Annotated in this window: 43 protein-coding genes and 1 pseudogene; 21 read left to right on the top strand and 23 right to left on the bottom strand. The window is 43.5% G+C overall.

Annotation, left to right across the window (positions count from 1 at the left end; translation table 11 throughout):
- On the bottom strand, positions 1-1,169 hold a 1,169-nt coding region (locus GW12_RS14955; RefSeq protein WP_081403515.1), incomplete at its 3' end, for an iron-containing alcohol dehydrogenase.
- A 116-nt stretch (positions 1,170-1,285) separates the two neighbouring features.
- Between GW12_RS14955 and GW12_RS14950 the strand changes: the two genes are divergently transcribed.
- The 4 genes from GW12_RS14950 to GW12_RS14935 are packed head-to-tail and all read left to right on the top strand — an operon-like array spanning position 1,286 to position 5,022.
- Complete coding sequence (locus GW12_RS14950) at positions 1,286-1,792, top strand: low molecular weight protein-tyrosine-phosphatase (protein ID WP_034589115.1); 507 nt, start codon at positions 1,286-1,288, stop codon at positions 1,790-1,792.
- Between the two features lie 10 nt (positions 1,793-1,802).
- The gene (murB, locus tag GW12_RS14945) at positions 1,803-2,837 is read left to right on the top strand and encodes a UDP-N-acetylmuramate dehydrogenase (RefSeq protein WP_034589112.1); all 1,035 of its coding nucleotides are present in this window, start codon (positions 1,803-1,805) and stop codon (positions 2,835-2,837) included.
- Positions 2,838-2,848: 11 nt separating this feature from the next.
- Positions 2,849-3,979 carry a YdcF family protein gene (locus GW12_RS14940; RefSeq protein WP_034589110.1) on the top strand — a complete coding sequence of 377 codons (1,131 nt, stop codon included), beginning with the start codon at positions 2,849-2,851 and terminating at the stop codon, positions 3,977-3,979.
- Entirely contained in the window at positions 3,979-5,022 is a 1,044-nt protein-coding gene (locus tag GW12_RS14935; RefSeq protein WP_034589109.1) for an alpha/beta hydrolase, read from the top strand. Before GW12_RS14940 ends, GW12_RS14935 begins: the two co-directional genes overlap by 1 nt.
- Positions 5,023-5,080: 58 nt before the next feature.
- On the opposite strand, the gene GW12_RS14930 is transcribed toward GW12_RS14935, so the two are convergent.
- The gene (locus tag GW12_RS14930) at positions 5,081-6,751 is read right to left on the bottom strand and encodes an FMN-binding glutamate synthase family protein (protein WP_034589107.1); all 1,671 of its coding nucleotides are present in this window, start codon (positions 6,749-6,751) and stop codon (positions 5,081-5,083) included.
- 465 nt (positions 6,752-7,216) lie between these two features.
- A complete protein-coding gene (locus GW12_RS14925) occupies positions 7,217-8,218 on the bottom strand; it encodes a YafY family protein (protein WP_034589106.1) in 1,002 nt (333 codons plus the stop codon).
- Positions 8,219-8,450: 232 nt separating this feature from the next.
- Between GW12_RS14925 and GW12_RS14920 the strand changes: the two genes are divergently transcribed.
- The 5 genes from GW12_RS14920 to GW12_RS14900 all read left to right on the top strand — a co-directional run bounded on the left by GW12_RS14920 (position 8,451) and on the right by GW12_RS14900 (position 12,654).
- A complete protein-coding gene (locus GW12_RS14920) occupies positions 8,451-10,010 on the top strand; it encodes a circularly permuted type 2 ATP-grasp protein (protein WP_034589104.1) in 1,560 nt (519 codons plus the stop codon).
- A 23-nt stretch (positions 10,011-10,033) separates the two neighbouring features.
- A complete protein-coding gene (locus tag GW12_RS14915; protein ID WP_034589101.1) occupies positions 10,034-10,636 on the top strand; it encodes an alpha-E domain-containing protein in 603 nt (200 codons plus the stop codon).
- Positions 10,633-11,415 carry a transglutaminase family protein gene (locus GW12_RS14910; protein ID WP_034589099.1) on the top strand — a complete coding sequence of 261 codons (783 nt, stop codon included), beginning with the start codon at positions 10,633-10,635 and terminating at the stop codon, positions 11,413-11,415. Before GW12_RS14915 ends, GW12_RS14910 begins: the two co-directional genes overlap by 4 nt.
- A 12-nt stretch (positions 11,416-11,427) precedes the next feature.
- On the top strand, positions 11,428-12,162 hold the full coding sequence (locus GW12_RS14905) for a proteasome-type protease (RefSeq protein ID WP_034589097.1): 735 nt from the start codon (positions 11,428-11,430) through the stop codon (positions 12,160-12,162).
- Between the two features lie 72 nt (positions 12,163-12,234).
- Positions 12,235-12,654 (top strand): BLUF domain-containing protein, encoded by a 420-nt coding sequence (locus GW12_RS14900; protein WP_034589096.1) that lies wholly within the window; start codon positions 12,235-12,237, stop codon positions 12,652-12,654.
- 66 nt (positions 12,655-12,720) lie between these two features.
- On the opposite strand, the gene alr is transcribed toward GW12_RS14900, so the two are convergent.
- From alr to ppsA, 12 genes are all read right to left on the bottom strand, one after another.
- Entirely contained in the window at positions 12,721-13,791 is a 1,071-nt protein-coding gene (alr, locus tag GW12_RS14895; protein WP_034589091.1) for an alanine racemase, read from the bottom strand.
- A gap of 230 nt (positions 13,792-14,021) precedes the next feature.
- Positions 14,022-15,464, bottom strand: coding sequence for a replicative DNA helicase (gene dnaB, locus GW12_RS14890; protein ID WP_034589088.1), 1,443 nt, complete (start codon positions 15,462-15,464; stop codon positions 14,022-14,024).
- A 215-nt stretch (positions 15,465-15,679) separates the two neighbouring features.
- On the bottom strand, positions 15,680-16,126 hold the full coding sequence (gene rplI / locus GW12_RS14885; protein WP_034589086.1) for a 50S ribosomal protein L9: 447 nt from the start codon (positions 16,124-16,126) through the stop codon (positions 15,680-15,682).
- 9 nt (positions 16,127-16,135) lie between these two features.
- Positions 16,136-16,363, bottom strand: a complete 228-nt coding sequence (gene rpsR / locus GW12_RS14880) for a 30S ribosomal protein S18 (RefSeq protein WP_004719336.1) — start codon at positions 16,361-16,363, stop codon at positions 16,136-16,138.
- 12 nt (positions 16,364-16,375) lie between these two features.
- On the bottom strand, positions 16,376-16,762 hold the full coding sequence (gene rpsF / locus GW12_RS14875; protein WP_034589084.1) for a 30S ribosomal protein S6: 387 nt from the start codon (positions 16,760-16,762) through the stop codon (positions 16,376-16,378).
- Positions 16,763-17,129: 367 nt separating this feature from the next.
- Positions 17,130-18,008, bottom strand: coding sequence for a heme o synthase (cyoE, locus tag GW12_RS14870; protein WP_034589082.1), 879 nt, complete (start codon positions 18,006-18,008; stop codon positions 17,130-17,132).
- A gap of 10 nt (positions 18,009-18,018) precedes the next feature.
- Positions 18,019-18,345 carry a cytochrome o ubiquinol oxidase subunit IV gene (locus tag GW12_RS14865; RefSeq protein ID WP_034589079.1) on the bottom strand — a complete coding sequence of 109 codons (327 nt, stop codon included), beginning with the start codon at positions 18,343-18,345 and terminating at the stop codon, positions 18,019-18,021.
- Positions 18,345-18,962 (bottom strand): cytochrome o ubiquinol oxidase subunit III, encoded by a 618-nt coding sequence (cyoC, locus tag GW12_RS14860; RefSeq protein WP_034589078.1) that lies wholly within the window; start codon positions 18,960-18,962, stop codon positions 18,345-18,347. Before cyoC ends, GW12_RS14865 begins: the two co-directional genes overlap by 1 nt.
- A 4-nt stretch (positions 18,963-18,966) precedes the next feature.
- A complete protein-coding gene (cyoB, locus tag GW12_RS14855; protein ID WP_034589075.1) occupies positions 18,967-20,955 on the bottom strand; it encodes a cytochrome o ubiquinol oxidase subunit I in 1,989 nt (662 codons plus the stop codon).
- A gap of 3 nt (positions 20,956-20,958) precedes the next feature.
- A complete protein-coding gene (gene cyoA, locus GW12_RS14850) occupies positions 20,959-22,044 on the bottom strand; it encodes a ubiquinol oxidase subunit II (RefSeq protein ID WP_034589073.1) in 1,086 nt (361 codons plus the stop codon).
- A gap of 297 nt (positions 22,045-22,341) precedes the next feature.
- Complete coding sequence (locus GW12_RS14845) at positions 22,342-23,133, bottom strand: RDD family protein (protein ID WP_034589071.1); 792 nt, start codon at positions 23,131-23,133, stop codon at positions 22,342-22,344.
- Between the two features lie 404 nt (positions 23,134-23,537).
- Complete coding sequence (ppsA, locus tag GW12_RS14840) at positions 23,538-25,910, bottom strand: phosphoenolpyruvate synthase (RefSeq protein ID WP_034589068.1); 2,373 nt, start codon at positions 25,908-25,910, stop codon at positions 23,538-23,540.
- Positions 25,911-26,062: 152 nt separating this feature from the next.
- On the opposite strand from ppsA, the gene GW12_RS14835 reads away from it, so the two are divergent.
- Positions 26,063-26,899: a pyruvate, water dikinase regulatory protein gene (locus GW12_RS14835; RefSeq protein ID WP_034589066.1), complete on the top strand. Its 837-nt coding sequence runs from the start codon at positions 26,063-26,065 to the stop codon at positions 26,897-26,899.
- A gap of 262 nt (positions 26,900-27,161) precedes the next feature.
- Here the strand turns inward: GW12_RS14835 and GW12_RS14830 are convergent, their stop codons facing one another.
- The 4 genes from GW12_RS14830 to GW12_RS14815 all read right to left on the bottom strand — a co-directional run bounded on the left by GW12_RS14830 (position 27,162) and on the right by GW12_RS14815 (position 30,260).
- Positions 27,162-27,713, bottom strand: a complete 552-nt coding sequence (locus GW12_RS14830) for a hypothetical protein (RefSeq protein WP_034589064.1) — start codon at positions 27,711-27,713, stop codon at positions 27,162-27,164.
- A 241-nt stretch (positions 27,714-27,954) separates the two neighbouring features.
- A complete protein-coding gene (locus GW12_RS14825; RefSeq protein ID WP_034589063.1) occupies positions 27,955-28,959 on the bottom strand; it encodes an LLM class flavin-dependent oxidoreductase in 1,005 nt (334 codons plus the stop codon).
- 180 nt (positions 28,960-29,139) lie between these two features.
- Entirely contained in the window at positions 29,140-29,601 is a 462-nt protein-coding gene (locus tag GW12_RS14820; RefSeq protein WP_034589061.1) for a hypothetical protein, read from the bottom strand.
- Between the two features lie 245 nt (positions 29,602-29,846).
- Positions 29,847-30,260, bottom strand: a complete 414-nt coding sequence (locus tag GW12_RS14815; protein ID WP_034589059.1) for a hypothetical protein — start codon at positions 30,258-30,260, stop codon at positions 29,847-29,849.
- A gap of 342 nt (positions 30,261-30,602) precedes the next feature.
- Between GW12_RS14815 and prfA the strand changes: the two genes are divergently transcribed.
- Both prfA and prmC read left to right on the top strand, forming a co-directional pair.
- A complete protein-coding gene (gene prfA, locus GW12_RS14810; RefSeq protein WP_034589057.1) occupies positions 30,603-31,691 on the top strand; it encodes a peptide chain release factor 1 in 1,089 nt (362 codons plus the stop codon).
- A complete protein-coding gene (prmC, locus tag GW12_RS14805) occupies positions 31,691-32,509 on the top strand; it encodes a peptide chain release factor N(5)-glutamine methyltransferase (RefSeq protein WP_034589053.1) in 819 nt (272 codons plus the stop codon). Before prfA ends, prmC begins: the two co-directional genes overlap by 1 nt.
- 53 nt (positions 32,510-32,562) lie before the next feature.
- On the opposite strand, the gene GW12_RS14800 is transcribed toward prmC, so the two are convergent.
- From GW12_RS14800 to GW12_RS14790, 3 genes and pseudogenes are all read right to left on the bottom strand, one after another.
- Entirely contained in the window at positions 32,563-33,390 is an 828-nt protein-coding gene (locus GW12_RS14800; protein ID WP_034589051.1) for an ABC transporter permease, read from the bottom strand.
- Positions 33,390-34,361: pseudogene (locus tag GW12_RS14795) on the bottom strand (aliphatic sulfonate ABC transporter substrate-binding protein). The gene GW12_RS14800 and the pseudogene GW12_RS14795 overlap by 1 nt, the downstream one beginning before the upstream one ends.
- A gap of 297 nt (positions 34,362-34,658) precedes the next feature.
- Positions 34,659-35,012 carry a hypothetical protein gene (locus GW12_RS14790; RefSeq protein ID WP_034589049.1) on the bottom strand — a complete coding sequence of 118 codons (354 nt, stop codon included), beginning with the start codon at positions 35,010-35,012 and terminating at the stop codon, positions 34,659-34,661.
- 306 nt (positions 35,013-35,318) lie between these two features.
- Between GW12_RS14790 and GW12_RS14785 the strand changes: the two genes are divergently transcribed.
- Positions 35,319-36,089, top strand: coding sequence for a 3-hydroxyacyl-CoA dehydrogenase (locus tag GW12_RS14785; protein WP_034589045.1), 771 nt, complete (start codon positions 35,319-35,321; stop codon positions 36,087-36,089).
- Positions 36,090-36,275: 186 nt separating this feature from the next.
- Here GW12_RS14785 and GW12_RS14780 read toward each other — a convergent pair whose 3' ends face one another.
- Positions 36,276-36,788, bottom strand: a complete 513-nt coding sequence (locus GW12_RS14780) for a pyridoxamine 5'-phosphate oxidase family protein (protein ID WP_034589042.1) — start codon at positions 36,786-36,788, stop codon at positions 36,276-36,278.
- 592 nt (positions 36,789-37,380) lie between these two features.
- On the opposite strand from GW12_RS14780, the gene GW12_RS14775 reads away from it, so the two are divergent.
- The 8 genes from GW12_RS14775 (at position 37,381) to GW12_RS14740 (ending at position 42,966) form a co-directional block, all read left to right on the top strand.
- Entirely contained in the window at positions 37,381-37,983 is a 603-nt protein-coding gene (locus tag GW12_RS14775) for a TetR/AcrR family transcriptional regulator (RefSeq protein ID WP_034589038.1), read from the top strand.
- A 23-nt stretch (positions 37,984-38,006) separates the two neighbouring features.
- Positions 38,007-38,414 carry a DUF4236 domain-containing protein gene (locus GW12_RS16245; protein ID WP_081403514.1) on the top strand — a complete coding sequence of 136 codons (408 nt, stop codon included), beginning with the start codon at positions 38,007-38,009 and terminating at the stop codon, positions 38,412-38,414.
- Between the two features lie 101 nt (positions 38,415-38,515).
- Positions 38,516-39,253, top strand: a complete 738-nt coding sequence (locus tag GW12_RS14765; protein WP_052127942.1) for a HesA/MoeB/ThiF family protein — start codon at positions 38,516-38,518, stop codon at positions 39,251-39,253.
- Between the two features lie 48 nt (positions 39,254-39,301).
- Positions 39,302-40,600 (top strand): AarF/ABC1/UbiB kinase family protein, encoded by a 1,299-nt coding sequence (locus GW12_RS14760; protein ID WP_034589033.1) that lies wholly within the window; start codon positions 39,302-39,304, stop codon positions 40,598-40,600.
- A 138-nt stretch (positions 40,601-40,738) separates the two neighbouring features.
- The gene (folB, locus tag GW12_RS14755) at positions 40,739-41,119 is read left to right on the top strand and encodes a dihydroneopterin aldolase (RefSeq protein ID WP_034589030.1); all 381 of its coding nucleotides are present in this window, start codon (positions 40,739-40,741) and stop codon (positions 41,117-41,119) included.
- A complete protein-coding gene (locus tag GW12_RS14750) occupies positions 41,076-41,510 on the top strand; it encodes a 2-amino-4-hydroxy-6-hydroxymethyldihydropteridine diphosphokinase (protein WP_034589027.1) in 435 nt (144 codons plus the stop codon). The genes folB and GW12_RS14750 overlap by 44 nt, the downstream gene beginning before the upstream one ends.
- A 111-nt stretch (positions 41,511-41,621) precedes the next feature.
- Complete coding sequence (locus GW12_RS14745) at positions 41,622-42,173, top strand: DUF2799 domain-containing protein (RefSeq protein ID WP_034589026.1); 552 nt, start codon at positions 41,622-41,624, stop codon at positions 42,171-42,173.
- Between the two features lie 139 nt (positions 42,174-42,312).
- Positions 42,313-42,966 (top strand): hypothetical protein, encoded by a 654-nt coding sequence (locus GW12_RS14740; protein WP_034589023.1) that lies wholly within the window; start codon positions 42,313-42,315, stop codon positions 42,964-42,966.
- The last annotated feature ends 69 nt before the right edge of the window (positions 42,967-43,035 follow it).

Raw genomic sequence — 43,035 nt, 5'->3', positions numbered from 1 at the left:
TTACGGCTAAAGGGATAAATCGCCTGATAGATTTGTAGAGCATCTTCTACATTCATTTCCCGCGGATTGTTTTGTAGCAGGCGGGTCTGTTTCATGGCATCTTCCGCCAGCAATAACAGCATGTGTTCTGGAATATTCAGTTGGTTCAGTTTCATTGGAAGGCCACTGCGTTCCAGATGGTTATTAAAGTGGTCAATAAACAGATCGGTGAGTCCGTCATGGCAGCCTTTGCTATGCGGATCGAGCCAGGTCATCAGTTCCGCATATTTCTGTTTGGCGGCAGGAGCATTAAATTTCAGTACTTCGGTCAACACGATGGCATTGCTATGCCCATGTGACAGGTGGAAATGTCCACCCAACGGATATGCAAGAGCGTGTACGGCACCCACTGGCGCATTGGCAAAAGCCTGACCAGCCAGCATGGAGCCGACCAGCATATTCTGGCGGGCTTCCAAATCATCGCCATTCTCCAGTACTTTTTGCAGGTTAGCATTGAGCAAACGCAAGGCTTGTTTCGCCAGCATATCCGAATAGGGATTCTTCTTGATCTTGGAAGTATAGGCTTCGATGGCATGTACCATGGCATCAATGCCGGTCGCTGCGGTGATATGTCGCGGCAAATTTTGGGTAAAGGTGGCATCCAGAATTGCGGTATCTGCAAATAGATAAGGAGAGACAATGCCGGTTTTGGTGGTTTCACCCGTGGTGACAATGGAAATAGGTGTCACTTCTGAACCGGTACCCGCCGTCGTTGGAATCAAAATTAAGGGCAGGCGTGGGCCTTGCACTTGATCTATCCCATAGATTTCATTTAAACACTGATGTTGATGAGGGTGACTTAAAACAGCAATCAGTTTGGCCACATCCAATGAACTGCCGCCACCAAAACCAATCACCACATCAATCTGTTCCTGACGGGCAAAAGCGACTGCATCCGCGACAATATGTTCAGGGGGATCAGCCTGCACATCGGCATAGATGGCATAATCCAGTCCGGCAGTCTCAATAATATTTAAGATTTCCTGATGCAGATTCTGCTGAATCATGCCTTGATCAGTCACCAGTAAGGCACGCAGGTATTTGCCACGCTGTAGAATTTGGTGCAGCTCTTGAATGGTTCCGAGACCAGCTATGATGTTCGAAACAGTCTGAAATTGAAATCTTTGCATGGCTGCTTCCTTAATTTTTATCCAAATTCATATTATTGTGCGGTTGTGATATAGGATTCACTATACAAATAACTTAACATAAGAATCCTGAAAAGAAAGTATCGCTGAGGTTGTTTATGTCATCCAGAACGCCATATAAGGTGTTATGTGTTTGTTTGGGAAATATTTGCCGTTCTCCCACGGCCGAAGTGGTCCTCAGACACTATTGTGATGTACATAACTTGAATATTGTGGTGGATTCAGCAGGAACCAGTAATTATCATCCGGGTAAAGCGCCGGATTTACGCAGTCAGGAACATGCGCTTAAGCGTGGTTATGACCTGTCTGGATTACGTGCTCGCCAATTAAAGTTACGAGATTTCATTGAATTTGATCTTATTCTAGCCATGGATCATGACAATTTGAGTGATATTCTCGCTCTTCAGGCACGTGCCAGATACGAGCTGGGACAGTTACGTGCTGAAGTGGCTTTAATGAGTGAATATGATCCGGAATATCCAAAACAGGCTGTGCCTGACCCATACTATGGCGGTGCGCATGGTTTCGAACGCGTACTGGATCAATGTGAATCCAGCAGTCTGGCCTGGATTAATGTCTTTAAAATGCAACAAAAACGAGCTTAAGGTTTAAGACATGCAAATCCAAACACAGGTTCAACTTAAACCTTTTAATACTTTGAGCCTGGATGCAGTCGCATCCCATTATTGCAAGGTTCAATCGACGGATGACCTGATTCATGCACTGGATTTTGCTAAGCAGCAACAGCTGAATATCCTGATCTTGTCGGGTGGCAGCAATATGCTTTTGCCAGAAAAAATTCATGCATTAGTGCTGCATATGGATATTCAGGGTATTGAGCTACTGGATAGTGATGATCAGATGCAACGCCTGCGTGTGGGCGGTGGTCAGGTCTGGCATGATTTCGTGTTATGGACGACTCAGCAAGGTTTTTATGGCCTACAAAATCTGGCCTTGATTCCGGGGTTGGTGGGCGCATCTCCGGTACAGAACATCGGTGCCTATGGCGTCGAAGTGGGTGAGTTTATTGAATCGGTTGAAGTCTATGACCGAGAAACCCAACGCTTTGACTCGATCAACGCTCAAGACTGTGATTTTGCTTATCGTCACAGTATTTTCAAGGATCAGCCGGGACGCTATATCATTACCCATGTGGTCTTTCATCTATTAAAACAACCGGATTTAAAATTGAACTACGGTGATCTTAAAGCTGCCGTTGGGGAGGAGCAGACGCCGGAAAATCTGGAACGCCAGGTGATTCGAATTCGTCAGAGCAAATTGCCGGATCCAAAAGAATATCCAAATGTCGGCAGTTTCTTTAAAAACCCGATTGTGGACCAGGCTGACTTTGACCAAATTGCAGAAAAATTCCCGAATTTGCCACATTATTCACAGCCGAATCATCAAGTTAAAATGGCCGCAGGCTGGTTGATTGACCAGAGTGGCTGGAAGGGCAAACAGCTTGGTCCGGTTGGCATGTTCCACAAACAGGCGTTGGTATTAGTCAATTATGCCAATGCTTCATTGAAGGATGTCCGTGCCACTTATCAAGCGGTGCAAGCCGATGTATACGCCAAATTTAATGTCGCACTGGAGCCGGAACCGGTGTTGTTTGGTGAAGATGGCTTGATTCGTTCACATCAGGATTAAAGGTTAAATAGATGAAGAAAGGGTATGGGATGTTACGATTGGTTCAGGCAGTCGCTGTACTGTTTGTACTGTTCGGACTGTATCTGATCTTCCTCTATTCTCCATTTTATTCCACATTGGTGGTCAAAGGCCTGAATTATTTTGTTCCGGTAGAAGTGAATCAGGTCGCAGCACAAAGCCAGAAACAGGCGGCTTTAAGTGTCAACGAAAACCTGGAACCGGGTTCAGAACAGTGGATTGCCCGTCAGGCTTATCTGCGGGTGATGGAAGAAGATATTTCCAAGAATCAGTCACAGAACCTGTCCCTGATTCAGGCACGTTATAAAGCCTTGCAGCAGTTGCTGGAAGATGAACGCGAAGCTGAAGCAGAGAAGTCTGAACAGCAAAAAATTCAGGTGCCTTTGCTGGCAAATGAAGCTGCTGTATCAGAAGCGCAAGCAGATGATCTGACAGATTTGCTCAATTTGAAGGATGGCGCCAATACGGCTCAGATGGAAGAGTATGTCGATTTTCTGAAAAATTATGACATCGAAGCACATCAGGAAAAGCTGGCCCAAATCAATAATATTGAATTTGCTGAAGATCTGGAATCGATCAATCATAAAGAACAGCCGGTTTCTGAATCTGAGATTTCGAAACCTTATGCGATTGTGGTACTCGGTGGTGGTCTGACTCTGGACAAAAATGGCAAAGACATTGTGGTGAATGACTACACCCGTCTGCGTCTGGAAAAAACCCTGGAAGTGGAAAAAGCGTATGACCTGCCAATCGTTCTGAGTGGGGTGGAAGCGCCGTATATGCAGCTCTGGTTGCAGAACTATGCTGTGGATGCCAAACTTCTGGAGGACCGCAGTATGAATACCTGTGAAAATTCGCGCTTTAGTTCGCTGCTATTACAGAAAAAAGGTGGCGCACCAACGGTGATTTTGATCACGGACCGCTATCATATGCCACGGACACGCCGTCTGTTTGCCTTAAATGGCATTCAGACCATTCCAGTTGAAGCGCCAATGCCACAGCAGTTGACCCGATGGCGGCCAAGTGTGCAAAACTATGACCATAGCCGACGGGCGAATTATGAACTGCTGGCCACTTTGCGTGACGTGTGGTTCGGATCCAGTGACTGTCGAGAGGTACCTTAATGTCTGATATCCCATTCTTAAATCCGACGATACTCAAGCAGCTTGAGTTACCGGTGCCGAGCCGTGACATCACGCCGACTTTGCTTGAGCCGTTGAATCTGAATCGGGAGATGCAGCCATCCCTTGAGTTGCAGGCCTATCGCAAGTTATATGGCTTTGATTCACTGGATTGCAAACACTGGCAAGGTTATGTCGAGATGCCGCTGTTCAAGCTGCATGTACAGGTATTTGAGCCAGACTTAAGCAAAACTCAGTTTGACAAAATTCAAGGCACAGTCTTCCTGCTACATGGTTATCTGGAACATAGCGGGATTTACCAGCCGATCGTGAAAGAACTGCTGGAAGAAGGCTTCAGTGTCCTGACTTTCGATTTGCCAGGGCATGGTTTGAGTAATGGTTCATCAGCCAATATCAAGAATTTTGACCATTACCAGCAAGTGTTACATTCGGTACACCGTTATGTTCGTCAAGCAGCACAATTGCCACAACCATGGTTAGGGATCGGACAAAGTACTGGTGGTGCGATTTGGATGCATCACCTGCTGGAATTTGCAGAACGTCGTGAAAATCCGTTTGTCGATCGCGTATTGCTACTTTCACCATTGATTCGCCCAGCCAAAACTGCCTGGTGGCATAATCCATTAGGACTTGGCATTATTCGCAGGATCAAGCGCGAAGTGCCACGCCATTTCCGTCGCAATAACCATAACCCGGAATTCCTACGTTTTGTTCGTCTGAAAGATCCGCTACAGCCCCGCATGATGGGCATGGACTGGATTCTGGCCATGTCACGTTGGATGCAGGAGATGGAAGAACGTCCAGCTTGCCGTATTCCGGTCTGGTTGGCGCAGGGGGCACAGGATCAAACCGTGGACTGGCGCTATAATATCGAGTTTATTCGCCGGAAATTCCGCTTGCAGACTTTGTTGATGCTGGAAGAAGGTTCACACCAGCTGATTAATGAACGTGCGGATATACGGGCGGCTTTGACGGGTCTGATACCAGCTTTTCTGCACGCCAAGGCGAGTCGTACTTATTATTAAGTTATTGAATGTGTTAAGTATGGCTTAAAAAGGCGATCCTATGAGATCGCCTTTTTCATTAGAATTTTTCAACGGTTGCCCGGTTCCACATACGGTAATAGAAGTTTTCTTCATCGCGATCGGAACAATGCAGCAGTTCATTTTCTTTCATCCAGAAGTGCAGCTGGGCATAGTTTTTAATCTCATGACTATTGATGCGCTGTGCTAGTTGATGTGGTTTAATCCCGGAAGGATGACAAACACCTGCCGATGCAATCATTTCCGATAACGCTTTTAAGGTATTGCGGTGGAAGTTATAGACACGTTCAGCTTTGCTTGGCACGTGTAAAGCCTTCTGACGGTGTTTATCTTGAGTAGTTACACCGACAGGGCATTGATTAGTATGGCAACTTTGTGCCTGAATACAGCCCACTGCAAACATGAAACCACGCGCCGAATTGACCCAATCTGCACCAATTGCGATCGTACTGGCAATATCGAACGCGCTAATGATTTTTCCACTTGCACCAATTTTAATCTGTTTACGTAAGCCTGCGCCCACTAATGTATTATGAACAAACAAAAGTCCTTCGCGCAGCGGTGTACCAATATTATCAATCAGTTCAATCGGTGCTGCACCTGTGCCCCCTTCTGAACCATCGACCACAATAAAGTCTGGAATAATTTTGGTATGCAGCATGGCTTTGACGATACTCATAAATTGCCAGGGTTGACCTAGGCACAATTTAAAGCCGACCGGTTTGTCACCCGATAAATCACGTAATTGCTGGATAAATTCCATCATCTCAATTGGCGTACTAAAAGCTGGATGAGCGGAAGGGGAAACACAGTCATGTTCCCGGCTGATGCCACGAATCTGAGCAATTTCTTCAGAAATTTTGGCTTTGGGGAGAATACCGCCGTGTCCAGGCTTGGCCCCTTGTGAGAGTTTGATCTCAATCATTTTCACCTGTGGCAGTTTGGCTTTTTCAGCAAACTGGACTGGATCAAACTGTCCATCTAAGGTACGGCAACCGAAATAGCCACTACCAATTTCCCAGACAATGTCACCGCCATATTCAAGATGGTAGGGACTGATACTACCTTCACCGGTGTCATGGTAGAAATTTCCTTTTTTGGCACCGAGATTCAGGGCACGAATGGCATTGGCACTCATACTGCCAAAACTCATCGCCGAGATATTCAGGATCGAAGCACTATAAGGCTGTTTACACTGTTCATTGCCAATGGTAATCCGGAAAGTTTCCGGATCAGCCGGTGGGCATGGCATGATGGAATGCGTGACAAATCTATAGTCATGCTGGTAAACATCAATGATCGAGCCAAAGGGCTTATCAGAATTTTCATTCTTGGCACGTTGATAGACCAGACTGCGTTGCATACGGGAAAATGGCAGGGCATCACGATCCGCTTCAATAAAATACTGACGGATTTCCGGACGGAATTCCTCAAACAGGAAACGGAAATGTCCCATGATCGGGTAATTTCGGAGGATGGAATGCCGGTGTTGCAGTACATCATACAGCCCCACCAGACTCAGCACCGCAGTGACAATCCACAGGGTATTGACCAGGGTTTCAGGCAGAAAATAATAAATATAACGAGGATGATAACCGATATGAAATCCGGTAATAATCAAGGCAATCAGGATACAGGTGAGCCAGGCCGAATAACGAGAAAAGAACGTATTTAGCAATTTATGCCGAACGAGTTGTGCTGGATTGGCCATAAAATGATTGATTCCCTATTGTTCTTATCCATGCAATTGATTTTCAAGGATGAAGGCATTTATACAAGAACAAAATTGTTATTCCGGTTGAAGTGATAGATTGTGCTTTAAAAGTTTAGATTATTTTTTAGACAAAATAGATATGTTTAGAAGAATAAATTTTATGCAGAAAATCAGAAAAAGGCTTCGATTCTTATTATTTCACAGTCAGTACAGACAAGGTTAAAGTACGGTTACACCAACACAGCGGAGAAGAGCGTATGACGAAAAAAACCATTCGGTTCAATACTGCAGAGCTGGCTTGCTCATGTATGTGATGACCTTAATTATGAGACTTCCAAACTGCATATATCTGGGGTGTTTAGATGGATATATGCAGCATCATCAGCCGATTAACCAGAATAATGACAAAAAGATTATAAGAAATTATGAGTCCCGGGAATGGGACTTTTTTATTGCCTGTAATTAATCCTCATCTTCCTGATGCACTGCACGAGCCACTTCTGCAGGTTCAATCTGTTTGATCTTATTGCCAAAGCTGCGCAGCCACCAAGTCAGCTGTGAGGTAAAAGGCACAGTCGCACTAATCAGCACCATGCCATCTTCCATTTTCTCGATCTGCTGGTCGCGACTCAGCTGGCTTTCTTCAAAGAAAATTGCATCAGCTTCGGTCATTTTTAGCTTAAGTAGGATATTTTCAGTTGGTTTATTGAAGTCAACCCGGAAGCCTAAAGCTCCAGATTCAATATATTCATCAATATCAAAATTCACCGGATGCAGGGCACGGGTATTCAAGACATTCGCCGATTTAAAGCGATGTAGAGCAAAGGTCTGAATGTCAGATTTATCATGACGGGTACAGACCAGATAGATGATCGAGCCTTTTTGTACTAGTGCCAGGGGATTCAGAATATAAGTCTTTTCTTCGCTATTTTGGAAGCGGCCCTGATAAACACATTCCAGTTGTTTGTCCTGCAATAGACCTTCATAAATGGCCTGCTGTGCCTGGCGATCAACCAGTGGCGGAATCAGAGGTTGGGTCGCTGGAACGATACGTACCCGGTTAATCCATTGCCGTACATTATTCTGGGTAGACAGACTGCGACGTGCCAGATCAAACCAGGGATTCATTTCCTCGACCAGACTGGGCGGTAGCAGGTGCTTCAGGTGTTCCTCAACCATCATAAAGGTCACCGCCTGAGAACTGGTCATATGTGGCAGACTCTGGATTGGCGCATCGGCACGCCAGCGCCAGCCTTGGGGAATGGTCTTGCTGCTTTCGATCGGAAAACGCTGTGCCAGCTGGTTCAAATCACGCTGAATGGTGCGCAGACTGATCTCGACACCTTCGCGTTCCAAGATCTCTTGCAATTCGCGCGTACCCATCCATTTGCCAGTACTGAGACGGGACAATATCTGCCATTGGCGATAAAGGCTATTGGAAGTTTCTTTTTCTTGTCCGGTCATAAGCTGAATTCAGTGGCAATAAAATGGAAAAGGAACATTAACACAATAAAAAAACTCCATTTTTTTCGCAAGTTTTTTAGGTAAACAAGCATAGCAGAATGGATACACAATGGTGCGAAAATGCCATTGAGTTGCAGAAGAATAAAGGGGTTAATGGTAGGGCATTACACCGTATGGCATGGATATTGCTTTGTTTAACATACAATTTGATTACAATTATTAGAGGGTTTGTATGCTAAAAGAAAATCAGGATACAAATGTTACTCCGACTCTTGAGAGCTTTAATACTACGGCGACAATAGGTTCCAGTTTTGCAGATAAGGACACGGTGGGAACTTCTACATCCAAACCTCTACAGATCCTGCAGCAAATGGCTTCTAAATTCTATAATGAGATGCGTGATGACCCAAACATCACGGGTCAGGCTGGCTTAAGAATTGAAGAGTGGCTTTCACAGCATACTTTAGATGAACTTAATGCGCTTAACCAACTGGCAAAAGAGCATTTCCTTTACGAAGGGATTACCTTTACGGTTTATGGTGATGCGGAAGGCACTGAACGGACCATTCCATTTGACATCATTCCACGTGTGATTGCACGCAAGCAATGGAATACGGTGGCTTTAGGTTGTGAACAACGGGTTAAGGCGCTGAACCTGTTCTTGCATGACATCTATCATCAGCAGGATATTTTAAAAGTCGGTATTGTGCCGGAAAAGCAGGTACTCACTCATGAGGCGTACCAGCCACATATGTACCAGCATAGCCTGAAAGGGGGAATATACAGCCAGATTAGTGGCGTAGATATTATCCGTGATTCCAAGGGAGAGTTCTATGTGCTGGAAGATAACCTGAGAACACCGTCTGGTGTGTCTTATATGTTGGAAAGTCGCAAGATTAGCGAAAAGCTAATGCCGAAGCTGTTCGAGCAGACCAATATTGCCGGCGTTGAGCAGTATCCACAATTACTCAAAGAAATTCTGCGCGAAAACTCACAGAAAGATAATCCGTTTATCGTGGTGCTGACACCAGGTCGCTTTAATAGTGCTTACTATGAGCATGCTTTCTTGGCAAGGGAAATGGATGTGCCATTGGTGACATCACGTGACCTTTTTGTAGAGAACGCGAAAGTATATGTAAAAACTATTCGTGGCCGTCAGCAGGTCGATGTTATTTATAGACGTGTCGATGATGCCTATCTCGATCCACTTTGTTTCAAACCGGATAGTACCCTGGGTGTGCCTGGTTTGATGTCTGCTTATCTGCAGCATAATGTGGTCATTGCCAATGCACCGGGTACGGGTGTCGCAGATGACAAATCGATCTATCCATATGTGGACAAGATGATTAATTTCTATCTAGGTGAACAACCAATCCTGAAAAACGTACCAACCTATCAATGCCGTGAGGCAGAAGATCTTAGTTACGTGTTAGATCACCTGGAAGAACTTGTGGTGAAAGAAGCCCAAGGTTCTGGCGGTTATGGCATGCTGATTGGGCCGCAAGCGTCCAGACAGCAGATTGAAAGCTTTAGAGCAAAAATCAAGGCAACGCCGCATTTATATATTGCGCAGCCGACCCTGGACCTTTCCGTCAGCCCAACCTTGACCAGCTATGGCATTGCAGAACGTCATATTGACTTGCGTCCATTCGTGCTGAGCTCGCCATACCGTACCGAAATTGTACCGGGTGGCTTAACCCGTGTCGCAATGCAGGCGGGTTCTCTGGTGGTGAACTCCTCGCAAGGGGGCGGAATCAAAGACACTTGGATTGTCGACAACCTCCACTCATAACAATGCCAAAGAAGGATTTCGTCATGATCTTACTGAGTTCCAATGCAGAACATATTTTTTGGCTGGGTCGCTATCTGGCACGTACCCAGTTTTTATGTGCCCATTTCCCATTTTTGGAGGATGAGGCTGCCGTAGCTTATGCACATGCCTTCTGTCTGCCAGCATTTGATGCCAGTTCCCTAAATGAACTGGTACTGGACCCAGCGCAGCCCTATTCATTTCACCAGCAATTTAAAATTGCTAAAGACAATATTCAGGAATTGCGTGGCATTTTGTCTGCCAAAGCCTATGCAGAACTGAACCGTCTGATTAAAACGGCTGACCAAAATGCCGGTTATATCTGTGATGTGGTGCCTGATTGTCAGGATATTCTGGAAGGCGAATCTCCTGGTATCTTCCTGTTCTTTAGCCTGGGCCAGTGTCTGGAACAGCTGGATCAGCAGATGCGTCTTGGTGAAAGTACCGCAGTTACCATTTCCAAGGTCGACTATGTCATTGAAACCCTGGTGCAGATGGGCTGGAATGATCTGGAAGAGTACTGGGACCAGTTGCGTAAAAATACCGATCTGAACAATTTCTACCAGTTCAGCGACTATATCCATCACATGTTTGAGAACAATGTATGAAGTTGATGGTGAATCACCAGACCCATTATAGCTATACCGCACCAGTTGCCAGCAGTATCCAGTATATCAAGATGATGCCAGCTACGAATGCACATCAGCAAGTGCATTACTGGGATATCAGTGTTCCAGGACAACGTGAAATGAGCAAAGATGCTTTTCATAATGTCTGGATGGTCAGTACACAGCGCACACCATATCAGTCGATGACCATCATGGCACAAGGTATGGTAGAGCTGAATCCATTACGTTCAGAACAGAGTATGAGTGATTCCATTAATCCCAACCTGTTTCTGCAGCCTACAGAATGTACGCTGTGCAACGAAGCCATGAAGGATTTTGCCAAGTCGCATATACCGATTATTAGCCGTCAAAACCTGATGGCCTTGGCGCAGGCTGTGCTGGAACATGTGCCGTATATCAGCAATAGCACCTCGGTACATGGTTCAGCGATAGATGCGTTTGAGGCACGCCAAGGGGTATGCCAGGATCATACTCATATCTTTATTGCGATGTGCAAATACTTAGGTTTGCCAGCGCGTTATGTCTCCGGCTATTTATTTGCACAAAATACTTCGCATCTGGCTAGTCATGCCTGGGCCGAAGTCTTTATTGACCAGGCTTGGTATTGCTTTGATGTGAGTAATCAGTTATTTGTACCGAGTGCGCATATTTATGTCGCTATAGGACGTGACTACTGGGATGTTGCCCCAGTACGTGGAGTAAGAGAAAAGGGCGGAGTGGAATCCATGCATTCCATCGTCCAGGTTTTAAGTTGTTAATAAGGACATAGGATGACTTATTGTTGTGCGCTTCGTTTAGAAGAGGGGATGGTCTTCATCAGTGATACACGGACCAATGCAGGTGTAGACCATATATCAGTGTTCCGGAAGCTGTATACCTTTGGGATTGATGGCGAACGGGTCATTGTGATTCAGACTTCGGGGAATCTAGCAACGACGCAAGCCGTGGTTGGCAATATTAAAAATCAGCTGGAGTTGGGCGAAGCACCAAATATTCTGAGTGTGCGCACGATGTTTGAAGTGGCGGAACTTGTTGGCCGTACCCTGAAAGAGGTGATTGCCAGTGTCACCACTGATCCGGAAGAGCAGAGCAATTATTATTGCACTTTACTGGTGGGTGGGCAGATTGCAGGTCAAGATATGCAGCTCTATCACATTTACCCGCAAGGTAATTTTATCTGTGCTACCAGTGATACACCATATTTCCAGATCGGGGAAAGCAAATATGGCAAGCCAATTCTGGATCGAGCGCTCAGTTATGACATGCCGCTAGATGAAGCCTTGCGCTGTTCACTGATTTCTTTTGCATCGACACTGCGTTCTAATGTTTCAGTGGGGATGCCGCTGGATGTACTCGTTTATCCAAAAGATAGCCTGAAAATTCCAGAAGGTAAGCGCATTCAGGAAGAGGATGAGTATTTCACCACGATTTCCAAGCAATGGTCAGATACCTTGAAGAAGGGTTTACAGGCCCTGCCGAAACCGACGTCGGATTATTTCCAGTAATCCTGTCTATTCAGGCCTGAGTGCGTTACAGTGTGCATGCAAAACTAAAATATTCAACAGTTTGAGGTAAGCATGCACCAATTTTGTTATGCCAGTCAGAGTACCTCTGAGAAGGCTGTTTTACTGGAAGATTTAGCCAATATTCTGGCTGAAGCACGTGACTTTAACTACCGTCATGGGCTAACTGGGGTTTTATATTTCGCAGATGGATATTTTTTTCAGTGTCTGGAAGGCACTTTAGAGCATCTGGAATTACTCTATGAAAAGCTATGTAAAGATCCACGTCATGACAATATCAAACGTTTTGCCTTACGACCGGTAGACGAGATTTATTTTGCTGGCTGGTCGATGAAATATATTTCCCGTCGTGATGTCATTCGGGACTTTTGTATCAGTATGGGCTTTAACAGCTTTACCCCTCATGCTTTTGAACAGCAGCATGTTGATGCGTTGTTAGAGCAGTTACGTTCGCAGGATGAAGAGGCGGCTTAAAGCAAATTAAGATTCCATAAAAAAGCCCATTTCTAGATGGGCTTTTTTGATTTTGAAATGGGTGACTTAAACCAGTTTACGCACTGGACGGCCAGACATACGGCAGAGTAATTCATAGCCGATGGTGCCATTAGCTTCAGCCACGTCATCGACCAAACGATTTTTACCCCATAGTTCGACTACAGTACCAAGTTCCAGATTTAAACCAGTTGCATCAATCGCGATCATATCCATCGCGACACGACCAATCACACGGGTCTGCTGACCATTGACTGCGACATAGTTCTGTTTCGGGAAAGCACGTGGATAGCCGTCACCATAGCCAATCGAAACAATTGCTAGGGACATATCCTGGTCTGCCGTGAAAGTTGAGCCATAACCGACATGTTCACCGGCTTTAATGTTATTCAGCGCAATTACTTCGGCGGTAAAGGTCATCACTGGTTTGATGTCTAAGTCATGCACAGTTTTATCAGCAAATGGGGTTGCACCGTACAGCATGATTCCCGGACGGACATAGTCAAAATGCAGTTCAGGGTATTTATAGATTGCTGCCGAGTTACAGCAAGACCCCATCAATGGTGCACAGTCATTCTTCACTTCCAGGAACTGCTGGATTTGTTGTGCATTTAATGGATGTTCTGCATCGGCATTGGCAAAGTGCATGGCTAATACGCAGGTAAAGCCTTCAGCTTTCAGTTGATTGATCACATCTTTAATCACATCAATTTTAAAACCAAGACGGTTCATACCACTGTTGAGTTTCACCCAGACTTTTAAGCCTTTAGCGATATAAGCTTCTTTATTGGCCAGTAACCAGTCTAATTGTGGCTGGTGATGTACGATCACTTCAACATTCTGGTCAATCACCACCTGCATTTCATCAGCAGAGAATACGCCTTCAATCAAAGTAATCGGTTGCTGGTAACCCTGTTCACGAATTTCCAGGGCTTCTTCCAGACAGGCGACCCCAAAGGCATCACTGTCTTTTAAGGCTGCTAAGCAGTCTTTAACTCCATGTCCGTAGGCATTGGCCTTGACCATGCTGACGATTTTAGCGGTTGGGGCAAGTTGTTTGACACGGTTTAAATTATATTGCAGTGCTTCACTGTCAATATAAACTGTAGCTTGGCGCACCCTAGATACTCCTTCGGGATGACATAAACAATAGCGTGTGAGATACACGGAAAGCGGGAGAGAAATAACGGAATTGATAAAACAAAAGCGTTCATTTCAAAACTGCCAATATTGTAGACCTATCCAGCAAAAATGCACATGCTAATTCATGGCTTTTCCTGAATAGCAGACTACTTCAATAAAAAAGAGACGATCAACGTCTCTTTTAGAATTGGATATAAACTGGAAACTTATTCTTCATCATCATACTGCGCATAGAACTCAGGTGACAGGTTGCTAAAGCGCGTATATTGACCTTCAAAGGCCAGACGTACCGTACCAATTGGGCCGTTACGCTGTTTACCAATAATGATTTCCGCGGTACCAGCTTCCTTGGATTCCTTGTTATAAACCTCGTCACGGTAAATAAACATGATTAAATCGGCATCCTGCTCGATCGCGCCGGATTCACGAAGGTCGGACATCACTGGGCGTTTGTTTGGACGGTTTTCCAGAGATCGGTTCAACTGTGACAGGGCAATCACAGGGCAGTTCATTTCTTTGGCTAAGGCTTTTAAGCTTCGGGAAATTTCCGAAATCTCACCCACACGGTTATCGCCCATACCTGGCACTTTCATTAATTGCAGGTAATCGACCATGATACAGCCGAGCTTGCCGCCGTGCATTTTGGCAATACGGCGTGCACGGGCACGTACCTCGGTAGGTGGTAGTGCAGAGGAGTCATCGATATACAGGTTCTTTTCCTGCAAATGCACGATAGTACTGGTCACTTTAGACCATTCATCGCTGTCCATTTTACCGGAACGTAAATGCCCCTGATGCACGCGACCGAAAGAAGAGATCAGACGCATCGCGATCGAATCTGCTGGCATTTCCATCGAGTAAACCAGTGCAGGCAGATTGTTATTAAATAGCACACTTTCGACCAGGTTCATGGCGAAAGTGGTTTTACCCATAGAGGGGCGTGCTGCAACAATGATCAGATCGCCAGGTTGCATGCCGGAAGTCTTATTATCCAGTTCTACGAACCCTGTTGTTAAACCGGTAATTGAACCTTCCAGTTGTGACAGTTCATTCAACTTATCAAACACGTCTGCCACAACGGTATTAATCGCTTTCGGGCCGGCATTTTTCTTGTTGTTATTGTGCTGTTCGGCCAGCTGGAAAATATTGGTTTCAGCCAGGTCCAGAATTTCTGAGACCGGACGGCCTTTGGTGTCATAGGCCTGTTGCAGGATCTCAGTGCTGACCTTGATCATGTTGCGCAGGGTAGAGAATTCCTTGATCTTGTTGGCATAGGTTTCAATGTTATAGAAACTTGAAGGCGAGTCTGCCATCAGCTGCATCAGGTATTCTTCACCACCTGCTGCATCCAGCAGGTTCTGTTTGATCAGCCAGTCATGTACCAGTACTGCATCATAGGGTGAATTTTCTTTAGACAGCTGTTCAATCGCACAGAAGATATATTTATGACGGGTTGCATAAAAATCACTTTCAGTCAGTACGTCACCTACCTGTTCAAAGGATTCGGCAACCGTCATTAAGGCAGCAAGTACGGCTTGTTCAATCGCTAAATTGTGAGGAGGGGTACGGAATTCCTTGAGCTGGGTAGGTTCAGCAACAAGTTCTGGTTTAGCGTTGGATTGCTTTGTGCTGGCATTCGCCTGTGACATATAAAGCCCTGATTTTTAATACAATGGTTTAAATAATCTCGGAGATGGATAGCAACTATCAACTACGAAATGAAATGATACGCGCTCTTCAGAAAAATGCGAATAGTATTTTTTCTTTCCTGCTTAAAAATAATAGACTGAACAGTGACCATTTGAGGAAATTTACAGATAAAAAAAGAGCATGCGAAATGCATGCTCTTTTTTGTGGTTAGAAATTACTCAGCTACGATAGTAACCAGAACTTCTGCAACAACATCATGGTGCAATTGGATTGCGATGTTGAATTCACCAGTGTTGCGAAGTGCGCCGTTAGGCAGGCGAACTTCTGAACGGTCTACAGTCAGACCAGCATTTGTCAACGCGTCAGCGATGTCACGAGTACCGATAGAACCGAACAGTTTACCTTCATCACCAGCTTTCGCAGTGATTACGATGTTCACTTCGTTCAATTGGTCAGCACGTGCTTGAGCAGCAGCCAATACTTCAGCTTCTTGTTTCTCAAGTTCAGCACGACGAGCTTCGAAAGCAGCAGTATTAGCTTCAGTTGCAGCAACTGCCTTACCTTGAGGGATCAGGTAGTTACGGCCGTAACCAGCTTTTACAGATACTTTATCACCCAGTTTACCTAGGTTTTTAATGCGTTGTAGTAAGATAATATCCACAGCTCAACCTCACTTGTGATTGTCAGTGTAAGGGATCAATGCCAAGTAGCGAGCTTGTTTGATAGCAAGAGCCAATTGACGTTGGTAACGAGCTTTAGTACCTGTAATACGGCTAGGAACGATCTTGCCGTTTTCAGTGATGTACTGTTTTAAAGTGTCGATATCTTTGTAGTCGATGTACGTAACGTTCTCAGCTGTAAAGCGGCAGAACTTGCGACGACGGTAAAAACGTGCCATGTTAGGTTCTCCTTATGCTTCAGCAGAGTCTTGAGCTTGTTGTGCTTCTTCACGTTGAGCTTTACGCGCACGTTTTTCTTCAGCACTCTTAGCCAGTAGTGACTCTTCAGTGATAGCGTTTTCACGACGGATGATAAGACTACGAATGATTGCGTCGTTATAACGGAATAATTCTTCTAGCTCATCAAGAGTAGTTTGACCACACTCAACATTCATCAGGATGTAGTGAGCTTTGTGGATCTTGTTGATTGGGTAAGCCAATTGACGACGACCCCAGTCTTCAAGACGGTGGATTTGACCATTAGCTTCTTTGATGTGAGTCAGGTAACGTTCTACCATACCCACAACTTGATCGCTTTGGTCTGGATGTACCAATAGTACGATTTCGTAGTGACGCATTGTCAGCTCCTTACGGTTTAAACAGCCCCTGACAAAAACTGCCAGAAGCAAGGAGTCACAACCGAGGTTGTGTCGCATAAGATGCGAAGCGTGAAGTTTAGTGGTTTTCCTTAAGAATTACAACAGAAATGACGGGAATCGCCTATTAAATGTGCGTTTTAGCTCTGTATGAGAATTTAAGAATATGAACAGGAAAACGAGATTTTTATTAGTTAGAACTATATAAACTTACTAAAAGAAAGTTGTGTGTCAAAATGTAAGTGAAGAAATTAGAGTTGGGGTCGATTTAAAGCACAATTTAAAAAGATGATAAGAAGGCGGGGGGAGAAGAGGCAAACAAAAAAAAGATAGAGTAAAACTCTATCTTTTAGAAAATGCTGACAGGCGTATGCGGCGCTGTCGAAGTAAAGCAGAACAATATGCTGATCACGGTGATCAATTTGACGGAGTACATAAAGTACTGTTTTGCCCAGAGTTGATCATCTTCAGCTTTAAAGCCCTGAATACTTAAATAAATCCAGTATAGGGTCAGTGCATTCAATACCACCAGATACAGCCAGTTGGCATAGCCAAATATAAACAGGCCATTCATGACAAGGCCAAACAGGATCACATAGATCAGTGATTCAATCTTGGTGCGGTGAATTGAACGTGCTACAGGCAGAATTGGAATGCCTGCATTTTTGTAATCTTCAAAACGGTAGATTGCAATTCCCCAGGAGTGAGGCATTTGCCAGAAAGCGTACCCGACAAAAATGATCAGGGCACCGAGGTCAAACTGGTTTGCAACTGCGGTATAACCAATCACAGGCGGTGCTGCGCCAGAAATACTGCCTACCAATGTCTGGTGAATAGTTGTTCGTTTTGTCCATAAGCTGTAGAAACCAACGTATACGACAAAACCAATAACTGCGAATAAGAAAGCGTACGCATTTACCCAAAACCAGAGAACACTAAAACCGATCAGGCCTAATACCAAAGCAAAGACAAGCGCGACAGGTTCAGAGATGGTTTTTTTGACAAGAGCACGGTTTTGCGTGCGCTGCATTTTTTGGTCAATGTCCTGATCAATCACATTGTTGACCACACATCCAGAGGCTACAACGAAGGTAGTACCAAAAAGGGTAATGAGCAGAAGAAGGAAATCTACAGAACCTTGGGCAGCTACAAAGTAGCCACCCAAAGTGGTAACGAAGTTACCAAAGAGAATTCCTGGCTTAGTCAGGAATAAATACTTTTTCAGCATGACAACCAGTTTAGATCATCATGTTGTAGTGCAGGTAATTCATGATCCATACAGAACCCACTAACAGAATAGCGATGGTTAGTACGGTATACACGAATGCGATGACGTTCCAGCGTTGCTCTGAAGAAGAGTTCATGTGCAGAAAGTAAACTAACTGTACAAGAACCTGAGCAACTGCAGTAATCGCGATCACAGCAACCAATAGACCACGGCTAAAACCACCAGCCATCACCATACCAAAAGGAATAATGGTCAGGATGATAGACAGGATAAAACCGATAGTATATTGCTTAGTGTTGCCGTGAGCTGCACCAGAAGCGTTATGATCGTGACTCATTAGATAACTCCCATCAAGTAAACAACGCTGAATACGCAGATCCATACGATGTCAAGGAAGTGCCAGAACAAGCTTAGGCACGCAAGACGACGAGTGTTTGGAAGAGTCAAACCATATTTCTTGATTTGAATCATCAACACAATCATCCATACCAAACCTGAAGTCACGTGGATACCGTGCGTACCAACCAGTGTAAAGAACGCTGAAAGGAATGCAGAAGTGCTAGGACCGTGACCAGCGTGAACTAAATGATTGAACTCATAAAGCTCCATGCCGATGAAGGCAGCACCGAATACCCAAGTGATCGCCAACCAGGTAATGACCTGGCCAACGTTCTTCTTGTGTGCAGCAAGTACAGCAAAACCAAATGTTACAGAAGAGATCAGCAGGGCAAACGTTTCAGTTAAAACGAAGCCTAATGATTCACCAAACAGCTCTTTCGCGCTTGGAGTGCCCACTGGAACGTGGCTGCTTAAAACAGCGAATGCAATGAAGAGTGTACCGAAAAGGATAAGGTCACTCATCAAGTAAGTCCAGAAACCAAAGACAGTGATGTCAGTATCATCGTGATGATGCTCATCGTGTCCGTGGTTGTCGTGATGAAGTACTTCAGCCATGGTCTTAGTCCTTCTTCAAGTGTTTTTCAAGGATCGCATAGCGTTCGTTTTCAATGCGTTCAACTTCAGCAGCTGGAACATAGTAGTCCACTTTCTTCGTAAATGAAGATTTGATGAAGCTGATGATTGCACCAACGAAAGTAACCGCTACTAACCACCAGATGTGCCAGATTAACGCGAAGCCCATCACAGTGATAAACATAGCGATAACGAAACCAGCAGCACGGTTAGTAGGCATGTGAATGTCTTCGTACTTAGTCGGTTTCGCGTATGCAATACCGTTCTCTTTGTCAGTCCAGAAAGTATCGATACCGTTTACTTTTGGAAGGTATGCAAAGTTATAGAACGGAGCTGGAGAAGAGGTAGACCATTCAAGCGTACGGCCATCCCAGATATCGCCTGTAAGGTCCATGTTTTTCTCGCGTTGTAAGAAACCAACCACGATTTGCATGATGAAGCAGGCAATACCCAGTGCAACAAGCACTGCACCAAACATTGCGATGTTTACATATGGGTCCCAATCTGGGTTATCAAATGTATTCAGACGACGAGTCATACCCATGAAACCAAGGATATACAGTGGCATGAATGCAAAGTAGAAACCGAAGAACCAGAACCAGAACGCTGCTTTACCCCAAGTTTCATTCAGTTTCCAGCCAAACATTTTTGGCCAGTAGTAAATGATACCTGCGAACATCGCGAATACTACACCACCAATAATTACGTTATGGAAGTGAGCGATCAGGAATAAAGAGTTGTGTACCAGGAAGTCCGCTGGTGGAACTGCCATCAATACACCAGTTAAACCACCGATACCGAAAGTCACAAGGAAACCAAGTGTCCACAGCATTGGGGTAGTGTAAGTGATGCGGCCCTTGTACATGGTGAATAACCAAGAGAAGATTTTCACACCAGTAGGGATCGCAATAATCATGGTCATGATACCGAAGAACGCGTTAACGTTGGCACCAGCACCCATTGTAAAGAAGTGGTGAACCCAAACAACCAGTGACAGAACACCAATTGCTACAGTTGCGTACACCATAGATTTGTAGCCGAACAGCGCTTTACGAGCAAATACGGCAGTCACTTCTGAGTAAATACCAAATGCAGGTAGTACCAAGATGTAAACTTCTGGGTGACCCCATGTCCAAATCAAGTTCACGTACAACATTGGGCTACCACCCAAGTCATTTGTGAAGAAATGGAAACCGAAGTAACGGTCAAGTGACAGCATTGCAATAGTTGCAGTCAACACTGGGAATGTTGCTACGATTAACACTACAGTAACTAAAGAAGTCCAAGTGAAAATCGGCATATCCATCAGTTTCATGCCAGGCGCACGCATTTTGATGATGGTAACGAAGAAGTTAACACCCGTAAGAAGCGTACCCAGACCGGAAACCTGAAGTGCCCAGATATAGTAGTCAACACCAACACCAGGAGAATATTCGATACCAGACAGAGGAGGGTATGCCATCCAACCTGTTGCAGCGAACTCACCAAGCGCCAGGGAAGCCATCATCAGACCCGCAGCACCAGCGAACAGCCAGAAGCTCAGAGAGTTCAATAATGGGAATGCAACGTCACGTGCACCGATTTGTAGCGGTACAGAGATGTTCATCAGACCTACAACAAGACCCATCGCCACGAAGAAGATCATGATCACGCCGTGCGCAGTAAAGATCTGGTCATAGTGTTCAGGGTGTAGGTAACCTTCACCACCACCTTTTGCAAGGAACTGTTGAAGACGCATCATGATCGCATCGGCGAAACCACGCACCAGCATGACAATCGACACGATGATATACATGATACCGATTTTTTTATGGTCTACAGATGTGAACCATTCGTTCCACAAGTAGCCCCATTTTTTGAAATAGGTGATACCCGCAACAAGTGCAAGACCGCCCAAGATCATCATAGCAACTGTCACCAATACGATCGGATCGTATGGGATTGCATCTGGACCTAACTTACCTAATAAGTTCATGTCTTATTCCCCTTGAGAAGCAGTCGCATGTGAACCAGCTACATGTGCTTCAGAAGCAGCAGCTTCCTCGTGTGCAACACCGTGCTCAGCAGTAGCTGAGTGGTCAGCACCGTGGTAGTTGCTCATGTAGTGATTGATCACAGATTCAAACAAGCCTTTCTCTACAGAAGAGTAATAAGTCACTGGATGTGGCTTAGTTGGGTAAGGCTTCGTAGCTTCAGCAGCAGCCTTCTCTTCAGGAGTTTTTGCTTTCGCGATCAGTGCTTCGATCTGATGTTTACCACGGTTGCCATCACGAAGTGATTTGAATTCAGCCTGGTCTAAAACAGTTTTCTGGATTGCTTCAGGATTAATAGAAGTACCATTACCTGCTTGAACAGCAGAAACCCATTCAGCAAACTGAGCATCAGTCACAGCGTGAGCGCGGAAGCGCATTTGTGAGAAGCCATAACCAGAATAGTTAGAAGAGAAACCACGGTAACCTTCAGCCGGGCTAGTTTCATCTGCCATCAGGTTCAGGTGAGTTTGCATACCTGCCATTGCATAGATCTGACCACTTAACGCTGGGATGAAGAAAGAGTTCATCGTAAAGTTAGAGGTGAGACGAAGGCTAACCGGAGTTTTCTCTGGGAAGCGGATTTCGTTGACCGTAGCAATATTCTGCTCAGGATAGATAAAGATCCATTTGAACTGTTCAGCAATAACCTGAACTGTCAAAGGTGCTCTATCAGATTCAAGCGGACGGTAAGGATCATACTTGTGGGAACCCCACCATGTTAAGTACGCAAGAATACCAATAATAATGACAGGAATACCCCAAACCACGATTTCAATCGCAGTAGAGTGTGCCCATGTAGGTTTATAGTCTGCGTCTTTATTCGATGCACGATATTTCCAACCGAACCATAATGCCATCAGTGCTGATGGAATCACCACCAATAGCATTAAGTAAATCGCAGTTACCATCAGGTTACTTTGGCCTTCAGCAACTGGACCTTTAGAGTTCAGAAGTACTAAATCACCACCACACCCGGTTAGGAGCGCGGACATCGCAGATAAAGACAATACAGCTAAAATTGTTTGTCTCATTTTACAACCTCGGTGAAGAGTCCCATTCCCTATATTAAATATGGGATAGCGATTAAAGTGTCGCATGATTAAAAAGATAATTTTCTAAAAAATCTTCTTAATCATGAGACACCGCTACGTTGTAGGGCATTATGCCTGAATAAGACAAACTAAGCTATATATAAAGGTGCTTTAAATGACTGTAATAAAAACCGATTTTGTCAGTCGGGATTAGAGAAAAATTATAAGAATTTTATTTTAATTTCAAAGTTATGCGGCAAAAGGGATGAGGTACATCCCTTTTTTATATTTAATATTTTATTGCTTGATGACTTTGGTTTTTGCCAGTTTATCGTGCAAAGTTTGACGTTTTTTGCCCAATCCAAAGATTCCGTCGATAACAGTAAACAATGGAAAGAAATAAACTGTCGGTAAAATGAACACGATGCTACGTAAGGTAAAAGCACGCATTAAGCTTGCTTTTTCGCCAGTTTCTGCATCTACAATCTTAATTTTAGTCAGTTTTTTGCCAATACTTTGACCAGATTTTGCAATCAGGAAACCTTGAATGACCAGCATGATCAGTAGGTATAAACCGGCTGCTGTCCATGCAGTGGTAGAAAACATGGCAAACATTTGCGACTGGATTTCCATCACCAGATTCTGGTTCGGGTTGCCACTCATGGCTTCAGTCATGATCTGCTCATTCAGGGCAGCAAAACGTTCCTGTTCTTCAGGATTGAAGAAAGCGGTCAGAATGAAAGTCGATGGAATCCACAGCAGCACATCAATAATTTTTGCCAGGAAACGAGCAGGGATGCTTGCCAGTTCAGCAGTATCTGCCTTTGCAGTAGGTTGAGCATAGGCTTGCGACTGCGCTGTGGGCTGCTGAGAGATATTTTGTTCAGGTGCTGGCGCAGGTGGAACATAGCCTGCAGGCTCATACAAGAATTTACCCTGCGTGAGTTCACCCAAAGCTTTCCATTCTGTCATGCCCTGGTGCCATGCCAAATCAGTCAGTAAAACCTGCTGGTTTGCCAGCATCTGATTCAGCTGTTCAAGGGTGTATGGACCTGCTTGTTGATTATTACGTGCCAGGTAAATCTGCATATTCGACCGAATCTCAAAAATGTAATAGGTTAAAAATAAGTTTAGCTATGATTTTATTGAATTATCGCGATAACACAAACAAAATCTTAAGCTAAACACAAAGATAAACTGAATATTACTATGTGAACTACAATAAGATTCACGAAGATTCACGAAGATTCACGCAAATTAAATGCTATTCAGTTGATCTTTTACGAGATAAAAGTCTTGCGTTTTCATTGTAATTTGAACTATGAATTATATGGCTGAAATACTGTAATTTTAATGTAATTGCATATTGGATTTTTGTAGTTGTAGTGCTGTTTGGGTAGGCATTTTAGTCAGCGCAAAACTGGAGCTTATTTGATTGCTCAAACAAAAAAGACCCTCAAAATGAGGGCCTTTTTCTTCACTGAAGATTCAGCTTATTTTGCTTCTTGATCAGCAAGGAAGAACCAAGTATCCAGTACTGAGTCTGGGTTCAGAGACACAGATTCGATACCTTGTTCCATTAACCATTTTGCAAGGTCTGGGTGGTCAGAAGGACCTTGGCCACAGATACCTACATATTTACCTGCTTTACGACAAGCCTGGATTGCCATAGAAAGCAGAACTTTCACAGCAGCATCACGTTCGTCGAACAGGTGAGAAACGATACCAGAGTCACGGTCAAGACCAAGGGTTAACTGAGTCAAGTCATTAGAACCGATAGAGAAGCCGTCGAAGTGTTCAAGGAATTGGTCAGCTAACAGGGCGTTAGTTGGCAATTCACACATCATGATTACTTTCAGACCGTTTTCGCCACGTTTTAGACCATTTGCAGCTAGCAGTTCAATGACACGTTTCGCTTCTGAAACTGTACGTACGAATGGAATCATGATCTGGATGTTAGTCAGACCCATTTCGTCACGAACTTTTTTCAGTGCACGGCATTCAAGTTCGAAGCAGTCACGGAAGTTGTCAGATACATAACGGCTCGCACCACGGAAGCCCAGCATTGGATTTTCTTCTTCTGGTTCGTACAGTTTACCGCCGATCAGGTTTGCATATTCGTTTGACTTGAAGTCAGACATACGCACGATCACTGGTTTGTCAGCGAACGCAGCAGCAAGGGTAGAAATACCTTCAACCAGTTTTTCTACGTAGAAGTCGATAGGCGTTGCATAACCCGCAGTACGTGCAAGTACGGCAGCACGAGTTTCACGTGGCAGGCTGTCAATGTTCAGCAATGCTTTAGGGTGAACACCGATCATACGGTTAATGATGAACTCAAGACGAGCCAGACCGATACCTGCGTTCGGAATTTGTGCGAATGAGAATGCGCGGTCAGGGTTGCCGACGTTCATCATCACTTTGAATGGAAGTTCAGGCATAGACTCGATAGAGTTGGTTTGAACTTCGAAATCTAAAGCACCTTCGTAGATGAAACCAGTATCACCTTCAGCACAAGAAACAGTTACGTCTTGACCATCTGTCAGAACTTCAGTTGCGTTACCACAACCTACGATTGCTGGAACACCAAGTTCACGTGCAATGATCGCAGCGTGACAAGTACGACCACCACGGTTAGTAACGATCGCAGCAGCACGTTTCATCACTGGCTCCCAGTCTGGGTCAGTCATGTCTGATACCAGTACGTCACCGTCTTGTACTTTGTCCATTTCTTTGATCGAAGTTACGATACGGACTTTACCAGAACCGATACGTTGACCGATTGAACGACCTTCACAGATCACATTACCTTTTTGTTTCAGCAGGTAACGTTCCATTGTGCCAACATTTTCACGACTCTTCACAGTTTCAGGACGTGCCTGAACGATGTACAGTTTGCCGTCGTCACCGTCTTTAGCCCACTCGATGTCCATTGGCGCACCGTAGTGTTTTTCGATGATCAGTGCTTGTTTAGCCAGTTCGTGCAATTCTGCATCAGTCAGAGCGAACTGTTGACGATCAGCTTTTTCAACGTCTACAACTACAACTGATTTACCCGCAGCAGCTTCTTCACCGTAAATCATTTTTTGGTGTTTAGAACCCAGGTTACGACGAAGGATCGCGTGTTTACCTGCGTTTAGAAGCGGTTTAGAGATATAGAATTCATCAGGGTTTACTGCGCCCTGTACAACCATTTCACCCAGACCGTAAGAAGCAGTGATGAAAACTGCATCACGGAAACCAGATTCTGTGTCTAGCGTGAACATTACACCAGCAGCACCAGTTTCTGAGCGAACCATGCGTTGTACGCCAGCAGAAAGCGCAACGATGTCATGTGCAAAGTTTTGGTGTACACGGTAAGAAATCGCGCGGTCGTTATATAGAGATGCGAACACTTCTTTGATCGCGATCAGAACATTGTCGATACCACGGATGTTCAGGAATGTTTCTTGCTGACCAGCGAAAGAAGCATCTGGTAAGTCTTCTGCAGTTGCAGATGAACGGACAGCAACAGCGATGTCTGGGTTGCCGTTAGATAGTTCCGCAAATGCTGCACGGATTTCTTGTTCTAGTGCAGGAGTAAGTGGAGTGTCTACGATCCATTGACGGATTTTTGCACCAGTTTCAGCAAGAGCGTTGACATCATCAACATCTAGTTTAGCAAGCTCTGCATTGATTTTAGCGTTTAGGCCGCTTTGCTCGAGGAATTCACGATATGCACCAGCTGTTGTTGCAAAGCCACCAGGTACAGACACACCAGCATTTGATAAATGGCTGATCATTTCACCGAGCGATGAGTTTTTCCCACCAACTAGCTCGACGTCGTGCTTCCCTAATTTTTCTAGACCAATTACGCGCGCTTCCAAAGTTGTTACTCCACTTTTGCAGTATTAATCACTATCTAGGCATGAGAGTATAGCAAATCATAGGTTAATGATTTTACTAAGCGACAGTCATGTAAGATCGGTTTACTATAAAGATTATACCGTGTGATGACAAATATTTGAGGAGAATTTTAATGTCGGAAGGTAAACAGATAAAGCGCAGTGTTTTCTTCATTTCTGACGGTACAGCAATCACCGCAGAAACCTTGGGGCACTCACTTTTGGCACAGTTTCCTCATGTCGATTTTGATATACATATCATTCCGTATATAAGCACCGAAGAAGCTGCGACCAACGTCGTAGCCGAGATCAATGAGCGTGCTGAACTGGATGGGCAGAAGCCGCTGGTATTTGATACCCTGGTTGACCCCTATGTACGAGATATTATTAATACTGCAAATGCAGTAAATCTTGATGTATTTGAAGGGCTTATTAGTAAATTATCAGAAGAGTTAGGGACTGCACCAACGACATTGGTTGGCCAGACTCACGCAGTCACTAACTCTGAATCCTATAAAGCACGTATTGATGCGGTACATTTTGCGCTGGACAACGATGATGGTGCGCGTACCCGCCATTATGACAAGGCTGATTTGATCCTGATCGGGGTATCACGTTCGGGTAAAACTCCAACTTCGATCTACCTGTCATTGCAGTTTGGAATCCGTGTTGCGAACTATCCGCTAACCGAAGAAGACCTAGATGATAACCGTCTGCCAGCTGTGCTGAGACCGCATAAACACAAGCTTTTCGGCCTGATGATTGAAGCAGATCGACTGGTTGCGATTCGCACCGAGCGTAAGGCAAATAGCCGTTATGCCAGCTTCAATCAGTGTCAGATGGAGCTGCGTGCAATTGAGGGAATCTATATTTCAGAAGGGATTAAATACCTGAATGTCACTGAGATGTCGATTGAAGAAATTTCGACACGTATCCTGCAAATGACCGGTTTAAAACGTCGTATTGGCTAAGACCTGAGAATGGGGTCAAAGCCAGTTTTTGGCTCCATTTTTAAACTGCAGACATCCATTTTTTAAATAAATGATAGAAAATTTCTATCATTTCATTATTAAAAGCTAATTACATTATTTCGCTACGAAATACCATGTAGAAAAAATATAAACGTGGTTGAATGCTAAGATAGACTAAAAAATAAACTTAACAAAATTGTTTTATATGCCTGTTTAGCATTTTTTTTGAAATATATATCTAAAAAAAATAAAAAGAATTCGCTTAGTAAGTCTGAATAATCACATCAATTTCATGCTTATCGCCATTTACACAATGGATCGAATGTTCAGAAATTTTCAGAATCGGCCAGGTAACCAGTTCGCAGTTTTCCCGTTGCAGGGCAGTATAAAAATTATCTGACTTTAAGTAGGTGCGGTTTGAAGCTGCCAGATTAGGCATGAGTTGGCGACGCAACCAAGGGTTTTTGACCTGATGTTCCAGGAAGCGTAATGAAAGTAAACCTTTTATTCGGCTACTGACCAGATTGCGGTTTTTACTGATCAAGGGGTGATTGAGCAGGCGTTGCAGGCTGCGGCTAGTACTTGGGATGACGAATTTTGGTTCGATCTGGAATACTTTGACGGAACTGGCCTGCTGGCAAATCTGATCCAGATGGCTTACTGCAGCCTGATTTAGTCCGACTACGGCAACGCGTAAATGGTGAAAATTAGCATCCTTTAGTTCAGCAGAATCGATGCGTTGTCCGGTGAAATGGGTAAAATGTTCCGGTTGATTTTCAAAAATGCCAACATTTGCATCCTGCTTAGCGCCCATGATGTTTTCCTGTTATTGCTTAATTTTTATTCTGATGACACAGGTATAAACAATCTCGGCAGGGGCGTAAAGCAACTTTAATAGAATAACAAGTCATCCCTAATACTGCGTTAAAGCTATTCTGAGTAGTTAATCTCCAACTTTTGCTCTCAATATGATATTTAAGCTCTCTGTCGTCATTCATGTTAAAAGAACCGCTGACAGGCAGCGGTTTTTGATTTTTATACTTTTATATAAGTACTTAAAGACCTTGTTTAATCTGCATCAACAGCTCAAAGTTCCGTAAACGCTTTTCGGTATCATAAATATCACAGGTAAAGATAAACTCATCGATCTCATATTTTTCTAGTAGTTGTTCCAGGCCAGCTTTAACCGTGGCTTTGGAACCGATCTGTGCCATGCCATAAAACTGCTGCACTGACATTTTCTCCGCAGGCGACCATATCTCCTCAATATTATCGATCGGTGGTCTTAACTTGCCACGCTGGTTCCGGAACATTGCAATAATGCGCTGATAAGGAGAGGTTGCTAAATACTGCGCTTCTTCATCGGTTTCAGCAACGACGGTAGGAACACCCATAGACACATAAGGTTTATCCAGATATTCCGAAGGCGCGAAGTTTTCACGATACAGCTGAATTGCTTGTCCCAACATACGAGGGGCAAAGTGAGAAGCAAAGGAATAAGGCAGACCGAGTTTCGCTGCAAGCTGGGCACTAAACAGGCTAGAACCTAACAGCCAGACTGGTACATGAGTACTGTGACCTGGCGTCGCAATAATTCGTTGGTCAGGTTCCGGATCTTTAAAATATTGCAGGATCTCTAATACATCCTGTGGGAATTGGTCTTCAGTTTCTTGACGACCACGACGCAGTGCACGCATAGTCAGCTGATCTGTTCCTGGGGCACGGCCCAGACCAAGTTCAACACGATTTGGATAGAGTGTTGCCAGGGTCCCGAACTGTTCAGCCACAACCAAGGGGGCATGGTTAGGTAGCATGATACCGCCGGAACCCACACGTAAAGTTGTAGTATTGGCCAGCAGATAACCGAGCAGTACTGCTGTTGCTGAGCTAGCGATACCTGACATATTGTGGTGTTCAGCCAACCATAGGCGGTCATAACCTAATTTTTCGGCATGGCGCGCCAAATCTAATGCATGGTGCAATGAAGATTGAATGCTTTTATTTTCACGTACTGGAACCAGGTCCAGAATAGCAAATTTAGTGTCAGCAAGAGTCGTCATGCGTAATCCAAGTAACAAGTCATTGAATTGAGGATACGACAATCAGTCAGATTTGTATATCGAAAAAAAACGATATAAGTGTAAGCAAAAGCAAAGATAAAAACGCAGGCAAAAAAATAAGCATCCGAAGATGCTTAAAAAGAGGGAAGAGTTATAAAAGAGACTACATTATTTTAACTATTAACGACGGTAGCCACGGTTGTTGTAGCTGTAACCTTTAGTACGGTAGTTACGAGATGAGTTGTAACGACGGTCATAGCGGTCATCATAACGGCGGTCTTCGCTGACTTTTTTACCTAAAGCAGAACCACCTGCAGAACCCAGTGCTGCACCGATCACACCACCATTGGTACCTGCCATGTTTTTACCTACGGCATAACCTGCACCACCACCTAGAGCACCACCGATAATGGCGCCATTACGGTCACGTTTGTTTGCAGATACTGCGGCACCTGCACCACCACCGATTGCTGAACCGATGGTTGCACCAGTGGTACCACCAATTTTGTTACCAACCACACCACCTACGACACCACCGAGGGCAGAAGCCAAAGCTGTGTTGGTTGTATTACCCGCATTTGCAGCAGTCATACCCATGGCTGAAGTGGCAACAACTGCGATCATTAGAGATTTATAGTTCATGAGTACACCTTTTCATTTCTAGCTGTATTTGTCGATGAGTTCAATTTACGGGAGCAACAGTCAAACAGCATGAAGAGTCTGTAGATGAATTGTGATTTTTTTCTCCTTAATTTATTCATAATCCTGAAGCTATAAATTTCATGCATTACAGCCAGTTGGAACTATTTAGAAAGAATTAAAAAAGCACCCGAAGGTGCTTTTAAAGTCAAATGTAATATTGCGATTTCGCAGAGAACCGTTGACTATTAACGGTGACGTCTCCAGTGTTTTGAGCGTTTTTCAGCAGCTTTATCTTTAGAGATTTTATTACCTAGTGCTGCACCACCTGCTGCACCTAGAGCAGAACCGATGTAACCACCGCTGGTGCCACCCATGTTTTTACCTACGGTGTAGCCTGTACCACCACCTAATGCACCACCGATAGCAGAAGCAGTACGGTTTTTCTTGTTACTTGCTACGGCAGCACCACCAGCGCCACCTAAGGCTGCACCAATGGTTGCACCGGTATTACCACCCATATTTTTACCCAATGCAGTACCTGCAACACTACCTAAAGCACTTGCTGCTGCTACACGCGCTGTACTGTCTGCATGTGCGTTAATAGTCATCATTGAGCCAGCAGCCAAAGCGGTACTTAATAAAACTGCTTTCAGTTTCATGTTAGAACTCCGTATCCGTGGTCGGATTGTGTTGTGTTTTGATGCTGGAAAAGGTAACAAAATATTGTCATTACAATGTGAAGAAAAATCTCCATATTTGCCTGCTTTATTTGCGACTTTGTAAAATAAGTAAAGAATAAGGATTGAAACGCTGGAAAAAGCAGCAATTATGCCGAGAAATGAAGTATTTGCACATTTTCTAGCCATAGTTAAGAGAGAGGCAGCTCTCCATCAATAAAGATGTTCTTTAGGGCTGAGAATCGTTAAACTAGGCGCAATTTTTGAATTCGCTGTGCTAAGCCCTTTATTTAGACACAGCCTTTGTTTGAGAAACTTTTAAAAATGAAAGAATCGTTACGTTTACGATTAGACCAACTCTCCGACCGACACGAAGAACTGAATGCCTTACTGGCAGATGCAGAAGTCATTTCTGATAACAAACGTTTTCGTCAGTTATCTCGCGAACACAATGACCTGACTGAAATTACCGAAGTCTGGAGCAAATACAAGCAGGCAGAAGAAGACATCGAAACTGCACAGGCAATGCTGTCTGATCCTGACTTTAAGGAAATGGCACAGGAAGAGATCAAGGAAAATAAAGCCCTGATTGAACAGCTTGAAGCTGATTTGAACATCCTGATGATTCCGAAAGATCCGAATGATGCCAATTCAGCTTATCTGGAAATCCGTGCCGGTACTGGCGGTGACGAAGCAGCGATCTTCTCGGGTGATTTGTTCCGTATGTATAGCAAATATGCAGAATCACAAGGCTGGCGTATCGAAATCCTGTCTGAAAATGAAGGTGAGCACGGTGGCTATAAAGAAGTCATCTGCCTAGTGAATGGCGAAGGCGTTTATGGTCGCCTGAAATTTGAAAGTGGCGCGCATCGTGTACAGCGTGTGCCTGCGACAGAATCCCAAGGCCGTGTGCATACCTCGGCATGTACTGTAGCAATCCTGCCAGAAGTGGATGTGGATACTTCGGTGGATATTAATCCGGCTGATCTACGTATTGATACCTACCGTGCATCCGGTGCCGGTGGTCAGCACATTAACAAAACAGACTCTGCGGTGCGTATTACTCACCTTCCAACAGGTACCGTAGTGGAATGTCAGGATGAGCGTTCTCAGCATAAGAACAAGGCTAAAGCGATGGCGCTGCTTGTTTCTCGTCTGGAAAATGCCAAACGTGCAGCAGCGGATGCAGCTACCTCAGAGATGCGTCGTGACCTGGTGGGTTCAGGTGATCGTTCTGAACGTATCCGTACCTATAATTATCCGCAAGGCCGTATGACGGATCACCGTATCAACCTGACTTTATATAAGCTGGATGCGATTATGGAAGGTGATCTGACTGAGCTGCTGGATAGTCTGCATCGTGAATATCAAGCCGATCAGTTGGCTTTACTTGCACAGCAGAATGGTGGCTAATGAATATTGGACAAGCCCTCGCATTGCGAGGCGAACCTGAAAGCTACGAGCGTCAGGAAAATGCCTGGTTGTTGGAACACATCACCAAGATCGATGCTTTTGATTTGATGATGAAAAAAGACCGGGAGCTAACTCCAGAACAGGAACAAGCCTATGTTGATGGTCTGGCCCGGATTCAGGCGGGTGAACCATTGGCTTATGTGACCGGTTCACAACCATTCTGGACTTTAGATATCAAAGTCACCAAAGACACTTTGGTACCACGCCCAGATACTGAAGTGTTGGTGGAAACCGTGCTGAAACTGGACTTGCCGGAAGATGCCAGAATCGTCGATTTGGGTACCGGTACTGGTGCGATTGCTTTATCACTGGCATCGGAACGTCCCAATTGGTCAGTCACTGCTTCGGATATTTACGAGCCAACGCTGGAAGTGGCCAAATTTAATGCTGAACAACATGGCCTGGATCAGGTAAAGTTTGTACTCGGTTCATGGTTGAAACCCTTTGGTCGTCAGTTTTTTGATGTGATCATTTCCAATCCGCCGTATATCGATGCGGATGATGAGCACATGCGAGATCTGGCAACTGAGCCGGTGCGTGCATTGGTGGCGGAAAAAAATGGTTTAGCAGATTTAGAACAGATTATTCTGCAAGCCAAAAAACATCTGACAGTCAATGGTTGGGTGGTATTGGAACATGGTTATGACCAAGGCGAAGCTGTACGCCATTTATTTATCCAAGCGGGCTATAAACAGGTACGTACCGTCAGAGATTATGGTGGTAATGACCGGGTAACTTTGGGGCAATGGCCACATTAATGTTCCTGATTGGCTGAATAAAAAAGCGACCACTTGAGGTCGCTTTTTTACGATTAGGATTTTTTGATCACATCACGCCAACGGAGTAGGCGGATTTCTAACAGTTTCATAATACTGTCAGTAATTTTGCCGAGTACTGCCAGTAGAATAATGGCAATAATGACGATATCCGGACGGGAAGTTTCACGACCATCACTGAGCAAATAGCCGATTCCTTGAGTGGCAGCAATTAGCTCAGCCGCAATCATAAACATCCAAGACAGGCTCAGGCTGTTTCTTAGACCCGTCAAAATGCCCGGTGAAGCTGCAGGGAGCACAATTTGCTGAATCTGTTGCCAGTATTTCAAACGATAGACTTTTGCGACTTCGATTAGCTTGCGGTCCACACCCTGGATGGCAGCTACGGTATTGGTATAAGTGGGGAAGAAAGCACCAATCGCAATCAGGGTGATTTTAGATGCTTCGTCAATCCCTAACCAAAGTAACAATAGTGGAATCCAGGCCAGACTGGGAATGGATTTAATGGCAGAAAAAGTCGGCTCTAGAAACTCTTCGGCATGGTGGTTCAGACCAACTAGAATCGCGAATATCAAACCCAGACCACTACCAATCGCAAAGCCGACAAACACGCGCCAGGTACTGGCCCAGAGGTGTTGCTGAAGATCACCTTCAGCCAGTTCCATCAGGGATTGCCATAAGCTGCTCGGTGCAGGGAGTAAATACGGTTCGATCACGCCGTTACGAACCAGTATTTCACAAAGGAGCAGGAGAATCACCGGGATGGTGATTCCCTTGAGCAGGCTAATACTACGTGGAAAGAGAGTTGACTTGGGCTGATCTTGCTTTGCCAGTTGTTCTGAAATGGTATTTGGAACAGACATTACTTATTCACAACCTTTTGCGCATATCTGGCATCAAACAGCTGGTTGATGACCTGATTCACATTGGTACCTTTACGTACCAGTTCTTCTTCAGTCAGGATTGATCCGGCTTTTTGCAGGGCACCAATGTGTTTTGCGGTTGGGATATTCTGATCTAGATTGGTACGGCTCAGTTGTAACTTGGCAACATTTAGCGGTAGTTTGGATTCGCGAGCCAATAAGGCTGCCAGTTTGTCCGGATTGGCTTTAGCCCATTTACGTGCTTGTTCATAGGCTTTAATCACGGCTTCAATGGCTTCTGGACTTTGTTTAGCAAAGCTATCTTTGACACTGAGTACGCTATACGAGTTAAAACCAACATTGCGATACAGCAGTTTGGCACCAGACTGTACCTGAGCAGAGGCCATGAGTGGATCCAGACCTGCCCAAGCATCCACTTGTTTACGTTCCAAAGCAGTTTTGCCATCTGGATGTTGCAGATGAACCAGCTGCACATCACGTTTATTCAGACCAACTGTATCCAACGCTTGTAGGGTAAACAGAAATGGATCCGTACCTTTGGTGGCTGCGATCTTTTTCCCTTTTAGGTCTTTTAATGATTTGATATTGGAATCTTTATTGACTAATAGTGCTGTCCATTCAGGTTGGCTTTGGATATATACGGTTTTGATTGGGCTGCCGTTAGCGCGACTGAGGACTGCAGCTAGGCCTGCAGTTGAAGCAAAATCGGTGCTGCCACTATTTAGATATTCTAGGGAACGGTTGCTGCCTTGACTAAATACCCATTTCACTTTGGTGTTTGGTAGAGCTTTTTCCAGGAGTTTTTATTCTTTAACTACCAGACTGGTCGGGGCATAGTAAGCGTAATCGAGTTTTAGTTCATTTGGAATTGCTGCCGCAGCTAAGCCACTCACCAGGGAAATGGAAATTGCAATTAAGCCTAATTTCGTTGTTGATAATGATTTATACATGGGGAACTCTAATATAAGGAGGAAATTTTCGACATAAATAGCGGTAAATGAATAAACAGACAAAAAAGAAAATCAGATAATTAAATCGAGAAATAAAATATGAAGAGCTGTTTTTTATTTAAGTGTTTATATTTAAATAAATTATTTTAGTTGAGCAGATTTGGGTTGAGTTTAGCTAAAAATACCACATCTATATCGTTGGGCTTGATAAGCAGTGATTCTGAAATAAAAAGTGGGATCGATCAAAAACAACAATAAAAAAGCGGCCCTCAAGACCGCTTTTTTGTTTAGATATTTTTACATTGGATAGTCTTGCAGACAGTCAGATACTTCGATCTGATCCAGTGCATTGGTTTCCATCGCCAGACCCAAAGTCACAATTTTCAATGTGTCTGCGATCAGTTGCTCGCCTTTCAGTGCAATCCCTTGTTTTAGGCTTTCAATACGTTCCGGTGCGATTTCCAGTGCAGCCGCAGCTTCATTGATATCAATGCAGTTTAAAAATGCCACCACTGCATCTTTGAGCGCAGCATCAGAAGCATTCAGAATCTCTTTGCTTAACTGTTCAGAAAGCAGGTCAGCTGAATGAGATAAAGCATTAGAGAAGTTTTGAACCAGATTTTGGCCAAGAACATCAGTCATCTTTAACATAAGAACACCTTAAGCGGGAGAGAAAGCACTTACGACCTAAGTCATATTGCGTGAAAAATAATCTAAATTAACTCTAAATACAAAGGGTATAGGATGACCCTAGAGTTTCATTTTTTTTAGTGATAAAACTTGAAAACGAGATGTTTTTGAAAATTAATCTCTTAACTAATATTTAAAAATATTAATCGTTTTTTGGTCTTAAAATGAATGAATAAACAATAAATAAACTGTTGTGTTCATAGTTCGATTTGCTTCGATTTTGGGCAAAGATTAGTCTTAGGAAAACGAAAAAGACTAGGATCGAAAATGGAAATTAAACAAAAAGTATTTGTGGTCACGGGTGGGGCTTCTGGATTGGGTGCAGCAACCGCACGTTATCTAGTTGAACATGATGCCCGTGTGGTCATGATGGATATGAACCGGGAATTGGGGCAAAGCCTAGCTCAGGAACTAGGTGAAAATGCGCAATTTCAGCAACTGGATGTGACTGATGAAAGCGCTGCTGCAGCCTTTTTTAAGAATCTGGAACAAAGTCATGGTCAGCTCAATGGTCTGATTAACTGTGCCGGGATTGCGCCGTCGGCGAAAATTCTAGGTCGTGACGGATTACATGATCTGGCGATGTTCCAACGCGTGCTAAATATTAATGTCACTGGTACTTTTAACATGCTGCGTTTTGCTGCTGAGCTGATGGCGAAATATGAATTAAAAGAAGATGAAGAGGAACGCGGTGTGATTATCAATACAGCATCGGTTGCTGCTTTTGAAGGTCAGATCGGGCAGACAGCGTATTCTGCTTCCAAAGGTGCGGTGGTTGCGATGACTCTGCCATTAGCACGTGAGCTGTCTAAAAATGCGATTCGCGTGATGACCATTGCTCCGGGTATTATGGAAACACCAATGCTGAAAGGCTTGCCACAAAATGTGCAGGATTCATTAGGACAAATGGTGCCGTTCCCACCTCGTTTAGCTAAGCCGACTGAATATGCCAAACTGGTTGGGCATATTCTGGAAAATACTTATCTGAATGGGGAAGTGATCCGTCTGGATGGTGCAATTCGTATGGCAGCAAAATAGCCTAAGCTCTCAGAGCTTTTCTTTCATATCTGTTCAGTGCTACTTATATAAATGATTGAATTAATAATTTAATTTTAGAGTTAAGAAAGAACTTTTGGTTATCATTCAACACATCTACCTATTTGAATTTTCCAAAACTTAAGCCTCTTATTGAAGAGGCTTAATATATTCCACATACAGATTCTTTTATAAGTTTAGTTTTTCATGTTCTGTATCTGGCTCTTGAGGTTTGCCTGTCACATTGCCTTTTAAGACTTTGAACAGGTGCGTAACTTTATTATCTTTCACATCCCAGTATTCGGCACTGACAGCACGCGCGATGAGTACACGTATACTTGGATCATCTTTGCCCTGAAACCAGTTTTCTGCCCAAGGATTCCACAATTTATCTATTAAAGCGCGATCAGTACTGATTTCACCATGTGCACTAATTGATATATAAGTATCATTCGACGGTTTTGCAAAAGATAGGCCTAAATGCGTACGACCAGCATTGATTGCTTTTACAATGTCATTGGTATCTTTCATGATGAAATACAGATTTTGACGTTCGTTCAGTTGTTCTGAATTCAGCATAGTCATCGGCTGGGAATGAATTTCCTGTTCGTCAGTCTGATGGCTAATCATGGTAAAGCGTACGTCTTTGATGAGTTCCCATAATTTTTCACGTTGATTATGTTCAGCATGTTGTTCTGCCATGAGTAATCTCCAATTTTATTTAAAGTTAAAGCTGGATCGTGATAGCAGCTTAAACATAATTGGAAAGGCATGCTGACAGTCTCACTGAACCTATACAGATCCATACGCAAGAGCAGGGAGTTACTACAGAAAACGTGAACAATAGCGTTGTGATTACATGCTGGTAAAAATCATTTGGGAATTGAAAATCGTTGTTGGAATAAAATAAATATATGACTGGAATTGAGTGAAAGTTTTAGAATATATAGCTGAATGATGATTACAAAAATGAAAGTACGAATAGATAAATAATTTACATTTAAGTGTTGTTAATGAAATAACAATGTAATTACATTTTTATAAAATTTCTCAACTTGGTTATTGGGATTGCATTCGTAATAAGGTCAACTGTTTTTATATAGTGTATTGAATAAAAACTGGGTGTTATTTGCTAATGAATATACATGCGGATTTAAAGAGGTTGATCATCTGCAGGGATTCAATAACCAAATGCATTGCAGGATTGGTGGTTACTGTCATAATTCAGTCAAAGCTATTTAAGAAAATGGCACCTAATCAAATTAAAAATATTCTTTAGCTAAGAGTGGTGACTATGACAAAAGTGGGTCGACCAGTGGTGATGACAGCAGAGGTACGTCGTAAGGAAATATTAAATGCGGCAGAAAAGCTCTTTGGTGAAAAAGGCTTTGAGCAGGTCACCATGTCGGAAATTGCTGAAGCTGCGGGTATGTCCAAGAAAACTCTGTATGTGCATTTTGCCGATAAGCAGGAACTGTTTAAGTCTTTGGTAACGTCTTCTTATGTCTGGTCAGATGATGTTTCGGTGAATATGAGTGATGATCCAGTCCAGCAGCTGAAAGAATGCCTGTATGGGATTGCTAATCATGTGCTCTCAGATCGACATATCAAGTTATGCCGTCTAGTGATTGTCGGTCAACTTGGAATGGAAGATCTTTCCAATACATTTTATGAAGCGGCTATTTCTATTGCTCGGAATAATTTGATTGATTGTATTCAGCGTATTCCGGAAAATCAGCGCCGTATTCAGCTATCAAGTGAAGGCCTAGCCGATATGCTATTTGGTGCGAGTATCAATAAATCATTTATCGATTCTTTATTTATGAAACAAAATATTGATCCGAAAGAGGTTTATGCATTGATTGATAGTGCAGTAGAAGCATTAATAAAAATATAATTTCTAGTCATTGAGGGGAAAATATGGGATTCAATTTCCGGAAGAGTATAAAAATTGCTCCGGGCATCCGATTAAATTTGACTCAAAAGGGGATCAGTAGTGTATCAATGGGTACTAAAGGTGCCCGAGTTAGTGCGGGTAAACGTGGAGTACAGTCAACTTTAGGGGTTCCAGGTACAGGTCTTTCTTATACGCATAAACTAAATTCCTCTTCAAAAAGTGTAAAAATTTCTGAAAATACGCTTCCAACTCTTCCACTACAGAGTTTTTCTTCTCAACCAGAACGAAAAGTAACTTTGCTTTTAGGTTTAGGGATTTTCTTCATGCCTTATATCTTTGCATGGTTTACCCTAAGAGAAGGTTATTCAACATTTGCTAGAGTCATTTGTTTTTGTCTGGTTAATTATTTTTATATTGGTTTTGAAATCTGATTAATTTCCCCTATTTTTTCTCCCAAACTTAATTTTTAATTTAATAGGATTTTTTTGTGGCAAATAAAAATGAGTTGGATTTGGAACTAAGCGATGCAGAAATGCATCTATATGCACGCCAAATTCTCCTAAATGGCTGGGATATCGAAGCTCAGGAAAAACTAAAATATTCCAATGTCCTGATTGTGGGTTGTGGCGGGATTGGTTGTGTTCTAGCAGAATTATTAGCCCGAGCCGGAGTAGGAAAAATTACCCTGATTGATCCGGATACCATTGAGATTAGTAATCTACAGCGTCAGTTGGCGTTTACCCCGCAAGATATCGGCTTTTATAAAGCAGAAACCTTGGCCAAGCGATTACAGCAAATCAATCCTCATATCCACGTGGAATATCATAATCAGGCGATTTCCAAAGATAATGCCCAAGCTTTAATTCAGCATCAGGATTTAGTTCTAGATGGTTGCGATCAGTTTGAAACTCGTTATTTAGTTAATCAAACTTGTCGACAGTTTGATGTGCCGTTAATCAGTGCTTCTGCAATCGGTTTGCAAGGGCAGCTATTTATGTCTGAAGGCGATTCAGCCTGTTATAACTGCCTGTTTCCGCAGGAAGACCAAACTGATACCGCGATGCGCTGTGCTGATTCCGGTGTACTGGCAACCACACCAAATGTGATGGCCAGCCTGCAAGCACACCACGCTTTGTTATATTTAGGTTTAGGCCAGATGCCGCTGCGCCAGAAGCTGTTATTATGGGAGGGTAGCACCATGCAGCAACGCATTCTTAAATTTGAAAAAGATGCGAATTGTCCAATTTGTCAGGCAAGATCATCCTGTTAAGCCTGAATATTTGCTAAACTCGAGAAAATTTGAAATTACCTAGACATTATGAAAAATAATATCTTCCTTGACGGTTTGCGTTCCGTGAAGCGGGTCGGTGAAACGGCTGTGATTGCGGCGCGTGCAGGCATTAAATACGCTACAGAAAAACCAAGTAATGCCAAGCTGATGCGCGAAACCTTTGAATCTTTAGGCTCGACGTATATCAAGCTCGGCCAATTTATTGCCTCTACGCCATCTTTATTTCCTCGTGAATTCGTCGAGGAGTTTCAAGGCTGTCTGGATCAGACACCAAGCCTGCCATTTAGCTATGTGCAGCAGGTGCTGGCATCCGAGTTTGAAGGTCGTAATCTGGATGAAATCTTTGCTTCTATTGAAGAAAAACCATTAGCTTCTGCCTCAATCGCGCAAGTCCATGCGGCACGACTGGTGTCTGGCGAAGATGTGGTGATCAAGGTGCAAAAGCCGGGTGTAGAAACCATTCTCTATACCGACCTGAATGTATTGCACTGGGCGACCAAACTGCTTGAAAAGGCAGTGCCTAAAGTTAAATTTGCATCTTTGGCAGATATCGTGGAAGAAATCAAAACACGTATGGTGCGTGAAGTTGATTTTATCGAGGAAGCCAAGAATCTGGATGACTTTGTCAATTACCTAAATATTACCCAGAACCGGGCAGCGACTGCACCGAAGGTTTATCACCAGTATTCAACCCGCCGTGTGCTGACCATGCAGCGTTTGTATGGTGTGTCACTGACTGATTTTGATGTGGTAAAAAAAGTAGCGAAAGACCCATCTCAGGTACTGATTACCGCGATGAATACCTGGTTCGGCAGTTTGATGATGTGTGAGAGTTTTCATGCGGATTTGCATGCTGGGAACTTGATGCTACTGGAAGATGGCCGTGTTGGCTTTATTGATTTTGGAATCGTGGGCCAGCTTAAGCCAGAAGTATGGACAGCATGTATCGCTTTTATGGATGCACTGCAAAATACCAATTACACCTTGATGGCTGAAAACATGCTGAAAATGGGTATGACTGCGGTTGAGATTGATACCAAAGTACTGGCAGCGGATCTTGAGCGTCTGTTTAGTGGTGTGATTATGGCTGATCCTCAGGAATTGCTCAGCTCAAATCCAGGCGATTTGAATGACATCATGATGGATATGGTGGCAGTAGGTGAGCGTCATGGTATCCGCTTCCCGCGTGACTTTGCCTTGCTGTTTAAGCAAATGCTGTATTTCGACCGTTTCATGCGTGTGTTAGCGCCATACACGGATATCTATGCGGATCAGCGTTTGCAGATGATTCAGACCATAGATCCAAATCTATTGTTGAAGAATTAATTTTTAAATCCCTCCCAACCTCCCTTTATAAAAGGGAGGAGTTCCTTATTGATCATTAACATCTAAGGGAATAAGTCCCTCTTTATTAAAGAGAGATTTAGGGAGATTATTTATACTTGCTATACTCCTGAGTGAAAAATGGACGCAATTATCATTGAAGGTTTGAAAGTTGAGACAGTGATTGGCTGTTTTGACTGGGAACGTCAAATTATTCAACCTTTAATGCTCGATCTGGAAATTCAGACCGATCTCGAACAAGCTTCAAATTCAGATGCCTTGGAAGATACGCTGAATTATGCCGAAATTTGTGAAATATCAGCGAAAACCATTCAGCAGGCGCAACCAGAATTGATTGAACATGCGGCAAAATTGGTACTGAATGCACTTTTTACTACCTTTGCAGCAATTGAATCGATTAAGATTACAATTCGTAAGCCTGCCATTATCGCGCAAGCCAATTCTGTAGGGATTCGTCTTGAACGCCACCGAAACGATATTCGCATTAGCACTGGCGAGTAATTGTCATCCTCAGCAACATTTTCAAGCTGCACAACAACGTATTGCTACTTGGGGCGAAGTTCAGTTTTCTCCCATCTATATCATTCCGTGTCGTGACGGGATTGGAGCAGATTACTGGAACTCTGCCTGTCTGCTTAAAGCCAACATGACTGAAGATGAAGTGATTGTACAGCTGAAACAGATGGAATCAGATTCAGGACGTATTCGTCCTTCGCATCAGATCAGTCTGGATGTTGATCTGATAGCTTGGGGCAGTAATTTAAACGAGATGGAATTTAATCCGAAAAAATTGCCACTGGCTTTGGATGTGAAAATCCCGATGCATGAGATTTGGCGACATCCTGCCTTTGAATATGATCCTCAGTATCAATATCCTCAAGTCCAAGCCTAGCTAATAATCTAGGATGAATCCGCTGATTTCTTCTAGATGAACTGGTGTAAATCCAATATAGTCTTAACTGAATTAAATATTGAATTATCAATCAGAATTTGGGGATGGTGGATGCGTTTGCTGCTAGTTTTATTGTCTGCTGCATGTGTTGGATTAAATGGCTGTGCTGTGATGTCGGTCAGTGAATGTCAGGTAGCAGACTGGCTGGATGTGGGGCAGAGAGATGCATTCGCTGGACGCCAGAAACGCTTTGCAGAATATGAAAAAGCCTGTGCCAAAGCCAATATTCAGCCGAATCAGGCACTCTATGACACAGGTTATACCAAAGGTCGTTTTGAATATTGTCAGCCTGAGGTCATCTTTCAGTCCAGTTTAGACGGCACAGGTTCTTATCAGATCTGCCCGGTGGCGCAGCATGCTGAACTGAAACCTTATCATGATGTGGCTGCACAGTATTATCAGGCGAAAAAAGCCAAAGATCAGCTATTTGATGAATTGGAACGTTATCAAGGTTATTTGCTCGATCCAAAACTGAGTAAGGAAAATCGGGAGACTTATATTCACCGGATTCGTGAACTGAAAATCAAACAGGAACGGATTGAATTTGACTATTTTGATGCGGAACGCAAACTGGCAAGATTTAAACGTGAGAAGGGCTTATAAGTATTATAATTAATTACTACTAGGATTTATCAGATCCGTTTTATCATACGATGAATGAATATTGACATTTTAATTTTCAAATTAATATTATTATTTTTTAATTACTAATTAGATAATCATGTTAATGGGTTAAATTTTTATGAAAAAAATAATCATAGCTTCTTTATTATTCAGTTTTTTTATTGCAAGTTGTGGTGGTGGAGGTGATGGGAATGGGGGTAGTACAAAAGAAAATATAAATACTCCTGATAATAAAAAGCTACAACTTCCCAACGAACTGTTATTAGGTGGTAGTTTATTAAATCCTACATATTTAAACAGCACAAGAAAATACAAGATAAGTACTAATAACTTTTATAATTATTTTTATTTCAATGGTAATCCTGAAAGTATTATTTTTTTGAAAGCTGAATATGAATTACCTTTCACTTTGCAAAATAAACAAAGATGTGGGAGAGGGTTGGGTACAATTTATGATATATATAATGAAAACAATGTTAAAGATGAAAACTATTATTGTGATGATCATTTAAAATATCATTTTATTACCAATAGCCGAAAAATTTTTCATTTACCTAGTGATATACGAGGTAATGGTACTTTATTCTTCTCTAGTGTTACGGGAAATTCAGCAATTAAACAACCTTCTGGTGAAAGTGGGACAATGAGTAATCCTAGACAGATTGGTTTTAGGAATACCATAAAAAATAATAGCTTTTATAATTTTTTTAAATACAGTGCTAAAGCAAATGAAACGATCAATATTTCTGGGCTTTGTTGCACAAAGATTTGAAATGCAAAGCGCCCCTAATTGATCCAAATTTAAGGCGTAACTTGGGTAAGTGGGCGACCTAATTCCGTA

Source organism: Acinetobacter sp. HR7, assembly GCF_000773685.1.
Classification (GTDB): domain Bacteria; phylum Pseudomonadota; class Gammaproteobacteria; order Pseudomonadales; family Moraxellaceae; genus Acinetobacter; species Acinetobacter thermotolerans.
The sequence above is the reverse complement of the archived record's forward strand: the minus strand, read 5'-3'. Positions and strand labels throughout refer to the sequence as shown.

Excerpts from the sequence above, each read along its gene's own strand:
- GW12_RS14760 (WP_034589033.1), top strand. The coding sequence starts at position 39,302 with ATGAAAAATAATATCTTCCTTGACGGTTTGCGTTCCGTGAAGCGGGTC.
- GW12_RS14790 (WP_034589049.1), bottom strand. The coding sequence starts at position 35,012 with ATGTTAAAGATGACTGATGTTCTTGGCCAAAATCTGGTTCAAAACTTC.
- GW12_RS14910 (WP_034589099.1), top strand. The coding sequence starts at position 10,633 with ATGAAGTTGATGGTGAATCACCAGACCCATTATAGCTATACCGCACCA.
- murB (WP_034589112.1), top strand. The coding sequence starts at position 1,803 with ATGCAAATCCAAACACAGGTTCAACTTAAACCTTTTAATACTTTGAGC.
- GW12_RS14845 (WP_034589071.1), bottom strand. The coding sequence starts at position 23,133 with ATGCAGATTTACCTGGCACGTAATAATCAACAAGCAGGTCCATACACC.
- GW12_RS14825 (WP_034589063.1), bottom strand. The coding sequence starts at position 28,959 with ATGACGACTCTTGCTGACACTAAATTTGCTATTCTGGACCTGGTTCCA.
- GW12_RS14740 (WP_034589023.1), top strand. The coding sequence starts at position 42,313 with ATGAAAAAAATAATCATAGCTTCTTTATTATTCAGTTTTTTTATTGCA.
- GW12_RS14780 (WP_034589042.1), bottom strand. The coding sequence starts at position 36,788 with ATGGCAGAACAACATGCTGAACATAATCAACGTGAAAAATTATGGGAA.
- dnaB (WP_034589088.1), bottom strand. The coding sequence starts at position 15,464 with ATGTCACAGGCGAATGCCAGCACAAAGCAATCCAACGCTAAACCAGAA.
- GW12_RS14920 (WP_034589104.1), top strand. The coding sequence starts at position 8,451 with ATGCTAAAAGAAAATCAGGATACAAATGTTACTCCGACTCTTGAGAGC.
- GW12_RS14940 (WP_034589110.1), top strand. The coding sequence starts at position 2,849 with ATGAAGAAAGGGTATGGGATGTTACGATTGGTTCAGGCAGTCGCTGTA.
- GW12_RS14765 (WP_052127942.1), top strand. The coding sequence starts at position 38,516 with ATGCATCTATATGCACGCCAAATTCTCCTAAATGGCTGGGATATCGAA.
- GW12_RS14865 (WP_034589079.1), bottom strand. The coding sequence starts at position 18,345 with ATGAGTCACGATCATAACGCTTCTGGTGCAGCTCACGGCAACACTAAG.
- GW12_RS14835 (WP_034589066.1), top strand. The coding sequence starts at position 26,063 with ATGTCGGAAGGTAAACAGATAAAGCGCAGTGTTTTCTTCATTTCTGAC.
- GW12_RS14900 (WP_034589096.1), top strand. The coding sequence starts at position 12,235 with ATGCACCAATTTTGTTATGCCAGTCAGAGTACCTCTGAGAAGGCTGTT.
- cyoC (WP_034589078.1), bottom strand. The coding sequence starts at position 18,962 with ATGGCTGAAGTACTTCATCACGACAACCACGGACACGATGAGCATCAT.
- rpsR (WP_004719336.1), bottom strand. The coding sequence starts at position 16,363 with ATGGCACGTTTTTACCGTCGTCGCAAGTTCTGCCGCTTTACAGCTGAG.
- GW12_RS14785 (WP_034589045.1), top strand. The coding sequence starts at position 35,319 with ATGGAAATTAAACAAAAAGTATTTGTGGTCACGGGTGGGGCTTCTGGA.
- GW12_RS14775 (WP_034589038.1), top strand. The coding sequence starts at position 37,381 with ATGACAAAAGTGGGTCGACCAGTGGTGATGACAGCAGAGGTACGTCGT.
- GW12_RS14830 (WP_034589064.1), bottom strand. The coding sequence starts at position 27,713 with ATGGGCGCTAAGCAGGATGCAAATGTTGGCATTTTTGAAAATCAACCG.
- prfA (WP_034589057.1), top strand. The coding sequence starts at position 30,603 with ATGAAAGAATCGTTACGTTTACGATTAGACCAACTCTCCGACCGACAC.
- rpsF (WP_034589084.1), bottom strand. The coding sequence starts at position 16,762 with ATGCGTCACTACGAAATCGTACTATTGGTACATCCAGACCAAAGCGAT.
- prmC (WP_034589053.1), top strand. The coding sequence starts at position 31,691 with ATGAATATTGGACAAGCCCTCGCATTGCGAGGCGAACCTGAAAGCTAC.
- GW12_RS14815 (WP_034589059.1), bottom strand. The coding sequence starts at position 30,260 with ATGAAACTGAAAGCAGTTTTATTAAGTACCGCTTTGGCTGCTGGCTCA.
- GW12_RS14935 (WP_034589109.1), top strand. The coding sequence starts at position 3,979 with ATGTCTGATATCCCATTCTTAAATCCGACGATACTCAAGCAGCTTGAG.
- GW12_RS14950 (WP_034589115.1), top strand. The coding sequence starts at position 1,286 with ATGTCATCCAGAACGCCATATAAGGTGTTATGTGTTTGTTTGGGAAAT.
- GW12_RS14930 (WP_034589107.1), bottom strand. The coding sequence starts at position 6,751 with ATGGCCAATCCAGCACAACTCGTTCGGCATAAATTGCTAAATACGTTC.
- GW12_RS14820 (WP_034589061.1), bottom strand. The coding sequence starts at position 29,601 with ATGAACTATAAATCTCTAATGATCGCAGTTGTTGCCACTTCAGCCATG.
- cyoE (WP_034589082.1), bottom strand. The coding sequence starts at position 18,008 with ATGCTGAAAAAGTATTTATTCCTGACTAAGCCAGGAATTCTCTTTGGT.
- GW12_RS14915 (WP_034589101.1), top strand. The coding sequence starts at position 10,034 with ATGATCTTACTGAGTTCCAATGCAGAACATATTTTTTGGCTGGGTCGC.
- GW12_RS14905 (WP_034589097.1), top strand. The coding sequence starts at position 11,428 with ATGACTTATTGTTGTGCGCTTCGTTTAGAAGAGGGGATGGTCTTCATC.
- folB (WP_034589030.1), top strand. The coding sequence starts at position 40,739 with ATGGACGCAATTATCATTGAAGGTTTGAAAGTTGAGACAGTGATTGGC.
- GW12_RS14745 (WP_034589026.1), top strand. The coding sequence starts at position 41,622 with ATGCGTTTGCTGCTAGTTTTATTGTCTGCTGCATGTGTTGGATTAAAT.
- GW12_RS16245 (WP_081403514.1), top strand. The coding sequence starts at position 38,007 with ATGGGATTCAATTTCCGGAAGAGTATAAAAATTGCTCCGGGCATCCGA.
- GW12_RS14925 (WP_034589106.1), bottom strand. The coding sequence starts at position 8,218 with ATGACCGGACAAGAAAAAGAAACTTCCAATAGCCTTTATCGCCAATGG.
- cyoB (WP_034589075.1), bottom strand. The coding sequence starts at position 20,955 with ATGAACTTATTAGGTAAGTTAGGTCCAGATGCAATCCCATACGATCCG.
- GW12_RS14800 (WP_034589051.1), bottom strand. The coding sequence starts at position 33,390 with ATGTCTGTTCCAAATACCATTTCAGAACAACTGGCAAAGCAAGATCAG.
- cyoA (WP_034589073.1), bottom strand. The coding sequence starts at position 22,044 with ATGAGACAAACAATTTTAGCTGTATTGTCTTTATCTGCGATGTCCGCG.